The sequence below is a fragment of the Streptomyces iranensis genome, from assembly GCF_017874715.1.
Classification (GTDB): domain Bacteria; phylum Actinomycetota; class Actinomycetes; order Streptomycetales; family Streptomycetaceae; genus Streptomyces; species Streptomyces iranensis.
In genome coordinates, this window is sequence record NZ_JAGGLR010000014.1 from 57,672 (window position 1) to 115,342 (window position 57,671).

Below are 57,671 nucleotides of genomic sequence, written 5' to 3' on the forward strand. Positions count from 1 at the left end.
GCACCTCCGCCCAGATGGCGGCGAGGGTCTTCTCGGTCTCCGTACGCGGCTCCACATGGCCGGTGGCGCGGGCCGCCCAGACGGGCGCGGGCAGCGCACGCCGGTCCAGCTTGCCGCTCGGCCCCAGCGGCAGCCGGTCCAGGACGACCACGGCCGAGGGGACCATATGGTCCGGCAGACTCGTGGCGAGGAAGGCCCGGATCGCCGCGGTGTCCACCGGCGGGGAGCCCGGAACCCGCACCACATAACCGGCCAGCCGCTTGTGCCCGCCGGTGTCGACGACCGCCGCGGCCACCTCGGCGACACCGGGATGGCGCGCCAGCGCCGCCTCGACCTCGCCCAGTTCGATACGGAAACCGCGCACCTTGACCTGGTCGTCGGTTCTGCCCAGGTACTCCAGCTGCCCCCGCTCGTCCCAGCGGACCAGGTCGCCGGTGCGGTACATCCGGCCGCCCGCGGGGCCGTACGGATCGGCCGTGAACCGCTGCGCGGTCAGCCCCGGCCGGCCGAAGTACCCCCGGGCGAGGCCCGGCCCCGCCAGATAGAGCTCTCCCGGCACCCCGACCGGCACCGGCCGCAGCCGCGCGTCCAGCGCGTAGGCCCGGGTGGCGGCCACCGGGGCGCCGATGGGCGGGGTGCGGTCCGGATCGGCGGGGTCACAGGGCCAGGCGGTGGCGTAGACGGTGGCCTCGGTGGGCCCGTAGACGTTCGCCACCCGGCAGCCGGGGATGGCCGCCCGGACCTCCTTGACGGTACGGGCCGCGAGTCCCTCGCCCGCCAGCACCACGGTCCCCGCCGTCACCGAGACCGACCCCTTGCCGAGTACCTGCCCGAGCGCCGAGGGCACGGCGCTGATCAGGCTCGCCGTCCAGCCTTGCGTCCGCTCGGCCAGGGTGAGCAGATCGCGGACGATCTCGATGGCGCCACCGGCCAGCAGCGGGCAGAGGATCTCGAAGACCGACACATCGAAGTTGAGGGAGGTCGAGGCCACCACATGGGAGAGCCCCTGGGCGCCGAACTCCTCCCGCGCCCACGCGGCCAGCGCCGCCACGCTCTCATGGGTGACCACGACGCCCTTGGGCGTACCGGTGGATCCCGAGGTGTGGATGGCGTACGCCGGATGGCCGGGGAGCAGTGGGCCGCGCCGCTCGGCGTCGCCGACGTTCTGCGCGGGCAGTTCCGCCAGCCGACGGCGGAACTCCGCGTCGTCCAGCAGGATCCGGCCGCCGCCCGCCCCGGCGGGGATCCGGTCCGCCACCTTCCCGGTGGTCACCACCGTGTCCGGGGCGATGTCGCCGAGCATGAAGGCGATCCGCTCCGCCGGATACGCCGGGTCGACCGGGAGATAGGCCGCCCCGCTCTTGAGCACCGCCAGCACCGTCACCACCAGCTCCGGTGTGCGCGGCAGGGCCAGGGCCACAAAGTGTTCCGGCCCGGCGCCCGAGGCGATCAGCAGCCGGGCCAGCCGGTTGGCGCGCTCGTTCAGCTCCCGGTAGGTCAGCGGTCCGCCGTCGCCCATCACCGCCACCGCGTCCGGCGTACGGGCCGCCCGCGTCTCGAAGAGCGTGGGCAGCACCGCGTCCGGCGCGGCGGAGACCGGGCCGCTGAAGCGGTCGAGGATGCCGCGCGTCTCGGCCTCGCCGATCAGCGGGAGTTGGTCCAGCCGCCGCTCCGGATCGGTCGCCATCTCCACCAGCAGATTGCGCAGACAGCCGCCCAGCCGCTCGATCGTCGAGGCGTCGAACGCGCCGGGGTCGTAGTCCAGGCAGATCGACAGCCGTTCCTCGGGCGCCACCACCACGCTGAGTGCGTAGTTGGTGGGCTCCACATCCCGTTCCTGCCGGACGCCCAGGCCATGGGCGGCGATGGCCTCGCTGTCGAACGGGTAGTTCTCGAAGACCACGATGGAGTCGAAGAGGCTCACCCCGCCGGGCACCTCGCTCCAGCTCCCCAGCTGCGCCAGGGACACGAACTCGAAGAGCCGGGACTCCGACTGGGCCGACTGCAACTCCCGCAGCCAGTCCAGCAGTTTGCTCTCCCCGGCCACCCGGACCCGGGTGGGGATGGTGTTGATGAACACCCCGACCATGGACTCGACACCCGGCAGCGCGGCCGGTCGCCCCGAGACGGTGGTGCCGAAGCACAGGTCGTCGGCCCCGCTGTACCGCGACAGCAGCAGCGCCCAGGCGCCCTGCACCACCGTGTTCATGGTCAGTCCGCCCCGCTGCGCGGTCATCCGGAGCCGGGCGGACTCCTCGGCGCCCAGCGTGACCCGGTGCGAACCAGAGGAGGCGCTGCGGTGCGCCTCCGGCGCGGGCCGGTCCCGCGGCAGTTCGGTGGGCGAGGTGAACCCGGCCAGCGCCGTACGCCAGTACCGTTCGGCCTCCGCCGTGTCCTGCTCGCCGAGCCAGCCCAGGTACTCGCGGAACGGCCGGCGGGCGGGCACCACGGGCGCCCGTTCCGAGGTCAGAGCCGCGTACCGCTCGCAGACCTCGTCGAAGACCTGCGCCGCGCTCCAGCCGTCGAGCAGCACATGGTGGAAGGTCCAGACGATCCGCACCTCGTCGGCCGACAGCCGGATCAGCGCCAGCCGCGTCAGCGGCGCCGTGGCCAGGTCGATCCCCTCGGCCCGGTCCTCGGCGAGCAGCCGGTCCAGCTCGGCCTCGCGCCACTCCTCGGGCCGCCGCGTCCAGTCGTGGTGGACGATCCGGAGCACCGCCCGGTCCGTCACGACCTGGAGCGGCTCCGGGGTGTCCGCCCACACCAGATGGGTGCGCAGGATCGGATTGGCGTCCACCGTCTGCCGCCACGCGGTGGCCAGCGCCCGCGGGTCGCCCACCCCGGTCAGCGTCAGCTGGACCTGGTTGACATACGCGTCCGACGCCGGGTCCATCAGCCCGTGGAACAGCATCCCGGCCTGGGTCGGGGTCAGCGGATAGATGTCCTCCACCGCCCGGCCGTCGGCGGCGATCAGGTCCACCGCGGCCTGGTCGAGCCGGGCCAGCGGGAAGTCCGACGGGGTGCGGCCGCCCGCCCCGGGACCGGCGCAGTGGCCGATGATCTCCTCCAGCGCGCGGAGCATCCCCCGCGCCAGCCCGGCCACCGTCTCCTCGGTGTGCGTCCCCGAGCCGTAGTACCAGGTGATCTCCAGGCACCGGCGCTCCACCCGGCCCACGACGTCCAGCAGATGCGCCCGGACCGTGTCGGGCGCGGCGTCACCGCCCAGCCCGTCCCGTACGGTGCGGACGAGACCGGTGTCGTCATCCGCCGCCGACCAGTCGAACTGCCCGAGGTAGTTGAAGCTGATCCCGGGCTCGGCCGCGCCCTGGAGCCCGGAGCCGGGGGAGAGGTGGCGCAGCGCGCCGTAGCCGATGCCGTGTGCGGGCACCGCCCGCAGTTGCTCCTTGACGGACTTCAGCGTCTCGCCCCAGCCGCCGCCCGGGACGTCCAGGGCGACCGGATAGAGGCTGGTGAACCAGCCGACGGTGCGGGACAGGTCCACCCCGTCCAGCAGATGCTCCTCCCGGCCGTGGCCCTCCAGGTCCACGGCGATCCGGCGCCGCCCGGTCCAGTCGCCGAGCACCCGGCCCAGCGCCGCGAGCAGCACATCGTCCACGCGGGTGCGGTAGACCTCGGGGACCTGCCGCAGCAGCGCCTCGGTGCGCTCCCGGTCCAGCCGGACGGTGACCGACGCCATGGACGCCACCGTGTTGTCCCCTTCACCGTCCACGGGCAGCCCCGCGGCGCACTCCGCGGTCACCGCCCGCCAGTGGGGGAGTTCGGCGTCGAAACCACCGGCGGCGGTGTGCTCGGTGAGCCTTCGGGACCAGTCCCGTACGGACGTGGTGCGCGGGCCGAGGCCGGCCCGCCCGTCCGCTAAGCGCTCCGCTGGAAGTGCCCTGATATGCCGTCGATCGTCTGCGGCGCCGCCGTGGCTGGTCGCGCCCCGCGGCGGAGCCGCATACCGATACGGCCCCGCGCCCCTTCGGGGCGCCGCCGAACCGCAGCCGACTTCCGCCGATTCGCTTAGCAGCTGCTGGTACGCGGTGTTCAGATCCTCCAGCAGCACTCGCCAGGAGACACCGTCCACCACGAGGTGGTGGGCGGTCAGGAAGAGGGTCGGCCGCTGCCCCTCTCCGCGGTGGAACAGCCGCGCGGCCAGCAGCGGACCCCGCGCCAGGTCGAACCCGGCCTGCGCCTGCGCCATCGCCGCGTCCTCGGCGGCCCGGCACTGGTCCGCGTCGAGCCCCGACAGGTCGTGCTCCCGCAAGGGCGCAGGGGCCGTCAGGTCCGGCCGCGGGCAGTACTGCCCCGGGCCTCCGCCGGCGCCGGGCTCGAACCGCGTGCGCAGCGCGTCATGGTGGACCAGCAGCGCGTCGAGCGCCGCGCGCAGCGCGCGGAGGTCCGGTTCCCGCTGGAGCTCCACGACCACGGACTGGTTGAAGTGGCCGGGCCGGTCGGTCCGCAGACGGAAGAACCAGTGCTGGATCGGGGTGAGCGGCACCTCACCGGTCACCGGGCCGGTGTCGGCGGCGGGGGTGGCGGTGGGCGTGGTGACGGCGGCGAGCGAGGCGATGGTGGGGTGCCGGAAGAGCTCGCGGGGGGTGAAGGCCAGCCCCGCCTGCCGGGCGCGGGAGGCCACCTGGATGCTGAGGATCGAATCCCCGCCCAGATGGAAGAAGTTGTCCTCGGCGCCGATCCGCTCCCGGCCCAGCAGGGTGCCCCAGATCTCCGCGAGGGCCCGCTCGGTGTCGGTACGGGGCGCCACATACCCCGCCGTCCCGGCCGCCGCCGGGTCGGGCGCGGGCAGCCGGTGGCGGTCCACCTTGCCGTTGCGGGTGAGCGGCAGCGCGCCGAGGGCGACGAACGCCGAGGGCACCATGTAGTCGGGCAGCAGGCCGCCCAGGAAGGACCGCAGCTCCCCGGCGCCGGGCACCTCGGCCCCGCCCACCGGCACCGCGTAGCCGGTCAGCAGCGTGCGGTCGCCCACCCGGGAGAGCGCGACGACCGCCTCCGCCACGGCCTCGTGGCGGGTCAGCGCGGCCTCGATCTCGCCCGGCTCGATGCGGAAGCCCCGGACCTTCAGCTGGTCGTCGGCGCGGCCCACGAAGCGCAGTTCACCGTCGTCCGTCCAGGCCACGATGTCCCCGGTGCGGTACATCCGGGAGCCGGACGGCCCGAACGGATCGGCTGTGTACCGCTCGGCGGTGGCGCCGGGACGGCCGTGGTAGCCGCGCGCCACCCCGGCCCCCGCGATGTACAACTCCCCGGGTACGCCGGGCGGTTGGGGCTGGAGGGCACCGTCGAGGACGTACGTCCGGGTGTTGTCCAGCGGCCGTCCGATGGGCAGCGGGCGCGGCAGCTCCTCCCCGGCGCGGAAGGGGCGCCGGGTGGCGAAGGTCGTGGTCTCGGTGGGCCCGTAGCCGTCCGTCACCGTCAGATCGGGGCAGGCCGCGAGCACCCGGCGCACCGCGCCCGGGGGCACCGCCTCACCGCCGGTCCACACCTCCCGGGCGCCGCGCAGACACTCCGGCGCCTCCTGTGCCAGCAGCCGGAACAGCCCGGCGGTCAGCCACAGGCAGCTCACCCCGTACTCGGCGATCGCCCGGCGCACGGTGTCCGCGTCCACGTCCCCTGGAGGCGCCAGCACGGCCCGGCCGCCGCGCAGCAGCGGCACCCACAGCTCGTACGTCGAGGCGTCGAACGCCTGGGGCGAGTGCACCAGCACCCGGTCGTGGTCCGCGAAGGCGCGGTCCGCGACGAGGGCGGTCACATCGCGGTGGCGCACCGCGACCCCCTTGGGCCGCCCGGTGGAGCCCGAAGTGAACATCAGATACAGGGCGTTGTCGGGGGAGAGCGCCACGTTCGGCGGCTCCGACGGGCCGTCGCCGCCGCCGGACCCGGACCCGGACCCGGATTCGGATCCGGGCTCCACGAGCAGGGTCCGCGCGGCGTCCGAGGCGTCCGCCGCCGTGCGCTCCCACGCGCGGTCGGTCAGCAGCACCTCCGCGCCCGCCTCCGCCAGCACGCTCCGCAGCCGGTCCCCGGGGGCACGGGTGTCCAGCGGTACGTACACCCCGCCCGCCTTGACGACCGCCAGCAGCGCCACCACCAGCTCCACCGACCGGTCCATCAGGACGGCCACCGGGCGTTCCGGTCCGACGCCGTGTCCGATGAGCCGGTGGGCCAGCCGGTTGGCGCGGGTGTCCAGCTCCCGGTAGCTCACCGGGCCCGCCCCGCCGTCCAGGGCCACCGCCTCCGGCGCACACCGCACCCGCTCGGCGAACAGCGCGGCCACCGTGGACTCGGGCAGCGGGACCGCGGTGTCGTTCCACTCCCGGAGCACCTGGTGGCGCCGGGCGGCGGTGAGCATCGGAAGGTGTGCGGGCGCCCGGTCCGGGGTGTCGGCCATGGCCGTCAGCAGCACCGTCAGGTACTCCGCCATCCGCCGGGCGGTGGCCTTGTCGAACAGCGCCGGGTCGTAGCCGAGCCGCAGCGCCAGCTCCGCGCCGGGGTAGACCACCAGGGACAGCGGGTAGTTGGTGGTCTCGACGCCGTTCAGCTCGCGCAGGGCGAGGCCGTGCGCGGCGGCGAGGTCACCACCGGTCGGATAGTTCTCGAAGACCACGATGGAGTCGAAGAGGTTCACCCGCTCGGGCAGACCGGTCCAGGACCGCATCCGGGTGAGCGGCACGAAGTCGAACCGCCGGTCCTCGGTCTGTCCGGACTGCACCGCGCTCAGCCAGGACAGCAGGGTGGACCCGGCCGGCACCGTGAGGCGGGTCGGCACGGTGGTGATGAACAGCCCGTTCATCGTCTCCACGCCCGGCAGCTCCGGCGGCCGTCCGGACACCGTGGTCCCGAAGACCACGTCCTCGCGGCCGGACTGCCGGGCCAGCAGCAGCGCCCAGGCGCCCTGCACCACGGTGTTCAGGGTCAGCCCCTCGTCCCGGGCCAGGGCCTGGAGCCGCTCGGTGGTGGCGGCGGGCAGGGTCACGCGGAGATCCTCGGTGGACTCGGCGTGATGGGTCTCGGTGGGCTCCCGGTCGTACGGCAGCGGGGTGGGCTCGGTGAGATCGCCGAGCCGGGCCCGCCAGTGCTCCTCGGCCAGGGCCCCGTCGCGCTCCCGCAGCCAGGCCACATAGTCGCCGAACTGGCGGCGGCCGGGCAGCCCGGCGGCCATCGCCGCGCCGGACACCCCGTCACGCGCCCGTGCGTGGCAGTGGAAGACGTCGGAGAGCACCTGGAACAGGCTCCAGCCGTCCAGGATCAGATGGTGGAACGTCCACACCACCTGGACCTCGGTCTCCGAGAGCCGGGCCAGCGCCAGCCGCGTCAGCGGCGCGGCGGCCAGGTCCAGGCCGCGCTCCCGGTCCTCGGCGAGGAACCTCCGCAGCTCCGGCCGGCGCGCGTCCGGCCCGGACAGATGACGCCAGTCGAGCAGGACCACCGGGATCCGGACCCCGCGCTCCACCACCTGGACCGGCTCGGGGACCCCCTCCCACACCGCGCGGGCGCGTAACACCTGGGTGCGGTCGGCGACCTGCTGCCAGGCCGTGGCCAGCGCCGCCGGCTCCGGCACCCCGTCGAGGACGAAGGTGAGCTGCTGGAAGTAGGCCCGCCGGTCGCCCTGCGCCAGCGCGTGGAACAGCATGCCCGCCTGGGTGGGGGTGAGCGGGTAGATGTCCTCCACCGTGCCGCCGTTCCCGGCCAGCCGGTCCACGGCGGCCTGGTCGAGGGCGGCGAGCGGGAAGTCGGAGGGGGTGCGGCCGCCCGCGCCGGGCGCGCTGCCGTGCCGGGCGATCTCGCACAGCGCCTCGCGGAACTCCCCGGCGAGCCGGGCGACCGTCTCCTCCCGGTGCAGGTGAGCGGAGTAGAACCAGGTGAACTCCAGGTCGTCCCCCCAGACCCGGCCCACCACCTCCAGCGGATGCGGGCGCGGCGAGGTGGGGTCGGCGTCCAGGGCCAGCTCCCGGTGCAGACCGCGGAAGAGCCCGTCGCCGCCACCCGGTGCCTCGAACCGGCCGAGGTAATTGAAGCTGATCCCGGCCGTGGGACCGTCGGGAAGGCCCGCGCCGTCGAGCAGATGGCGCCGCACCCCGTAGCCAAGACCACGCCGCGGCACGGCCCGCATCTGCTCCTTGACGGACTTCAGGACCTTGCCCCAGCCGCCGTCCGGAAGGTCGAGCGCCACCGGGAAGCGGGTGGTGAACCAGCCGACCGTACGGGACAGATCCAGGTCCGCGAAGAGCTCCTCGCGGCCGTGGCCCTCCACGTCCACCGGCACCCGGGTGCGCCCGGTCCAGCGGTGCAGCACCCGGGTCAGCGCGCTCAGCAGCACGTCGTTGACCTGTGTGCGGTAGACCTCGGGGAGCGTCTGGAGGAGTGCGGCGGTCTCCTCCGGGCCGAGCCGGACGGTGACCGACCGGGCCGAGGCATAGGTGTTCGCCTCGCCAACCCCGTCCGTACCATGCAGATCCATCGGCAGCGACGGGTCGCAGACCCCGGCCAGACCGGTCCAGTACGCCTTCTCGTCGGCGAACCCGCCTTCCGCGGCATGGGTGTTGAGCCGCTGTGCCCAGCGGCGCAGCGCGGAGGACTTCGCGGGAAGCCCGGCCCCCTCGTCCCGGGCCGCCCGCCGGTAGGCACTGTCGAGATCCTCCAGGACGATGCGCCAGGACACCCCGTCCACCACCGCGTGATGGACGGTGAGATGGAGGACCGGGCGCGGTCCGGCGTCCCGGTCGAGCACCGCCCGCATCAGCGGCCCCCCGGTCAGGTCGAAGCGGCCCAGGTGCGCCGCGCCGGTGGTCCCGAGCGGTACGCGGACGGCCGCCGCGTCCTCGATCCGCTGGTACCAGCCGCCGTCCCGCCGGTGGAAACGGGAACGCAGGGCGTCATGGTGGTCCACCAGCGCGTCCAGGGCGTGCCGCAGCGCGTCCTCGTCCACGTCCTCGGGCAGCACCAGGGAGATGGTCTGGTTGAAGTGGCCGGCCCGCTCGGGGTCGGTGGTGAACAGCCAGTGCTGAATGGGGGTCAGCGGCAGCTCCCCGGTGGCCGCCCCGTCCCCCTCGGAGGTGGGCTCGGCCGGGGCCGGGGCCGTGGCGGTGTCCAGGTGCAGGGCCAGCGCGGCGATCGTCTGATGGCGGTAGACATCGCGCGAGGTGACGGCGAGCCCGGCCTGGCGTGCCTGGGAGACCAGTTGGATGCTGAGGATCGAATCGCCGCCGAGGGAGAAGAAGTTGTCCTCCATCCCCACGCGGTCCACCCGCAGGATCCGGGCCCAGACCGTCGCCAGGGCCCGCTCGGTGGCGGTACGGGGCGCCACATAGCCCGGTGCCGCGGCCTCGGCCCAGTCCGGCTCGGGGAGCCGGCCGCGGTCCAGCTTGCCGTTGGGGCTGAGCGGCATCCGCTCCAGGACGACGACCGAGGCGGGCACCATGTAGTCGGGCAGCGAGCGCCGCAGGAACCGCCGCAGCCCCGCCGGGTCGGGCTCGGCGCCCGCCGCGGCCACCACATAGGCGATCAGCCGCTGATGGCCGTCCGTCTCCCGGACGGCGGCCGCCGCCTCGGCGATGTCGGGATGGCGCAGCAGCGCCGTCTCCACCTCGCCCAGCTCGATGCGGAAGCCGCGGATCTTCACCTGGTCATCGGCTCTGCCGATGTACTCCAGCCGGCCCTCGCCGTTCCAGCGGACCAGGTCACCGGTGCGGTACATCCGGCTGCCGGGCGGCCCGAAGGGGTCGGCGAGAAAGCGGTGCGCGGTCAGCCCGGGACGCCGCAGATAGCCCCGGGCCAGGCCCTGCCCGCCCAGATACAGCTCACCGGTCACCCCGGGCGGCACCAGCCGGAGCGTCGGGTCCAGGACGTACGCGCGGGTGCCCGCGACCGGGCGGCCGATCGGCGGTGCCTGCGGCGGCGCCTGGCCGTCGCAGAACCAGCCGGTGGCGTACACCGTGGCCTCGGTCGGCCCGTAGAGATTGGCGATCCGGCAGGACGGCATGGCCTCCCGGATGTCCCGTACGGTCTGGGCGGGCAGCGGCTCGCCCGCCAGTACGACGGTCCGGGCCCAGTCCGCCGGGCGATCCTCGCCCAGCAGCCGGGAGAACACCGAGGGCACCCCGCTGAGCAGCCCCGTCGCCCGCGGCCGCCCCTCGGGGTCGGTGAGGGCGAGCAGATCACGCACCACCTCGACGCTGCCGCCGGCCAGCAGCGGGCAGAGGATCTCGAAGACCGACACATCGAAGTTGAGCGAGGTCGAGGCGACCACGTCGGTCAGCCGCTCCCGCCCCAGCTCCTCCTCGGCCCAGGCCGCGAGCCCCGCCACAGCGCGGTGGGTGACCACCACGCCCTTGGGCCGGCCGGTGGATCCGGAGGTGTAGATGACGTAGGCGGGATGGGCCGGGACCAGCGGCCGGAGCCGTTCGGCGTCGGTGATGTCGCCGTCCGCGAGCCCGTCCAGCCGGGCGCGTACCTCCGGGTCGTCCAGCAGCAGCGGTTCGGCGTCCGCGGGCAGGCAGCCGGCCGCCCCGGCGGTGGTGAGGACGGTCGAGGGCGCGGCGTCCTCCAGCATGAACGCGATGCGCTCGGTGGGGTATGCGGGGTCCACCGGCAGATATCCGGCGCCCGCCTTGAGCACCGCAAGCAGGACGACCACGAGCTCGGCCGAACGGGGCAGTGCGAGGGCCACCAGCCGTTCGGGACCGGCACCCCGGTCGATGAGCAGCCGCGCCAGCCGGTTGGCGCGCCGGTTCACCTCGTCGTAGGAGAGGCTGGTGTCCGCGCAGGTCACGGCGGTGGCCCTGGGCCGCCGCGCCACCTGGACGGCGAAGAGATCGGGCAGGGTGGCCTCGACCGCGGGCCGCTCGGGCCCGTTCCAGGCGTCGAGCATCGCATGCCACTCGGCGTCGGCCAGCATCCGCAGCTCGATCAGGGTGGCACCGGGGTCGGCCACCATGGCGGTCAGCAGCCGGTGCAGATGCCCGGCCATCCGCTCGATCGTGGCCGCGTCGAACAGATCGGAGTTGAACTCCACGGTCAGCCCCAGCGAGCCGTCGTCGCGGGGCAGGAACTCCAGCACCAGATCGAATCGCGCGGCCGGGCGCGGCAGGGAGTGCTCGGTGATCCGCACACCCCCCGCCTCCTGGCCGGGCACCATGGCGCTCTGCTGCACGACCAGCGCCTGCACCAGCGGATTGCGGCTGGGGTCGCGGCGCGGGGCCAGCTCCTCGACGACGCGCTCGAACGGCAGGCGGTCATGGCTGAAGGCGTCCAGCACCGTCTCGCGCATCGCGTCCAGGAACCGCTCGACCGTGCAGTCCCCGTCCACATCGGCGCGCAGCACGAGGGTGTTGACGAAGAATCCGGCGACCGACTCCAGCTCCTTGCGGTGGCGCCCGGCGGTGACGGTGCCGAAGGCGATGTCCCGCTGGCCCGAGTAGCGGGAGAACAGCACCGCGACGGCGGCCGCGAGCAGGGTGAACTGCGTGGTGTCCCGCTCCCTGCCGAGCCGGGCCAGCCCCGCCACCAGCTCGGCGGGCAGCTCACGGCGGTGCACCGCCCCCGCCGTGGTGCGCACCGGCGGGCGCGGTCGGTCGGTGGGCAGCTCCAGCGTCTGCATTCCGGCCAGCCGGCCCCGCCAGTACTCCAGATCGGCGTCCGCGCCGGCGGTGGCGGGACGGCTCCGCTCCCACACCGCGAAGTCCGGGTATTGGAGGGCGGGTTGGGGGAGCGCGGCATCGGTGCCGGACACCTCGGCGGCGTAGAGCGCGGCCAGTTCGCGCACCAGCAGCCCGACCGACCAGCCGTCGGTGACGATGTGGTGCTGCGCCAGCAGCAGGATGTGTTCCTCGTCGGCGAGCCGGATCAGCAGCGCCCTGGTCAGCGGGGACTGTCTCAGGTCGTAGGGGCGGTTCAGCTCGGCGGTCAGCGTGGCGTCGAGCTCCTCGGCGCGCCGCCGCGCCGGATGCCCGCCGAGGTCGAGCCGCTCGAGCGGTACGGTCCCGTGCGCGGCCACCTGCTGCACCCCGTGCCCGTCCACGGTGGCGAAGGTGGTGCGCAGGGCGTCATGGCGGGCGGCGAGCCGGTCCAGCGCCCGGCGCAGCGCGGCCGCGTCCAGCGGGCCGTCGAGCCGCAGCCCGGCGCCGGTGTTGTACTCGGTTCCACCGGAGGTCAGATCGTCCAGGAACCACAGCCGCCGCTGGGCGGAGGACAGCGGCAGCGGACGGTCGCGCGGCGCGGGCGGGATCGGCGCCTCGCGCGCCTCGGCGGCCGTGGCGGGCAGTCTGCCGGCCAGCCGCGCCACCGTCCTGGCGTCGAGCAGATCGCGCAGTGAGAGCTCAACGCCCAGCTCGGCCCGGATCCGGGCCAGCAGCCGCACACCGAGGATGGAGTCGCCGCCCAGACCCAGGAAGTCGTCCTCCACGCCGACGGTGTCCACCGGCAGCACCTCGGACCAGATGCGGGCCAGGGTCTCCTCGGCGGGGGTGCGCGGGGCGATGTGGCGCGAGTCGCCGTCGGGCGCGGAGCGCGGGGCGGGCAGCGCCTGCCGGTCGATCTTGCGGTGCGGGGTGAGGGGGAACGCGTCCAGTACGACGTAGGCGGACGGCACCATATGCGCCGGCAGCACCCGGGCCACCGCGGCGCGCACCTCCGCGGCCTTCGGCGGGGTCCCGCCGCCGGGCGGCACCACATAGGCGACCAGCCGCTTCTGACCGGGCTCGTCCTCCCTCACCGTGACCACGGCGGACCCCACCTGGGGATGGCGGGCCAACGCGGCCTCCACCTCGCCCAGTTCGATACGGAAGCCGCGTATCTTGACCTGGTGGTCGGCCCGGCCGAGGAATTCCAGTTCGCCGTCGGCGTTCCAGCGGACCAGGTCACCGGTGCGGTACAGCCGTGAGCCGGGCGGGCCGAACGGGCAGGCGGTGAACCGCTCGGCGGTCAGCCCCGGCCGGTCGAGATAGCCGCGGGCCAGGCCCGCGCCGCCGATGCACAGCTCTCCCGTGACCCCGACCGGCACCTGCCGCGCCGCCTCGTCCAGCACGAACACCCGGGTGTTGGGCAGCGGACGGCCGATCGGCGGGGCGCCGGAGCCCGCCGCCAGGGCGTCCGTCCAGCTGGCCACGACCGTGGCCTCCGTCGGGCCGTAGGAGTTCACCATCCGCCGTCCCGGTGCCCACAGGTCCACCAGGTCGGCGGGGCACGCCTCCGCGCCCACGATCAGGGTGCGGAAGTCGGGCAGCCCGTCGTGGAGCTCCTCCGGGGGCACGGTGGCGAGCGCCGCAGGGGGGATCAGGGCATGGGTCACCCGCTTCTCCCGCAGGACCGACGCCAGTTCGGCGCCCAGCAGCGGCCCCTCCGGGGGCACCACCAGCGCCGCCCCGGCGAGCAGGGAGGAGCACAGCTCCAGGACGGAGGCGTCGAAGCTGGGCGAGGAGAACTGCAGCACCCGGTCGCCGGGCCGGACCCGGTAGTGGGCGGCCGTCGCGGCCGAGAAGTTGCCCAGACCGGCGTGCGGCACCAGCACACCCTTGGGCACGCCGGTGGAGCCGGAGGTGTAGATGACATACGCGGGATGCTCGGGGCACAGCGGGCCGAGCAGCTCCCCCCGGCCGGGCGCGTGATCCGGGCCCGCCCCGGCCCCCACCTCCCGGATCCACGCCGGGTCGTCCAGCACGGTCACCGGCCGGGCGTCGGCCAGCATCATGGCCCGGCGCTCCTCGGGGTGCGCGGGGTCGATCGGGAGGTACGCGCCACCGGCCTTCGCCACCGCCAGCTCGGCCACCACCAGCTCCGCCGAGCGGGGCAGCACCAGCGCCACCACGCGCTCCGGACCCACGCCCCGCCCGATGAGATGGTGGGCCAGCCGGTTCGCCCAGCGCTCGACCTCCCCGAAGGACCACTCGCGTCCGTCCGCCACCAGGGCCGGCGCCTCGGGGGTGCGTTCCGCCCGGACGGCGAAGAGCTCGCCGAGCGGCGCGCGGGAGACGGCCCGGTCCGTGGCGTTCCACGCCTCCGGAGGGAGGTCCGGGACGGGTTGGGGTGCGGACACCGATGAGGTCTCGTAGTGGTCCGTCATGGTGGGTTGTGGCCCTTCAGAGCGGTTGAACGGGCGGATACGGGGGGCGGCTCGGGCCGGCCGGCGCCGAGCCGGTGCGCCCGCGCCCGGCCGGGGGAGACGTGGGGAGATTCGGCCGTGTGCGGGGCGGTGGGAACCTCAGACCAGGGCGCTCTTACGGGCCATCCGGCCCGAGAGCTGGATCCGGTCCACGGCGCCGGTCCGCGGATCGCGGACGAAGCGTCCGCCGGGGAGCCGGCGTCCGGAGGAGGGGTCCACCAGATCGCAGGTCAGGTCCTCGTGGCAGACCAGCGGCGCGGGGAGGTCGCCGTCCACGGACAGGGCGAGAACGCCGCCGTCGCTGATGGTCACCTGGTACTCGATGTCGCCGTTGAGGTAGATCCCGGTGCACTGCGAGGTGGCGGCCATGGGGGTGGCCCGGTGCCGTGGGGTGGGTGTGGGGGGCACCCGGACGCCGGTGATCTCGCCGAGGACATCGGTCAGTTCGTTCCACAGCTCGGTGCCGGTGCCCGCGTTGGCGGTGAAGCCGACCACCGCTCCCGTGGCGGGCTCGGCCCGCAGGAAGCAGGAGGTGCCCTGGGCGTTGCCGTCGTGCCCGAACCACAGCGTGTCGCCGTGCCGGAAGAGCCCCCAGCCCAGACCCCAGCCGTCGGCCAGCACACCGGGGTCGGCGCCGGGCACCGGGCGGCGCATCTCCTCCGCGAGCTCGCGGGGCAGCAATCCCGGGGCGCCGTCGCCGAGATGGGCCCGGCCCAGCGCCACCAGATCGAGGGCACTGGCCCTCAGGGCGCCGGCCGCGGCCTCGGCGGGGGCGAGGTTCTGCCGCACCGGCCGCGTTCTGCCCGTGGCCTTGTTGGCCGAGTGGCCGCGCGCCGTGGGCCGGTGCGGGGCGCCGGCCGTGCCGATGAAGGACGGCACGGTGCCCAGCGGATCGAGCAGAACGGACCGCATGGCCTCCTGCCAGCTCATCCCGGTGACCGTCTCGATCAGCCGGCCCGCGGCCACATAGCCCGCGTTGGAGTAGGAGAAATCCGTCCCCGGGGGCATCACCAGGGTGCGGTCGGTGCAGTGGTCCAGCAGATAGCGCGCGGCGCTCAGCGAGGCCACCTGGTCGGAGTCGGGCCCGGACGGAAGCCCCGCGGTGTGGCTGAGCACCTGGCGCACCGTGCACGGCGGACCGGCCCGCCGCAGCTCCGGCACATGGTCGCCGAGCCGGTCGTCCAGCTCCACATCGCCGTCCGCCACCAGGAGCGTCACCACGGTCGCGGTGTACGCCTTGGTGATGGAGCCGATGGGCACGGCGGCGTCGGCCGTGCACGGCTCGCCGGTGTCCGCGTCCAGGACGCCGGTCTCCACGGCGAGGGTCATTCCGCCGCTGTGCACGGCGAGTTGGGCCCCGGGCACCTGATGGGCACGGGCCAGGGCGGTCAGCCGGTCCTCGAGGACGCGGCGTATCTTGGACCGCTCCTCGACGGACGGGGCCGGGGTCGGACGTAACACGTAGCACTCCTTGCCGGGGGACGGGACGGGCGACGGGGACCGGGTCATGGCAGCCGGCTCGTGGCCGTGACGTCCCGCGGCACGATCCTGAAGCCTTGCCAGTGGGTGGGCATGGGGTCCTGGTCCTCGTCCCTGGGCACATGGTGGAAGTCGACACTGACCCAGGCGACCGGGTCGGTGAGCTTCTCGTCGCCGGTGTACTTGTCGACCGAGGTGGCGCAGTCCGGGGCGGTGTTGCCGTAGGCCAGCCGCTCGCACTCCCGGTACTGCGTGAAGTACATGTCGTGGTGGGTGAACTCCTCGGTCTCGTGCGGGCCCCGGTACTGATCGCTCTGGTGGTTGTCGATCTCCCAGGACTTGGCGTGGCCGTCGGAGTTCTCGGTGGCGGGGTTCACCACCCGCCAGAAGCGGGTGGGCGCGAGGTCCGCCGCGGTCTCACGGGAGAACACCGTGCGCTTGGTGGTGCGCGCGGCCGTGCCGCTGCCCAGGTAGTCGTACTGCTCCACGGTGTTCTTCGACTGTCCGTCGACGTCGAAGTCCAGCCGCCAGAAGATGTTGTGCGAGTGGTTCTCGCTGAACCGGGTGGAGCCCACCCCGGTCGGCCAGCCGCTGCTCGCGTCGGAGAACTGGAACGGTGAGAGGCTTCCGGTGGCGCCCGACCGGGGGGTGATGGAGCCGTCGTCCGAGAAGCGCCACTCGGTGATGTAGTCGTACCAGCCGATCTCGGAGACCGAGAAGACGACCAGGTCGGTGCCGTGCAGTACGCCCTTCTCCACCGCGCTCTTGTAGGCGAACGGCCGCGGCTGCTCCTCGACGCACAGCACCGGGGTGTCCGAGAAGTCGCGCAGCCGCCCGTCGGGGCAGTCCTTGGCGCTGAGCCGGGTGAGCGTGCCCTGCTCCAGATCGCCGAAGCCGATCGCCGAGACATCGTAGAAGCGCGGCTGACCGCTGTCGTAGGGCACATGCACCTCGGCCAGCGAGGCGCTCTTGAGCACCCGGGTGGGGGTGGAGCGGTTCGGGGTGTAGATCACATCGCTCAACACCGCACCGGTGTTGCGGTCGATGTCCCAGCACATCTGCCACCGGGCACCGTTCTCGAGGGTCGTGTCGATGCGATCCGCGGCGGGACAGGACGGGTCCGCCGCGGCCCTCGCGGGCGCGGCGGAGGCCGGGCCCGGCACCCACAGGGCCAGCAATCCCGCCACGGCGATCAGCACACGGGCACGCCGAAGCAGATGGGCACGCCGAAACACACGGGCACGCCGAAACACACGGGCACGCCTGGACACACGGGCACGCCGAAACAGACTGGACACGGACAAGGCTCCCCTCACAGGCCGATGACGGCGGCGCGCCTGGCCGACAGATCGATGACGATCCGGCTGGTGTCGATCCACTTGCCACCCGGAATGCGCACGAACAGCTGCACACACCGGTGCTCACCGCACCGGGACACCTTCCGGGCGCCGTCCACCCCTTTGGCCCGTGAGCCGAGGAACGACATGCTCTGGAGCCGCAGTTGGGCGGGCGAGGCCAGCCGCTTCCCGGTCTGCGACGCGTAGGACTCGCGCATCCCCGGGCCGAGCCGGCGGTCGGCGAGGACGACCTTCACCGCCTCGCGGGCCTCGGCCAGGGTGGGAGGCGGCTGGACGCCGTGCCGGCGGGTGGAGTCGAGGACCTTCTTGGAGCGCAGATCGACCACCCTGGTGATGAGGGTGTCCGAGGCGTAGTCGTAGAGCTGGACCTCGGCCCGGCTGTCGGTGTCGGAGGACGCCGACTTGGCCCGGGGCGGACGGCGGGTGTCCAGCGGCTCGGCACCGGAGCCGCCCGCCGCGTTCCGCTCCCCGTCACTCTTCTCTGTCGCCTGTCGACGGTCCTTCGCGGCCCCGGGCCCGGTGGCGGCGTCGACGGCGATACGGGTCGCCTCGCGCGATTCCTCGGATGTCAGCCGTCCGGAGTGTGAGGCGACGACGGCCGCGGGCTCCTGGGCATCGGACGCGGGCGATCCGGCGGTGCGGAGGGCGGCGATCCCGCCGCCCGCCAGCACCGCCGTCAGACCCAGCGCCGCGGATACGCGCCATCTCCGGTGACGGCGCCCCCTGGTATCGGCCGCACCCTTGTCCGTCGCGTTGTCTGTCATCACCCAGCCGTTTCCGTTGTCGGTCAAGTGAGCCCGGTGGGGCTCGCGGTGACAGCACTCGGCCGGATACCGGATTGTCGCTGGTGCGTTCCCCGTCGTGCAGACGGGATTCAAGCCGCTGACAACGGCTCGCGCGGACTCCCCCCGGACTCTTCGCTGTCCACTGTGAGCTCACGCTTTCACCACTCCGGGCGGCGTAACAGTCGCATTTGTCATCAAGGGGCTGTGAGAAACGCATGTCCCATGGGCGGCCGAGCGGCCGCAAAGCGATGACGTGGAAGGCTCGTGGGAAGGCTCTCTGCCATCATGCTCACATGAGCCATTCGATCACCATTCGATGTGACATCTGTGGCGCCACTCATTCCTCCTCAGCGGCCGACAGCGTCGGTGCGCTCCGCGAAGTCATCGTCCAAATGAGCTGGTCAAGGGCGCGATGGGATGGCCGGGTGATCGATATGTGCGGTGGGTGCGGCGCCCGGGAAATGGCGCCGAGCGCGCCCGGACGGCGCTGCGGTTCCTGTGAGGGAGGCGAACTCTTCGATGTCCTCGGACACGACAGAATCGGACATCGTTTGGCCAATGCATTACTCAGGGCCGGTATAGATAATCTCGAACTGCTCTCCGGTTTCTCCGCGCGTCAGCTTCGTGATCTGGACGGTATCGGCGCCGTGAGCGCACGTCACGCACTCAATCGTCTGCACTCCGCGCCGAACGAAAGGCGAGCGTGAACGAATATTCCCGCTGTTATTCCTCGGCGCCTCCCGAAAGCGGATCGTGCCGCGTACCGTACCCGCCGGCCGACCCCCGGGCGCGGAGCTCAGCTCTGCGCGGTGGGACGGACCACGATCTCGCCGACGTCGACACCGGCCGGCTGCTCGATGGCGAACACGATGGCGCGGGCGATGGCGTCCGGGGGCATCGCGATCTTGTCCATGCCGTCCTGGATCGCGCTCCTCGCGTCCGGGTCGGTGATGGAATCCGCGAGTCCCGTCCGGGTGTACCCCGGCGAGACGGTGGTCACCCGCAGCGATTCGCCCGCCTCCTGGCGCAGCCCTTCGGAGATGGCGCGTACGGCGTTCTTGGTGCCGGCGTAGACCGACATGGTCGGGACGATGCGCAGCCCGGCGGTGGAGAGGGTGTGCACGAAATGCCCGGAGCCCTGCTCACGGAAGACGGGCAGGGCCTCCGCGATGCCGTACAGCACGCCCTTGATGTTGACGTCGACCATCGCCTCCCAGTCCTCGACGCGCAGATCGTCGAGGGCTGAGATCGGGCTGATACCGGCGTTGCTGACCAGGACGTCCAGCTTTCCGTACCGCTCGCGTGCCGTCGCGACCAGACGGGACAGATCCGCGCGCCGCTTCACATCCGTGACGACGGCGACGGCCTCGCCGCCCGCCCCGGTGATCCGGGCCGCCAGTGCCTCGATGCGGTCCGACCGCCGTGCCGCGAGGACGACCTTGGCGCCGCGCTCGGCCAGCAGCAGCGCGGTCGCCTCGCCGATGCCGCTGCTCGCGCCCGTAATGGCGACGACCTTGCCTTCGATACCCGATGTCATGGGGGTTCCTTCCAGGGGAAACGTTGCGGGAGGGCAGGGGAAAGGAGGGGGCGGCGATGGCCTACAGTGAGAAGTGGAGGCGCCGCCACTTCGCCCCACACTAAGTGGGTGCGCCTCCGCTTAGCAACCCGGGGAATGAGGAGAGCCGCCGATGGCCAGGGATCCAGGGCGCCCGCTGCGGGCCGACGCACAGCGCAACCGGGAGAAGATCCTCTCCGCCGCGGTACGGGTGTTCGCCGAGGAGGGGCTGGACGCCCACCTCGAGCGCATCGCCAAGGAGGCGGGCGTGGGCACCGGCACCCTCTACCGGAACTTCCCCACCCGTGAGCTGCTGATCGAGGCCGCCTACCGCAATGAGCTGGCCCGGCTCTGCGACGCCGCCCCCGAACTGCTGGCGGCCCTGCCACCGCGCGAGGCCCTGCGGGTGTGGCTGGCCCGCTTCATGGACTACGCCAACGCCAAGCTGGGCATGGCGGACGCGCTGCGGGGCGTGGTCGCGTCGGGTGTCAATCCGTACGCGCAGAGCCACGAGATGATCCAGGACGCGCTCTCGCGGCTGATGGACGCCGCCGTCGCGGCCGGTGTGATCCGGTCGGACATCGGCGCCACCGACATGTTCGCCGCCCTCACCGGCATCGCCCTCGCCTCGGGGAAGCCCGAGCAGCGGGAGCAGGCCGACCGCCTCCTCGACCTCACCCTGGACGGGCTGAGCGCTGGATCCGACGCTCAGTAAAGATTTCTGAGTTTTCAGTTCAGACTCTTGTGCCAGCCGCTCAGCGCTCTTAGCGTGTGCGGCCATGGAGAACGAACACACCACGGACCGGGCCGCGGGAACCGGCGACGAGTCCGTGGGCGACCGGCTGCGCGCGCTGCGCAAGGCGCGCCGGCTGACGCTGCGGACCGTCGCCGAGGCCGCCGGGATCAGTGAGGGCTATCTCAGCCAGATAGAGCGCGGGCAGGCCAATCCCAGCATCGCCACCCTCCAGCAGGTCGCCGCCGCGCTCGGCCTGAAGGTGGCCGATCTGTTCGGCGACGACTTCACCAGCGGCCCGAGCGTGCTGCGCGCCGAGGAGGCGCCCCGGCTCGCCCTCGGGGTGCTCGGCGGGCGCAAGTTCCGGCTGACCCCGGGGCCGCAGCACCATCTCGAAGTGTTCCTGGGGGAGTTCGACGCCCATGGCTCCACGGGAGAGACCCTCTACAGCCACGGCGACTCGGAGGAGTTCCTGTACGTCCTCGAGGGCACGGTCGGACTCCAGCTCGGCGAGCGCTCCTTCACCCTCGGGGCCGGTGACAGCATCCGCTACTCCTCCGCCGTACCCCACCGGCTGAGCGAGACGGCCGGGGCGGCCGCCCGGGTGCTGTGGGTGATCAGCCCACCCAGCTACTGACCCCCACCGCCCGGCCTCACCTGCCTCCCTCCTCTATCCGCGACGAAACCGGGGCCATCCCAGGCCGCCCGACCAGCGGCCGTTCGACCACGATTGGCTGAGTGCCGCAGTGCTGAACGGAAATGTGTCCTTCTGGTACCGCCAGACCGGCTTCCCCGAACGGCGTCCGCCGCTCGACGGCGACCTCGCCACCGATGTGTGCGTCGTGGGCGGGGGTTTCACCGGGCTGTGGACCGCGTACTACCTCAAACAGGCCGCCCCCGATCTCGACATCACCGTCGTGGAGCGGGAGTTCGCCGGATTCGGCGCCTCGGGGCGGAACGCCGGCTGGCTCAGCTGCAAGATCGCCGGGTCGGCCGGGACCTATGCGAGGAAGCGCGGGCGCGAGGCCGTGATCAACCTCCAGCGGGAGATGATCCACACCGTGGACGAGGTGATCTCGGTGGCCCGTACCGAGGGCATCGAGGCCGACATCGTCAAGAGCGGCTATCTCACCATCGCCCATGGCGCGGCCCAACTGCCCCGGCTGCGCGCCGCGTACGACCAGCTGAGCCACTGGGGCGGACAGGACCTGGAGTGGCTGAGCGCACCCCGGCTCGCCGAGCGGCTGCGCCTGGACGGGGCGCTGGCCGGCTACCACAATCCGCACTGCGCCCGGGTCCACCCGGCCAAGCTGGTGCGCGGCCTGGCCGCCGCGGTGGAGGCGCGGGGTGTGCGGATCCTGGAGTCCACCCCGGTCACCGCCATCGCCCCCGGCCGGGTCAGCACTCCGTTCGGCACCATCCGCGCGGGCCGGATCGTCCGCGCCACCGAGGGCTTCACCAGTGGTATCGAGGGCGAGCGGCGCACCTGGCTGCCGATGAACTCCTCGATGATCGTCACCGAGCCGCTCCCCGGCGAGCTGTGGAAGCGGCTCGGCTGGGAGGGGCAGGAACTCCTCAGCGACGCCACCCACGCGTACACCTACGGACAGCGCACCGCGGACGGCCGTATCGCCATCGGCGGCCGCGGAGTGCCCTACAAGTTCGGCTCCCGCACCGACCGGGCGGGGCAGACCAGCGCGGAGACCGTACGCGCCCTGCGGCGGATCCTCACCGGCCTCTTCCCGGACACCGCCGAGGCCGCCATCGACCACACCTGGTCCGGGGTGCTGGCCGTGCCCCGCGACTGGTGCGCCTCGATCGGCTACGACCCCGCCACCGGCGTCGGCTTCGCCGGTGGATACGTCGGCCATGGCGTGGCCGCCACCAACCTCGCCGGGCGCACCCTGCGCGATCTGCTGCTCGGCCACTCCACCGAGCTGACCGCGCTGCCCTGGGTCGGCCACCGCACCCGGCGCTGGGAGCCCGAACCGTTCCGGTGGATGGGGGTGCACGGCATGTACGCCGCGTACCGCGCCGCCGACCGCTCGGAGTCCTCCGGCCGCACCACCACATCGCCCATCGCCCGTCTCGCCGACCGCATATCTGGACGCTGACCATGAGCAAGCCCACCGCCACCGCCGCGGCCACGGACCGTGCCCCGGCCACCGACCGCGAGCGGACCGCCCGCAAGGCCGGTCTCGCCTCGTTCATCGGCACCACCGTCGAGTGGTACGACTTCTACATCTACTCCACCGCCTCCGCGCTCGTCCTCGGCAAGATCTTCTTCGGTGGCGGCGGTGACACCACCGGCGCGCTGCAGGCCTTCGGCAGCCTGTGGCTCGGCTTCCTCGCCCGGCCGATCGGCGGCATCGTCTTCGGCCACCTCGGCGACCGGATCGGCCGGAAGAAGACCCTGGTCACCACGTTGCTGATGATGGGCATCGCCACCACCCTGATCGGGCTGCTCCCCGGCTATGACGAGGTCGGCGTCGCCGCGCCGATCGCGCTGGTGCTGCTGCGCTTGGTGCAGGGCATCGCGGTCGGCGGCGAGTGGGGTGGCGCCGTCCTCATCGCCAGTGAACACGCGCCCAAGGACAAGGCGCTGTCCTTCGGCGCCTTCGCCCAGCAGGGGTCACCGGCCGGATCGATCCTGGCCACCGGGATGTTCGCGCTGCTCACCCAGCTCCCGGACGACGACTTCGACGCCTGGGGCTGGCGCGTGCCGTTCCTCTTCTCCGCCGTGATGGTGGTCATCGGCCTGGTGGTGCGCCTCAAGGTCGAGGAGTCCCCGGAGTTCGCCCGGCTGCGCGACGAGAAGCGGGTCGCGAAGGTGCCCCTGCGGGAGCTGGTCACCGGCCACGCCGGATCCCTCGTGCTCGGCGTGCTCGCCAGCTCCATCGGCATCGCCGCCACCTACTTCATCACCACCTTCGTCCTGTCCTGGTCCACCGACAGCCTCGGCATGGAGCGCTCCACCATGCTGAACGTGCTGCTCGTCTACAGCGTCCTGCAGTTCGTCACCCAGCCCTTCGGGGTGGTGCTGGCCGCCCGCTTCGGCCCGCGCCGCACCGTGGCGGCCCTGCTGGGCCTCAACTTCGCTCTGGTGCCGGTGATGTACGCCTGTGTCTCGACGACCCAGCCGGTCGTCGTGGGGCTCGGCATCTCGCTGCTGGGCATCACCGGCGCGATGAACTACGCGATCCTGGCCGGACTGCTCGCCGCGGCCTTCCCGATCTCGGTGCGCTACACCGGTATCTCCCTCTCCTACCAGCTGTGTTCGGCGCTCATCGGCGGTACGGCACCCCTGGTCGGCGAGTGGCTGCTGCACTCCACCGGCGGATCGATCGTGCCGGTCGTGATCTACCAGATGGCGCTGGTGGCCGTGTCCCTCGTCTGCTCCCTGGCGCTGCTCAACCGCTCGCGGACGGCGTAGCCGCGGCCGGGCCTTGGCCGAACGGTCAAAGCCATGGGCGGGTCTTTGGCCGATACGTGCACCTCCCCGCCCGCTCCCTTCCGCATCATCAGGGGCCGTACAGCGCGGCGGCGCGGACAAGGGAGGCAATGTGAACGGTGTGCGAACACAGCCGCACGGCCGGCGGGCCCAGGGGCGGGCCACCGGCCCGGTCGGCAGACTGACCCGCCGCCGGGAGGTGGCGGAGCTGGTCGCCGAGGCCGGTGGCGGTCCGCTCCGCCGCACCCTGGGCCTGACCCAGCTCACCCTGCTCAGCGTCGGCGCCACGCTCGGCACCGGGATCTTCGTGGTGCTCGGCGAGGCGGTGCCCCAGGCGGGCCCGGCGGTGGTGCTCTCCTTCGTCCTCGCGGGGGTCACCGCGCTGTTCTCCGCCCTGTCCTACGCCGAGCTCGCGGGCATGATCCCGGGCGCCGGGTCCTCGTACAGCTATACCTACGCCACCTTGGGCGAGCTGGTGGCCTGGGTGTGCGGCTGGTGTCTGATCCTGGAGTACGGCGTCTCCGTGGCCGCGGTCGCGGTCGGCTGGGGCCAGTACGTCAACGAACTGCTCCTGCTGACCGTCGGCCGGACCCTGCCCGACGCGCTCGCCGCCCCGCCCGGCGACGGCGGGGTGCTGAACGTCCCCGCCGCCGCCATCGTCGTCCTCGCCATGGTGGTGCTGCTGCGCGGCGCCCGGGAGAGCGCCGTGGTCAACACCGTGATGGTGGCGGTGAAACTGGCCGCGCTCGTCATCTTCTGCGCGGTGGCCTTCACCGCCTTCCACGCCGGGAACTTCCGGCCGCTCTTCCCCCTCGGCACGGCCGGGATGACCGCGGGCGCCTCCTCGCTCTTCTTCTCCTACATCGGCTTCGACGCCGCCTCCACGGCGGGGGAGGAGGCCAAGCACCCACAGCGCGATCTGCCGCGCGCCATCGTCCTCTCGCTCGGCCTGGTCACCGCCCTGTACTGCGCGGTGGCGCTGGCGGCGGTCGGCGCGATGCCCTGGCGGCGGTTCGAGGGCACCGAGGCCACGCTCAGCCAGGTCCTCGTCAGCTCCGTCGGCGGTGGCGAGCTGTGGCCGATCCTGCTGTCCATCGGCGCGGTCGTCGCCACCACCAGCGTGGTCCTCACCGTGCAGTACGGACAGATCCGCATCCTGTTCTCGATGGCCCGCGACGGGCTCGTCCCCGGCCTCTTCTCCAGGGTCCACCGGCGCACGGGGGTGCCGCGCGCGGGCACCGTCATCGTCTCCGCCTTCGTCGCCCTCCTCGCCGCGCTCATCCCGCTCGGCGACCTCGCCGACGCCACCAGCATCGGCACCCTCTTCGCCTTCGCCCTGGTCAACCTGGCCGTGCTGATCCTGCGCCGGCGCAAGCCGGACGCGCCACGCAGCTTCCGGGTGCCGCTCGCGCCCGTGACACCCCTGCTGGGAGTGGCCTGCTGCGGGTATGTGATGTACGGGCTCGGGGCCGACACCTGGATCGCCTTCGGCGCCTGGATGGCCGTCGGACTCGCGATCTACGGGCTCTACGGCATCCGGCACTCCACCCTCGACCGCCCCGCCCCCGAACCGGAGACCACCCCATGACCCCGCTCGACCCCACCGCCGACGTGCTCGCGCTCACCCGCGCGCTGGTCGACACCCCGTCGGAAAGCGGCCATGAGGCCCGGCTCGCCGACGCCGTCGAAAGCGCACTGCGCGCCCTGCCGTGGCTGACCGTCGAGCGGATCGGCCACTCCGTCGTGGCCCGCACCCAACTGGGCCGCGAACGGAGGGTGGTCATCGCCGGGCACCTGGACACCGTCCCGGCCGCGGACAACCTCCCCTCCCGGCTGGACGGGGGACTGCTCCATGGCCTCGGGGCCTGCGACATGAAGGGGGGTGTCGCGGTCGCCCTCCGGCTCGCGGCCGCACTCCCCACGCCCGCGCACGACATCACCTACGTGTTCTACGAATGCGAGGAAGTGGCGGGCGACCGCAATGGCCTGGCCAGGATCGCCGCGGAACGCCCCGAGCTGGTCCAGGCCGATCTGGCGATCCTCATGGAGCCCTCGGACGCCGGTGTCGAGGCGGGCTGCCAGGGCGTGTTGATGGCGGACATCGCCGTACGTGGCGAGCGGGCGCACACCGCCCGCGCCTGGAAGGGGGTCAACGCCGCCCACCGCGCCGCCGCCGTCCTGCGCCGCCTGGACGACCACACCGCCGAGCGGATCACCATCGACGGGCTGGAGTACCGCGAGGGGCTGAGCGCCGTGGCCGTGCGCGCGGGCGTGGCCGGGAATGTGGTGCCCGACCTGTGCGTGATCACGGTCAACCTGCGTTTTGCGCCCAGCCGTTCACCGCGGGAGGCCGAGGCGTATGTACGCGGCCTCTTCCCCGAGTACGAGGTCGAGATCACCGAGAACACCCCGGGCGCCCTTCCCGGCCTGGACCAGGAAGCGGCCGCCTCGCTCGTGGCGTACCTCGGCGTGGCGCCCCGCCCCAAACTGGGCTGGACCGATGTCGCCCGCTTCGCCGCGCTCGGCACACCGGCGCTCAACTACGGCCCCGGCGACCCGTCCCTGGCCCACACTGCGGGCGAGTACGTGCCGGTGGAGCAGCTGCGGGAGTGCGAGGCGCGGCTCATGGGCTGGCTCGGGCCTTCCAGCCCCTCCAGGGGGCACCTTCCAGCGGTAGCTGGGGGAGATTGAGGAGCGGGGTCTGGGGCTTCAGCCCCAGTTGTGAGAAGGGGCGGGGAGGGGGAAGCACCGATATGCGGCTCCGCCGCGTGGCCCGCCGCAGGCGCCAAGCGTCGCCGGACAACCCGCTAGGCGCCCGCGCCCCGCAGCCCCGCGAGCGTGCGCAGCTGGAGCCAGAGCACCAGCCGCTCGTCCGGGTCGTCCAGGTCGATGCCCAGCTGCGCCCGCGCCTGCCGCAGCCGGTAGCGGCAGGTGTTGGGGTGGACGGCCAGCAGCCGCGCCGCCCGCGCCATATCGCATCCGGCGTCCAGCCAGCACACCAGCGTCCGGGCGTAGTCCGTACCGTGCCCGGCGTCGTACGCCACGATGTCCCGCCATGCCCCGGCCGCCAACTCTCGCCGCTCACCCAGGAGTTCGGTGAGCCGGAGCAGTACGGCCCGGGGCCGGACGTCCGCCATGGCGGCCACCGTCTCCTCCGGGCCCAGTACCCGCAGCACCAGATCGGCGTCCTCCCGTGAGCCGCGGACCTCCGCCACCTCCGGCACCACATCGCCAAGACCGGCCCGCACCGGCACCCTCAGGGCCTGCCCCGCGCGGCGCACGATGTCCTCGGCCAGCCGCCGCTGCCGCTCCCCGGCCCGCCCGTACGTCCCCGGCAGCAGCGCGTACACCACCCCGTCGACCAGCACACAGGCATGCCGCCCGTACCGGGCCTCGCACTGCAGCCGTACGAGATCCAGGAGCCGCAGCGCGGCCTGCTCCCCGTCCGGCGCGCCCGCCGCGCCCTCCAGCGCGAAGGCGGCCACCCGCACCGGTGTGCCGGGGGCCAGCCCCAGGCGCTCGGCGGCGGTGGCGGGCTCGGCGGTGCCGTCCAGGAGACGGCGCAGCAGATCGCCGGTCAGATGGCGGGACAGCTCCTGTGCCGCCCGCGCCCGCAGCAGGAGCAGGGCGGCCGTGGAGGCTCCCTGGGCCAGCGCCTCCTCGGCGTCCGGTGCGAGGGTCCCGTCGTCGACGACCCACAGCGAGCCGAGGGTCTCACCGCCCGCCCGTACGGCGACGGCCAGCCGCGGCAGTTCCTCGGCGCTGAGGGCGGGCAGGCGCACCGGCCCATGGGATGCGAACAGCACCCGGTACTGCTCGGTGTTCTCCGGGCTGTCCGGCACCTGACGGCCCAGGATGCCCTGGCGCCGGGGCTCGTCCACGGGCTGGCCGGGGATGGTGGAGTGGGCGAGGATGCGCTGGCGCGGATCCTCGATCACGGTGGCGCCGCCCACGGCCGTGGCCACGGCGCCCGCGAGCGAGAACAGATCGCCGAGCGCGGCGCCGCCCGCGGGGGAGGGCCGGGCCCCGACCGCACCGGCCAGCAGCAGATGGACATGGTGCCAGGCGGCGTCCTCGTCCACGGTGAGCAGGGCCAGCCCCCGCCCCCGCGCTCGGGCGACGGCGTCCGCGAACCCCTGCCCGTGCCCGTGCCCGGATGCGAGCTCCTGCCCGGACGCGGGCCCCTGCTCGGACGCGAGCCCGTTCTCACCGCGTACGACGAGGCCCGCCATCCGCGCGGCCGCCGCCTCGTCCACCAGCGCCCCGGCCGCCTCCGCCCGCACCCCGACCGCCAGCAGCAGGGCGCCGGGCGCCCGGTCCGGGAACGGGGCGTGGGCGTCGTACAGCAGCACCTCGGTGACGGGTGTGGTGAGCCCGGACGGGGCGGTGAGCAGCCGCAGCGCGGGCTCGCCCAGAGTGTCCAGCAGCTCCCCGAGGGTGCGGGTGTCCATGGGCGGTACCGGGCCTTCCAGGGGGCTGACACGCGAGGCGGTTGGCTGATCGCAACAGGACCCTAGGTCGCGCTTGTGCATCCGGACAAGCCGAGCGTGGGCTCGCCCCGGGAGACTCTGGCCCATGACATCAGTGACGATGGACGCCGAGGTGCTGGCCACCGCCGCCGCCCGCGCCGCCGGGGTCGCCGTCCGCACCGTCCACGACGTGGCCGGTGTCCAGGCGGTGGCCGACTTCTTCGCCGAGGTGTGGCGGCTGCCGCGCAGCAACCCGCCCTATCCGGCCGAGGTGCTGCACAGCATCGTCCACGCGGGCGGCGCCGTGCACGCCGCGTACCCCACCGGGCCCGACGGGCAGGAGGGCGAGCGGCTCTCCGGTGCCGCGGTCGCGGTCTTCGGCCCGCCGGCCGACCGCGAGGTGTACTCGCTCGTGGCCGCCGCGACCGCCTCCGACCGGGGCGTCGGCCACGCCGTCAAACAGGCCCAGCGCGGCTGGGCGCTGGAGCGCGGGGCCCACACCATGCGCTGGACCTTCGACCCGCTGGTCGCCCGTAACGCCCGCTTCAACCTGGTCAAACTGGGTGCCCTCGGCGCCGAGTACCTGGTCGACCTCTACGGCCCCATGAACGACGGGGTGAACGACGGCGACGAGAGCGACCGGCTCACCGCCCGCTGGGACCTCCTCGCGCGACCCGCGCCCGCGCCCGCACCCGCCGATGACACCGACGACCGGGCAGCCGCCCCGGTCGTCCGCCACGCCCCCGACGGAGGCCCGCTCGCCGCCCGCCACGCGGACCGGCTGTGGTGCAGGGTGCCCGGGGACATCGTCGCGCTGCGCACCGCCGACCCGGCCCTGGCACTGCGCTGGCGGCACGCCGTGCGCGAGGTCTTCACCGAGGCGTACGCCGAGGGCTTCCGGGCCACCGCGATGTCCCGCGACGGCTGGTACCGGCTCACCCGGAACCCCGCCCCGGCCACCCCTGGAGAGGATCCGCGGCCATGAGGCTCGAACGCGTCGAACTGCTCCATGTCGCCCTTCCGCTGATCACCCCCTTCCGTACCTCCTTCGGGACGATGACCAGCAAGGACACCTTTCTGCTGCATATCGTCACCGACCGGGCCGAGGGCTGGTCGGAGTTCGCCGCCGATCCGGAGCCGCTGTACTGCGCGGAGTTCATCGCCGGCGCCGAGATCGTGATCCGCGACTTCCTGCTGCCCCGGGTGGCCGCCCTCCCCGCGCCCACGACGGCGGCCCTCGCCCCCGCGATGGCCGCCATCAAGGGCCATGAGCTGGCCAAGGCCGCCCTGGAGACCGCGCTGCTCGACGCCGAACTGCGCGCCCACGGCATGCCGCTGGCCACCTTCCTCGGCTCGGTCCACGAGCGGGTGCCCGCCGGGGTGTCCGTGGGCATCAAGGACTCCCTCCCCGAGCTGATCGACGACGTCGAGCGGTATCTCGCCGAGGGCTATGTGCGCATCAAGCTGAAGATCGAGCCGGGCTGGGACGTGGCGCCGGTGCGCGCCGTACGGGAACGGTTCGGCGAGGCGCTGCCGTTGCAGGTGGACGCCAACACCGCGTACACCCTCGCCGACGCCGAACACCTCAGGAGACTCGACGAGTTCGGGCTGCTGCTCATCGAGGAGCCGCTGGAGGAGAACAACCTCCACGCCCACGCCCGGCTCCAGCGGCGGCTGACCACTCCGGTCTGCCTGGACGAGTCCATCCACAGCGCGCGTGACGCCGCGTCCGCGATCGCGATGGACGCCTGCCGGGTCATCAACATCAAACCGGCCCGCGTCGGCGGCTATCCGGAGGCCCGCCGCATCCATGACCTCGCCGCCGCCCACGGCGTCCCGGTGTGGTGCGGGGGCATGCTGGAGACCGGTATCGGCCGCGCCCCCAACCTGGCCCTCGCCGCCCTGCCCGGCTGCACCCTGCCCGGCGACACCTCGGCCTCCGGCCGGTACTTCGCCGAGGACATCACCGAGCCGTTCGTCCTCCAGGACGGCCACCTCCCGGTGCCCACCGCGCCCGGCATCGGCATCGACCCGCTCCCGGACGCCCTCGCCCGCTTCACCACGGCACGGCGGCAGCTCTACCCGCGCTGACCCGCCCCCGCCACCGGCCGGTCAGGTCCGGTCGGTGAGCACCACCGTGCAGCCGCGCAGCTCATAGCTGTCGATCCCGTCCTTGAAGCCGACCCTGGGCGGGGCCGCCATACGGATGCCGGGCAGGGCGAACAGCCGGCTGAGGAAGACATCCGTCTCCAGGAGCGCGATGGTGGCCCCGGGGCATTTGTGCGCACCGTCCCCGAACGACAGCCCCGGCGCCCCCGCGCCCGCTGCCATCGGGCGGCCCGGACACAGCCGCTCCGGTCGCTCGCCCACCGTACGGGCGTCGAGATTGGCGCGGTGCAGCAGGATGTCGACCAGCTCCCCGGCCGGGACCGTCACTTCCGCGTCCGGGTCCGCGTCCTGGCCGTCGCCGGGCAGCCGGAGCGGTGCGGTGGTACGGCGGCGGAGCCGGCCGATGACCGGTTCGAGCCGGAGGATCTCCTGGAGGACCGCGATCCGGCCGGGCTCGTCGGCGGCCCGGTAGCGTGCCAGCAGGGCGGGGTCGCCGAACAGATGCCACGCGGCCACGTTGACGAACTCCCGGGTGGTGACCATGCCCGCGGCCGCGAACGTGAGGCATTCCCCCAGGATCTCGCCGGACGAACACCCCTCGTCCAGCAGATGGGAGATCAGGTCGTCGCGCCGCCGTCGCCGCCGGGCCCGTACGGCCGGGCGGACGTCACCCCAGTAGACCCGCAGCCAGTTGGAGTTCTGCCGCACCAGCCAGCGGATCCCGTGGAGGCTGGTCAGCCCGGGGGTCCCGAACTTCTCGGGGAAGAAGCGCTCCAGCCGCTCCCGGATCCCGGGCCGGCTCTCCGTCAGGCCGATCACGGCGCTGGCCACCTCGATGGCCAGGTGGAAACTCAAGTCGGCGAGGTGGCCCCGGCCGGTCTTCCGGACGGTGTCGAGCTGTGTCTCCGCCACCTCGACCATGACCTCGCGGTAGTGCTCGTCGACCCGGCGCGGGGTGAAGAACCGGGCGGTCTGCCGCCGGTCCTCGCGGTGTTCCGGACCGTCCCGGTAGAGCACCGGACGCCGGAACCGGGACGGCAGCTTCTCCACCGTCTCGACGCCGAGTCCGGCCTGCACGGTGGCCGTGGCGCGCAGCACGGCGCGGGCCTCCTCGTAGCCGGACACCTGCCAGACCCCGTCGGGCCCCCGCCGCACCGGGCAGCCGTCTCCGCCCGTTCCCCGGCCGACCCTGCGCTCCCCGTAGTGGTCCTCGTCCATGGGCGGCACCTCCCGGCCCAGACTAGGAGTAGCGCGGCCACCTTACGAGGCCCTGACCGTGCTTTCCCGGGTCTACGCTCGCATTCATGGACAGCGAGAACCCTCTGGGGCGCTTTCTGCGCGCCCGCCGTGAACGGGTGCGGCCCGAGGACGTGGACATCCTGCCCGCGGGCCGGCGCCGGGTGGCGGGGTTGCGCCGGGAGGAGGTCGCGCTGCTGGCCGGGGTCAGCACCGACTACTACGTACGGCTGGAGCAGGGCCGGGAGCGGCATCCCTCGGCGCAGGTGGTCGAGGCGCTGGCGCGGGCGCTGGTGCTGGAGGAGGACGCGGTCGCCCATCTGCACCGGCTGTCCCGTCCGGCCCCCGGCCGGCGCCGCCCGGCCGCGCGGCGGGAGCGGGTGAGCCCGACCCTGCTGCGGATGATGGAGGGCTGGCCGCGGACCCCGGCCGTGGTCCTGGGCCGCTGTCTGACCGTACTGGCCCACAACACCCTGGGCAGGGCCCTCTTCGACGGGCACACCCACAGCCGGGATCTGATGCGGCTGGTCTTCCTCGACCCGGACGCGCGGGAGTTCTACCCCGACTGGGAGCGGGTGGCGGTCAACACCGTCGCCGGGCTTCGCGCGGCGGCCGGAATCGACGCCGAGGACCCCGAACTGATCGCCGTCGTCGGCGAGCTGTCGCTGAAGAGCGAGACGTTCCGGCGGCTGTGGGCCCGCCATGACATCCGCCAGAAGACCCATGAGACCAAGCGCTTCCGGCACCGCCTGGTCGGTGAGCTGACGCTGGACTACGAGGCACTGACCGTGAACAGCGCCCCCGGTCAGCAGCTCATCGTCTACCAGGCCGAGCCGGGCAGCCCGTCCGAGCAGGCGCTGGCCCTGCTGGGCAGCCTCACCGCCGAGGTGGTGGAGGCGCCCCACGACCCCATGAGCACCACGACGAAGGACATATCCGCATGACCGTCAATGACTCGCCCGTCTGGTTCATCACCGGCTGTTCCACCGGACTGGGCCGGGCCCTGGCCGGCGCCGTCCTCGGCCACGGCCACCGCGCGGTGGTCACCGCCCGCGACCCCCGGCAGGTGGCCGACGTCGTCGCCGGTCACGGGGACCGCGCGCTGGCCCTGGCGCTCGACGTCACCGACAAGGACCGGGTGGCGGAGGCGGTGAAGGAGGCGGAAACCGCCTTCGGCCGCATCGACGTACTCGTGAACAACGCGGGCTACGGCTATCTCGCCGCGCTCGAGGAGGGCGAGGACGAGGAGGTCAGGGCCCTGTTCGACACCAATGTCTTCGGTCTGGTGGACGTCACCCGCGCGGTGCTGCCGGGCATGCGCGCCCGCCGCGCCGGCCACATCGTGAACATCTCCTCCCTCGGCGGCCTGGCCGCCTTCGGCGCCACCGGCTACTACCACGCCACCAAGTTCGCCGTGGAGGGCCTGTCCGAATCGCTCGCCGCCGAGGTGGCCCCGCTGGGCATCAAGGTGACGATCGTCGAACCGGCCGCCTTCCGCACCAACTGGTCCGGCCCCTCCATGCGCCAGTCCGCCACCACCATCGACGACTACGCCGGGACCGCGGGCGCACGGCGCGCCGGCACCCTCGCCACCTACGGCCACCAGCCCGGCGACCCGGTCCGCGCGAGCGAGGCCATCATCGGCGCGGTGGAGGCGGCGGAACCCCCGCTGCGGCTGCTGCTGGGCAAGGCCGCCTACGACATCGCCCAGGCCCGGCTGGACTCCCTCAGGGCCACGTTCGACACCTGGCGCGAGGTGACCCTCGGAGCGGACTACCCCGTGGCCACGTCCTAGGGTGTCCGGCGGTACGCGTACGCCTGCGGCGGCCTGTTCCCCTCCCCGCCCCTTCCCACAACTGGGGCTGCGCCCCAGACCCCGGATCGGGGCTGCGCCCCAGGCCCCGGATCGGGGCTGCGCCCCAGGCCCCGGATGGGGGCTGCGCCCCAGGCCCCGGATGGGGGCTGCGCCTCTGGCCCTGGATGGGGGCTGTGTCCCTGGTCCCGGATCGGGGCTGCGCCTCTGGCCCTGGATGGGGGCTGTGTCCCTGGTCCCGGATGGGGGCTGCGCCTCTGGCCCTGGATGGGGGCTGTGTCCCTGGTCCCGGATCGGGGGTGCGTTCCTTCCTGCGGCATCGGTATGCGGCTCCGCCGCGTCTCGGGGCTCCGCCCCTTAACTCCGGGGTCCAGGGGCGGAGCCCCTGGTATCGGGAAGGGGCGGGGAGGGGAACAGGGAACAGCCCGCGCTCCTCAGCCCCGCCGGGCCCTCAGCGTCCCCGCGCCCGGCGGCCCCAGCGGCGCAGCAGCCCCCGCCGGGCCCGGGGCGGTCGCGATCCGGCGGACCGGCGGCCCGCCGCGCCCGCCGCGCCCGCCAGGGTGTGGCCCGGCGTCCACTGACCGTCGGGGGACAGGATCGGTGCCTTGCGCTCCGCCTGCGCCCGGATCTCCTGGTGGGAGTCGTACGCGGTCACCCGGAACGCCTCGTCGTGGGAGGCCAGAGCCGCCCGCAGGGCCGCCCCGGTGGCACCACGGCGCCGGGCGAGGGACGCCACCCAGCCGAGGAAGCCCATGAGCGCGGCGAGCACACCGGTGACGATCAGATACGGCAGTAAATCACTCATGGGCCGAGGCTACGTGAGGCCCTACGTCGTCCAGGAGGCCAAGTTCCAGACGGCTCAGCCGCGCGGGGTCGGCGATCACCTCGTACGCGGCGATCCTCCCGTCCTCGACGGTGACGGTCAGGGCGAGGAGCAGCCGGCCGTGCGGGGCCACGACCACCCCTACGGACCCATTCACCAGCGCGGGCTCCGCGAACCGCGCCCTCGGCGCGAAACCGGCGGTCTCCTTCGCCACCGCCCGCGCACCGCGGGCCACCGTGGGCATCCCCTCGGGCAGGGCGGCGCGGTCGGCACGCCGGACGACATCCGGGTCCAGCACCGCGAGCAGCGCCTCCATGTCCCCGCCGCGGGCGGCGGCGAGGAAGGCGTCGACGGTGCGCCGCTGCCGGTCCAGCTCGGCGCGGGGCACCGCCGCGATGCCCCGCACCTTCTGGCGGGCGCGGCTGGCCAGCTTCTTCGCGGCGACCGGTGAGCGCTCCACGATGGGCGCGATCCGGTCGAACGGCACCGCGAACACATCGTGCAGCACAAAGGCGATCCGCTCGGCCGGGCCCAGCGTGTCCAGCACCACGAGCAGCGCCCTGCCGACCGAGTCGGCCAGCACCGCCTCGTCCTCCGGACCGCCGCCGTCCCCGGTCTCCCGGGCCATCTCGGGCAGCTCCTGGCCGACCGGCTCCTCCCGGCGCGCGGTGCGGGAGCGCAGCATGTCCAGGCAGATGCGGGAGATCACCGTCCGCAGCCAGCCGGACAGGTTCCCGACCGCCTCGGCGTCCGCGCGGCTGAGCCGCAGCCATGTCTCCTGCACGGCGTCGTCCGCCTCGCTGAGCGAGCCGAGCATCCGGTAGGCGACCGCCCGCAGCCGGCCGCGGTGGGTCTCGAACCGCTCCGCCAGCCCGTCCTGCGGGTGCCGGCGCTGTCCGTTCCCTGGTTTCCGCCCGTCCATCGGTCACCTTTCCCCGCCGCGCTCCGTCACTTCCCCAGACGTAACCACGACGTATCCCATGCGGCAGAGGTGACGAGGAGAGACACCATGACCACCACCTGTTCGACCGTCCTGGACCAGCCGCTGCTGCGCCCCGCGGAGCTGGGGGACCTCCAGCTGCCCAACCGGGTGGTGATGGCGCCCATGACCCGGGCACGGGCCACGGGCGAGGGGCTGGTCCCGAACGGTATGCACACGGACTACTACGGTCAGCGGGCCGGGGCCGGGCTGATCATCACCGAGGGGACCTGGGTGAGCGAGCGGGCCATCGGCTTCCCGAACGTCCCCGGCGTCTACAGCGAGGAGCAGATCAGCGGGTGGCGCCGGGTCACCGACGCCGTCCACGCCCTCGGCGGCCGGATCGTGCTGCAGCTGTGGCACACGGGCGCCGCCTCGCACCCCGACCACCTCGGGGGCGCCCTTCCGGCCGGCCCGTCGGCGGTCGACCCCCGGGAGCGGACCTACACCCCCGGCGGGCCCAAGGCCACGGTCACCCCACGGGAGATGACGATCAGCGAGATCCGGAACACGGTCGCGGAGTACCGCACGGCCGCGGTGAACGCCCGCCGCGCCGGTTTCGACGGTGTCGAGGTGCACGCCCTGGGCCCGTTCCTGATCCCGCAGTTCCTCAATCCACGGCTGAACCGCCGCCGCGACGCCTACGGCGGCGACCGGGCAGGACGGCGGCGACTGCTGATGGAGATCGTCGACGCGGCGGCCACGGCCTGGGACGGCCGCCGGGTGGGCGTGCGCCTGTCGCCGTACTGGACCGCCGAGCGGTTCACCGCCGACGAGCGGACGCTCGCCGACTACGACGCGCTGGTGGCGGAGCTGTGCGACCACCCCCTGGCCTATCTGCATCTGCGGGGACCGGCCCCCGCCGCGCCCGGCGCCGCCCCGGACCACGACGCCTTCGCCCGCTACCGCCGCCTCTTCGACGGCCCGCTGATCGCCAACCACGGCTTCGGCCGGGAGACCGGCAACGCGGTGATCGGGGCCGGGCTCGCGGACGCCGTCTCCTACGCCACCCACTTCGTGGCCAACCCCGACCTCGTGGCCCGGTTCGCCCTGGACCGCGAGCTGGCGGCGGGCGACCCGGGTACGTACTACACCGGCGGGGCGGGCGGCTATGTCGACTATCCGGCGAGCCGCTGGAACGACGGCGTCAGGCGTTGAGGGGCGCCCGCAACGGCGTCAGGCGTTGAGGGGTGCCCGCAACGGCGTCATGCGTTGAGGGCGCCCGCGCCGAGCAGCCCGAACAGCGCCACGCCGATCACGATCCGGTAGATCACGAAGGCGTTGAACGAATGCTTGGCGACGAACTTCAGCAGCCAGGCGATGGACGCGTAGGCCACCGCGAAGGACACCAACGTGCCCACCGCGAGCGGCATCGTGCCCACGCCACCGCCCATGGCGTCCTTGAGCTCGTAGAGCCCCGCGCCGGTCAGCGAGGGAATGCCCAGGAAGAACGAGAGCCGGGTGGCGGCCACCCGGTCCAGGTCGAGCATGAGGCCGGTGGCCATCGTGGCGCCCGAGCGGGAGAAGCCGGGGAAGAGCAGCGCGAGGATCTGCGAGGAGCCGACCAGCATCGCGTCCTTGACGCTGGTGTCGTCCTCCCCGCGCTTGTGGCGGCCCATCCGGTCGGCCAGCCACATCAGCCCGCTGCCCACGATCAGCGAGGCCGCCACCACCCACAGGGAGGCGAGCGGGCCCTCGATCAGCGGCTTGGCCGCCAGGCCCACGACCACGATCGGGATCGTGGCGTAGATGACCCACCACGCGAACTTGTAGTCGTGGTGGTACCGCTCCTCGCGGTTGACCAGCCCCCGAGCCCACGCGGTGGCGAAGCGGCGGATGTCACGGAAGAAGTACAGCAGGACGGCGGCGATGGCGCCGACCTGGATCACCGCGGTGAAGGCCACGACGGACTTGTCGTCCACCGGGATGTCCATCAGCCCCTCAGTGATCTTGAGATGGCCGGTGGACGAGACCGGGAGGAATTCCGTGACCCCCTCCACGACGCCGAGAACGACGGCCTGTCCGATGTTGATCGCGCTCACGTGGTCCGTCCCGCCGGTGTCTTCCCGTGATCAGTTGTCCACGGGACGGTAGACGATGAATCGGGACGATGGCCAATCAGCGAACGGCCCGCCGAGATCGGGCATCGCCGCGGCCCGTGCCCGTACGGAGCAGGGGCACGGACCGCCGCGGGAGGGTCAGGCGGCCGGGCCGGAGCCGCTGAGCAGGCTCCGTACGCCGTTGGCCGAGAGGGTGACGGCCTCCGGGGCGCCCGCGTCGATGGTCAGCGAGAGCTCCTCGGAGGGCCATCCCTGGGCCAGCGCGCCCAGCGGCACCAGGTGGTACCGCTCGATCTGGGGCAGGGCCTGGTGCATCCGGGCCGGAGTGGTGAAGACCGGTACCAGCTGCGCTCCGTCCTCCTGCTGGAACACGGGCAGGGTCACGGCCTGCGGGTCCGCCTCCTCTCCGGTCTCGGCGGAGGGGAGGAGGACCTCACTGTTGGCAAGGGTGTTCAGCGCCGACTCGTCCGCCCGGTCGGCCGCCAGCTCGCCTAGGGCCTGCTGGGTGGCGGAGACGTTTTCATCGGAAGGGCTGGTCATGATTCCGTCCATGGATCGGGTTTTTGGGTCTTCGTGGGTTTCTGGGTCCCAGAGCGGCTCGAGTGAACAGCCGCGGCTGGCTCGAATACCCCGCCTCAGGGAACTCACACGTCCCGTTCCGCCTCGATTCCCGCGCAGATCGTGGAGGAATATGCCCCGGACTACGACCTGGCCCAGCCCAGCGACCTCTCGACCGCCCGCCGCCAGCTCTCGTACTCCGCCTCCCGCCGCGCGGGGTCCATCGTGGGCATCCACTGGGCCGCGCGGTGCCAGTTGCGGCGCAGCCCCTCCAGATCCGGCCAGTAGCCGGAGGCGAGCCCGGCGGCGTAGGCGGCGCCGAGGGAGACGGTCTCGGAGACCATGGGGCGCACCACGGGCATGTCCAGGACGTCGGCCAGGAACTGCATCAGCAGATTGTTCGAGGTCATCCCGCCGTCCACCTTCAGCTGACGCAGCGGCCGGGGCGAGTCGGCGTTGACGGCGTCGACCACCTCCCGGGTCTGCCACCCGGTGGCCTCCAGGACGGCACGGGCCAGATGCCCCTTGGTGATGTACGAGGTGAGCCCGACGATCACCCCGCGCGCGTCGCTGCGCCAGTGCGGGGCGAACAGCCCGGAGAAGGCGGGGACGATGTAGCAGCCGCCGTTGTCCTCGACGCCGCGGGCGAGGGTCTCGATCTCGGGGGCGCTGTGGATCAGCCCCAGGCGGTCGCGGAACCACTGCACCAGTGAGCCGGTGACGGCGATCGGGCCCTCCAGGGCGTAGACCGGCGGCTCGTCGCCGACCTTGTAGCCCACCGTGGTCAGCAGCCCGTGCCGGGACCGTACGAGCTCGGTGCCGGTGTTGACCAGGAGGAAGCTGCCGGTGCCATAGGTGCACTTCGCCTCGCCGGGGGCGAAGCACGTCTGCCCGAACAGCGCCGCCTGCTGATCGCCGAGCGCCGCGCAGATCGGGACGTCCGGCAGCAGGGCGCGGGCCATGCCGTAGCACTCGGCGGAGGAGCGGATCTCCGGCAGCATCGCCCGGGGCACATCGAAATAGGCCAGCAGTTCATCGTCCCAGGCCAGGCTGCGGATGTTCATCAGCATGGTGCGGCTGGCGTTGGTGGCGTCGGTCAGGTGCAGCCCGCCGTCGGGCCCTCCGGTGAGGTTCCAGATCAGCCAGCTCTCCATGGTGCCGAACAGCACCTCGCCGCGCTCCGCGCGCTCGCGCAAGCCGTCGACATGGTCGAACAGCCAGCGCAGCCGTGGCGCGGAGAAGTAGGTCGTGGGCGAAAGACCGCAGCGTTCCAGGAAGAAGTCGTCACCGGTGGTCCGCCGCAGCTCCTCGACATAGCCGCTGGTACGGGTGTCCTGCCAGGTGATGGCGTGGCCCACCGGAACGCCGGTGCGGCGGTCCCAGACCACCGTGGTCTCGCGCTGATTGGCGATGCCGATCGCCGCGATCTGCTCGGGCCGGATCCCCGCGCCCTCCAGGGCCCGGGGGACGACGACACGGCGCAGATGGGACCAGATCTCGGTGGGGTCGTGCTCGGCCCAGCCGGGCCTGGCGAAGTACTGCTCATGTTCTCGCTGGCCGACCGAGACCAGCCGTCCCTGGTGGTCGAAGAGGATGCACCGGGTGGACATGGTGCCCTGGTCGATGGACATCACATAGCGTTCAACCATGGCCTGGCCTGCCTTCGGGCGGGTTGGAGCAGGGCATGGGGCATCACCAGCGGGCCGCGCCGAGATCGCGGGAGATCGCCCGAGCGGCGTCGCGCGTCAGCCCGACGAGCGAGCCATGCGGCCGTCCCTTGCTGTCGCAGAGGCGGTCCATGGCGCCGGAGATGCCGACGGCGCCCACCACCAGGCCGCCCTGTCCGCGGATCGGGGCGCCGATGTCCGCCTCGCCCATCATCATTTCCTGTCCCGCGAACGCCCATCCGGTGTCGCGGACCTCGGCCAGCGCCCGGCTCAGCTGCTGGGGGGAGTCGAGCGTATGCCGGGTGTAGCTCTCCAGTTCGGTTTCCATGAGCGGCTCCAGGGGAGTCGCCCCGTACGCCAGCAAGATCTTGCCCAGCGCGCTGGCGTGCAGGGGCAGCAGCGAGCCCACGTCCAGGGTCTGGAAGGTGTCATCGGGCCGGAAGACGTGGTGGACGATGAGGACCTTGCCCTCCAGGGGCACTCCGAGGCGGACCGCCTCACCGCTGCGCGCGGCCAGGGCGTCGGTCCAGTTGATGGAGCGGGACCGCAGCTCGTTGATGTCGAGATAGCTGGTCCCCAGGTGCAGCAGCGCCGCGCCGAGCTGGTACTTCCCCGTCGCCTTGTCCTGTTCGACGAAGTCGACGCTCTGCAGGGTGCGCAGAATCCCGTGCGCGGTGCCTTTCGCGAGGCCGAGCGAGGCCGCCACCTCGCCCAGACTGAGCCGACCGGACCCCTGGGCGAGCAGCCGCAGGATCGCCGCCGCCCGCTCGATGGACTGCACCGGGCCGGCCATGTCGCGATCGTAGCTCTTCGGCCTGGGGCACAGCCTGTCGGCGAGAACGCCAAACGTTCGGCAATGCCGACCCGGATTCGTTGACCCCGGCGGTTGGTGCCCATAGCGTCCGTATCGGGACAAGAAGAGCAGTATGCCGAAAGGTGACCCGAAGGGTGCCCGGCAGAGAGACAGAACCCGGCTTGGAGAGGAGGAGACGTGGCGGAACAACTCAGCCTGCCGACACCTGGCGTCACCGGGCACGGCGTCACCGCGCCCGGTATCACCAGGCACGGCGTGACCGGGCAGGCCGCGGGGACCGTCGATCTCACCGACGTCCGTCTCATCGGCTCCCAGGCGCCGGACCCGGACTCCCTGATGGCGTCGGGGGCCGCCCGTGCCGAAATCCCGGACCGGCCGCCGGCGGCGATGCGCGACGAGGCCCCGGTCCGGCCCTCGGCGGACGAGGCCGGCGACCATGTCCTGCCCGTCCCGCACATCTGCGAGGCCGTCGCCACCGTACGGCGGCGGGCGCACGCGCTGCTGTCCGAATGGGAGCTGCCGGCCGACCGGGTCGACGAGGCGCTCATGGTGATCTCGGAGCTGGTCACCAACGCGATCCTGCACGCCCTGCCCCCGGCCGTGCTGCGGCTGAGCTGGACCGAGTGCGAGGGCGGCGCCGGTCTGCGCATCGAGGTCACCGACGGCGGCCCGATCCCCGCCGATCAGCGGGCGGACGAGGACATCGAGCCCGATGAGCACGGCCGCGGGCTCGGCATCGTCACCGCGCTGTCCTCGCGCCACGGCAGCCACACCTGCCATGAGGGCATCACCTGGTGGGCGGACCTGCCGGCCGCCTAACCGACGGCCCGGTCCCAGGTGACCGGAAGCCGGTGGACTCCGTAGACCAGCATGTCGTGGCGCAGCGGCACCTCGTCGGGCGGCACCGCCAGGCGGAGCGTGGGGAAGCGCCGCAGCAGGGCGGGGTAGCCCGTCCGCATCTCCATCCGCGCCAGATGCTGGCCCAGGCACTGGTGAACGCCGTAGCCGAAGGCGATCTGATCGCCTGGGGCGCGGGTGACGTCCAGGGTGTCCGGGGCGGCGAACCGCGCGGCGTCCCGGTTGGCCGAGGCCAGCGCCCCGACCACCGTCTCCCCGGCCCGCACCCGCGCCCCGGCGATCTCGAGGTCCTCCCGAGCGACCCGTACGATCCCGAACTGGACGATGGTCAGATACCGCAGCAGCTCCTCGACCGCGTCGTCGATCACCTCGGGCCGCTCGCGCACCCCGCGCGACTGCTCGGGGTGGCGCAGCAGCGCGTAGGTGCCAAGGGCCAGCATGTTCGCCGTCGTCTCATGGCCCGCGACGAGCAGCAGCAGCCCCACACCGGTCAGCTCCTCGTCGGTCAGCCCGGCCGCCGTGGCGCTGCCGGGGCCGCCGGCCGCGTCGTGATCGCCGTTGACGAGACGAGAGAGCAGCGCCTCGTCCGGCCGCCGCCGCTTGGCGTCGATCAGCCCCCGCATGTACTCCCACAGCGCGTCCCGGGCCGCGTAGACCTCCTCCTCGCGCTGGCCGAGCCGGAGCAGAACGGTGGCCCACCGCTGGAAGTCGGCCCGGTCCTCGTACTCCACCCCCAGCAGCTCACAGATCACCAGCGACGGGATCGGCTGGGCGAACGACGTCACCAGGTCGACCGGGGGACCGGCGCGCTCCATCGCGGCCAGATGGTCCTCGACGATCTCCTCGATCCGCGGTTGCAGTCCCCGCAGCCCCCGGGCGGTGAACCACTTGCTCAGCAGCCGCCGGTAGCGGGTGTGCTCGGGCGGGTCCATGCCGATGAACGAGCCCAGCATGCGGCGGTCGTCGGGGCGGACCGGAAACGCGTGCACCGGCGAGGAGGTGCGGCGGCGGTCCGAGCTGAAGCGGTCGTCCGCCAGCAGCCGCGTCACGTCCTCGTGCCGGGTGAGCAGCCAGCCCACCTTGCCGTCCGGAAAGGCCAGCCGACTGGCACCGCCGTCCTCCCGCAGCGCCGCGTAGGCACCGGGCGGATCGAAGGGGCAGTCGCGATGTCTGGGCAGCGGCGCGGGAGCCGCCGCGCGTGATGTGACGGACACGGAAACGCTCCCTTCGAAGACGAACCGGGTCCCTCCCTTTCGAGCGTAGCGACGGCCACGGCGTTGCGCATCCGCCGCAGGGGAGCCGGAGAGCGCCCTCGAAGGCGGCCCGCGCCCGCTGCTCGGCCGTCAGCGGTCAGGCCGGTCGGGCTCCTCGGTCGGGGAGAAGGGCGGCCGCGTGGCGGAGCAGTGCGTGCAGGGCCGGGTTGTCGTTGTTCTTGCGCCACACGAGGTTGAGTTCCACCGGCTCCGGAGTGGTCAGCTCCACCGATTTGAAGACGGTGTTCGGGTAGCGCGGCCGGGCGGCGGTCTCCGGGACCAGGGCCACTCCCCAGCCGCCGTTCACCAGCGCCAGGATGGTGTGGACCTGGCTCAGGTACTGGGAGAAGACCGGGGTGGCGTGTGCGGCGCGGAAGATGCTGATGAGCAGCTCGTTGAAGTAGCGCGCCTCGATGGGCGAGTACATCAGCAGTTCCTGCCCGTCGAAGTCGGCCACCTTCAGCGGTCCTTCGCCCGCCGCAAGTGGATGTCCGGTCGGCAGGGCGGCCAGCAGCCGCTCCCGGGCAGCGGGCCGCGAGCGCAGATCCGGTCCGGTGACCGAGGGCCGCACCAGACCCAGGTCCAGGCTCTGTTCGGTGACGGCCTCCAGCTGGTCACGGGTGACCATCTCGCGCAGGGTGATCTCCGCGCCCGGCATGGCCGCACGGGCGATCTCCAGCAGTGTGCCCAGCAGGGAGTGGGCGCTGGCCGCCGTGAAGCCGATGGCGATGCTCCCCGCCTCGCCCGTGGCCACCTGCTGGGCGGCGAGCACGGCGTGCTCGGACTGGCGCAGGATGCGGCGGGCCTCGGTGAGGAAGGCGCGTCCCGCGGGGGTGAGCCGCACCGAGCGGTTGGTGCGCTCCAGCAACTGGACCCGCAACTCGGTCTCCAGCAGCTGGATCTGGCGGCTCAGCGGCGGCTGGGTCATCTTCAGCCGCTCCGCGGCCCGGGTGAAATGCAGCTCCTCGGCGACCGTCACAAAGCTGGTGAGTTGCATGAGCGTGAACAACGATGCTCTCCCGGTATCAACGCATGCCAATTTTAAGTTAGACGTAGATCGTCTGGCGACCTTAGCTTGCAAAGGAGCTCGTCGGCCGCCCGGGGGCGGTTCCGGCGACATCCACTCGCCCCGCATACGGGCCCCACACACAGGGACAACACGTGGTGACCACATCGCATACGGCAACGCACGCCGCGCAGCAGGCAGGAGAGGCGACCCTCGACCGGGTCTCCTGGATCCGAGTGTCCTCGGTCGTCCTTCCCCTGACCACTCCCATCAGCGACGCCAAGGTGCTCACCGGGCGCCAGAAGCCGATGACGGAAGTGGCCTTCCTCTTCGTCGAACTCGCCACCGAGGAGGGACACGAGGGCATCGGCTTCAGCTACTCCAAGCGCGCCGGGGGGCCCGGCCAGTTCGCCCACGCCCAGGAGATCGCTCCCACCCTCCTCGGCGAGGACCCCAGCGATATCGCCAAGATCTGGACGAAACTGGTGTGGGCCGGTGCCTCCGTGGGCCGCAGCGGGCTGTCCACCCAGGCGATCGCGGCCTTCGACATCGCCCTGTGGGACCTCAAGGCCAAGCGGGCCGGGCTGCCGCTGGCCAAGCTGCTGGGCGCACACCGCGACACCGTCCGCTGCTACAACACCTCCGGTGGCTTTCTGCACACCCCGACCGAGCAGCTGCTGGAGAACGCGTCGGTCTCCCTGGCCGGCGGAATCGGCGGCATCAAGATCAAGGTGGGTCAGCCGGACGGCAAGGAGGACCTGCGCCGGCTGACCGCCGTACGGGAGCACCTGGGCGATGACGTACCGCTCATGGTGGACGCCAATCAGCAGTGGGACCGGCCCACCGCACAGCGCATGGGGCGCGCCTTCGAGGAGTTCGGCCTGGTCTGGATCGAGGAGCCGCTGGACGCCTATGACGCGGCCGGTCACGCGGCCCTCGCCGCCTCGCTGGACACCTCCGTGGCCACCGGGGAGATGCTGGCCAGCGTGGCCGAACACTGGGAGCTGATACGTCACAACGCGGCGGACGTCATTCAGCCCGACGCACCGCGCATCGGTGGCATCACCCAGTTCCTCAAGCTGGCCACCCTTGCCGAGCAGCACCATCTGCAGCTCGCCCCGCACTTCGCGATGGAGATACACCTCCACCTCGCGGCCGCCTATCCGCAGGAGCCGTGGGTGGAGCACTTCGACTGGCTGGAGCCGCTGTTCAACGAGCGGCTGGAGATCCGCGACGGCCGGATGCGGGTGTCCGCGCGGCCCGGCCTCGGCATCACCCTCAGCGAGCAGGCCCGCGCCTGGACGGGCGCCAAGGCGGAGTTCGGCGCCCGATAAGCCCGTTTCACACCACGCCGGTCACGGATCCATGGCCATACCCATTGACCGGTGGTGTTCACCCCTCTAACCTCCATCTGCATATATAGACGGAGTGCATGTACGTGGACTCCTTGGCCCGTCTGGCAGCCGTTCGAGTCTCCGGCTCAACCGCCCGCAGTTCAAAGGGGAACTGAAGACATGCCTCTAGTCGTCGTCGGAATCAGCGTGGCGATCCTGCTGTTCCTCATGACCAAGCTGAAGCTCAACGGCTTCATCGCACTGCTCCTCGTGGCCGTCGGCGTCGCGCTGGTGCAGGGGGTCGAGATGGAGAAGATCCCCGATGTCCTCGGAGAGGGCGTCGGGGGCCAGATCGGCGACACCATGCTCGTCGTCGGTCTGGGCGCCATGGTCGGCCGGGTCATGGGCGACTGCGGCGCGGCCCAGCGCATAGCCAACACCCTCATCGACACCTTCGGACTGCGCTGGGTCCAGGTGGCGATGGTGGTCACCGCCATGCTCATCGGCGTGACCATGTTCTACGAGGTGGCCTTCGTCATCATCGTGCCGGTGGCGTTCACCATCGTCCGGGTCACCCGCAAGAACCTGCTGTGGGTCGGCCTTCCGATGTCCATCGCCCTGTCCACCATGCACAGCTTCCTGCCGCCCCACCCCGGGCCCACCGCGGTGGCCTCGACCTTCCACGCCTCCGTCGGCCTGACCCTGTTCTACGGGCTGTTCATCGCCATTCCGGCCGGTGCGCTGATCGCCCTGGTGTGGCCGCGCCTTCCGTTCGTCCGCCGGATGGACCCCGAGATCCCCAAGGGCCTGGTCAGCGAGCGCACCTTCACCGAGGAGGAGATGCCGGGCCTCGGCTGGTCGCTGTCGGTGGCCCTGGTCCCGGTGGTGCTGATCGCGGGCGCCGCGGTGACCGACATGGCCGTGTCCGGCTCCAGCCCGGTCCTGCACTTCATCACCTTCATCGGATCCGCGCCGATCGCCCTGCTGCTGACCCTGCTGCTGGCGGTGTGGGCGTTCGGCCCGCGGATCGGCCGGAGCCTGTCCGAGGTCAGCGCCTCCTGCAACTCCGCCGCCCAGGCGATGGCGATGATCCTGCTGGTCATCGGGGCCGGTGGCGCGTTCAAGCAGGTCCTGGTCGAGGGCGGGATATCCGATTACATCAAGGACCTCACCGACGGCTGGTCCATCTCGCCGATCATCCTCGCCTGGCTCATCGCCGTCGTCCTGCGGGTGGCGCTCGGCTCCGCCACGGTCGCCGTGGTCACCGCCGCCGGTGTGGTGCAGCCGCTCCTGGAGAACAGCGGAGTCCACCCCGAGCTGATGGTCCTCGCCGTCTCCTGCGGATCGATCGCCTTCAGCCATGTGAACGACCCCGGCTTCTGGATGTTCAAGGAGTACTTCAACCTCTCCGTCATCGACGCCATCAAGGCGCGCACCACCTACACCACCGTGCTCGCGGTCCTCGGCCTCGGCGGCGTGCTGGCCGTCGAGGCCGCCCTCGAAGCACTCAATGTCTGACACTCGAGGTCCGACACGTCACGTCCGACCGCCCCCGACCCAAGGACGCCACGATGAGCCAGCCGACCGTCACCTCGTTCTCCGTCTACCCGGTCGCCGGCCGGGACAGCATGGAGCTGAACCTCTCCGGCGCCCACGGCCCCTACTTCACCCGCAACGTGGTGGTCCTCGAGGACTCCGAGGGCCGTACCGGACTGGGCGAGGTGCCCGGCGGCGAGAAGATCACCCAGACGCTGCGGGACGCCGAATCCCTCGTCGTCGGGGCGCGGGTGGGCGACTACAAGCGGGTGCTGCGCGAGATCGGGCAGCGGTTCGGCGACCGCGACGCCGGGGGCCGGGGCACCCAGACCTTCGATCTGCGCACCACCGTGCACGCCGTCACCGCCGTCGAGTCGGCCATGCTGGACCTGCTGGGGCAGCATCTGGAGGTGCCCGTCGCGGCGCTCCTGGGCGACGGGCAGCAGCGCGACTCGGTACGGGTCCTGGGCTATCTGTTCTACGTCGGCGACCCCGACCGGACCGAGCTGGAATACGTCCGGGAACCCGGCGCCGACGCCGAGTGGTACCGCATCCGCCACGAGGAGGCGCTGACCCCCGAGGCGATCGTCCGTCAGGCCGAGGCCACCTACGACCTCTACGGCTTCGCGGACTTCAAGCTCAAGGGCGGGGTGCTGGAGGGAAACGAGGAGGTCAAGGCGGTACGGGCGCTCAAGGAGCGGTTCCCCGAGGCCCGTATCACCCTCGACCCCAACGGCGCCTGGTCGCTGCGTGAGGCGATCGAACTGTGCCGGCCGCTGCTCGGCACGCTCGCCTACGCCGAGGACCCGTGCGGCGCCGAGGACGGCTACTCCGGCCGGGAGATCCTGGCCGAGTTCCGGCGCGCCACCGGACTGCCCACGGCCACCAACATGATCGCCACGGACTGGCGGCAGATGACCCACGCGCTGGCGCTGCAGTCCGTCTCCATCCCGCTGGCCGACCCCCACTTCTGGACCATGCAGGGGTCGGTACGGGTGGCCCAGCTCTGCCATGAGATGGGTCTGACCTGGGGCTGCCACTCCAACAACCACTTCGACATCTCCCTGGCGATGGTGGCCCACTGCGGAGCCGCCGCCCCGGGTGCGTACAACGCCCTGGACACCCACTGGATCTGGCAGGAGGGGCTGGAGCGGCTGACCGTCGAGCCGCCGCGGATCGCCGGTGGTGAGATCGCCATCCCGGACACCCCCGGGCTGGGGGTCCGGCTCGACCGCGACCGTCTCCTCGCCGCCCACGCCCTCTACCAGGAGAAGGCGCTGGGGGCGCGGGACGACGCGGTCGGCATGCGCTATCTCATTCCGGGCTGGACCTTCGACAACAAGCGCCCCTGCCTGGTGCGTTAGCGTGCCGCCGTCCGGTGGGTCGGACCGACCCACCGGATTCGCGGCACCCGGATCGGGGCCGTACGGCTCAGACCTCCAGCTCGGCCTCGATCCTGCGCAGCTGGTGGCGTGCCATCGCCAGATTGGCCCGGTTCTTGTCCAGCGCCAGATAGAGGAAGAGGCCCTGGCTGTCCCGGCCCTTCAGCAGCCGGATCAGGTGGTACTGGTTGCCGAGGGTGATGAGGATGTCCTCGATGGTGTCCTGCAGACCGAGCTGCTCCATGGTCCGCACCTTGGCGCGCACCACATCGGTGTTGCCCGCCGCGGCCACCGTCAGGTCGAGCTCCTTTCCTCCGCCCACGGTGCCGAGGGCCATCCCGCTGGAGTAGTCGACCAGCGCGGCGCCGAGGGAGCCCTCGATGGACGTCATCGCCTCTTTGAGCGCGGTCTGGGTGTTCGCCATGATCGTGGCTGTTCCTTTCGATGTCAGTGATGTGCGGTGGGATCTCGGCGCGCGGGGTGCGCGCCGGGCGGGGGAGGTCGTGGGGTCAGGGCTGCTCGGCCCTGCTGAGGGCGACGCCCATCAGATCGGCGAGACGGGCGCCCGAGCGCCGGGCCTCCATATGGAGGCGGCCGACGTTGGTGCGGTCACCGGCCAGTACGGTCAGCACGGCCGTGGACCCCGCGGCGTAGGTGGCCACATAGCCGTTCGCACCGCGGACCAGCAGCTCACGGAAGGCGCCCCGCCCGGTGGCACCCGCCAGCGACTGCGCCACCCCGAGGGCCGCGGCGGTCAGCGCCGCCACGCCCTCCGGCTCGACGGTGGCCGTGTCATGTGCCAGCACCACGCCATCGCTGGTGGCGGCGAGGGCGCCGGTCACATGGGTCACCCGGGCCCGCAGCCGGCGCAGCTCCTCCAGCACTTCGGGCTCGGCGGCCAGTAGCCACTTCCGCTCCGTGCGCTGCCGCAGGGTGAGCCTCATGACGCCGCGCACGGGGCGGGCGGGTCGGTCGGGGGAATCACAGGGCTGCCTCCAAGGCATCGCGGAGCCGACGCAGCAGGTCGATATCGGGATCGGTGAAGACGACCGCGCCGGGACCGCGGTCCGGGGCGGGCGGCGCGGAAGCGGCGGAACCGGCGGGCGGGCCGGGGCGGTCCGGGTGTTCCGGACGCGCGGAGCGTGGGGTGGCGACATGGCCCGCCGCCGCCAGCCGCCGTATGTCGATCAGCGTGTGGAAGGCGGGACGGCCCAGCTCGCGGGCGATACGGGTGGGGGTGCGGACCCCGTCGGCCAGCGCCAGCACCGCGCGCTGACGGGGGGTGACGGCCGGGGCGCGGCCATCCGGCCGGCGCAGCACCACCGGCTCCGTGTCCACCTGCGGATACGGCCACAGGGCGGCCAGCAGTTCGCCGCGGCGCCGGGTCTCGCGCTCGACGGCCACCGCGCCCACCGGGCGTACCGGCCCGAGCCAGTGGGCCGCGCCCCGCTGGAAGCCGCGAGGGCCGCTGCCGTGCCCCAGCGCGAAGTACGCCGCGTCGAACAGCGCGCCCAGATGGCAGATCTCCAGCTCCGCGCCCGACAGTCGGCCGCTGTCGACGAGGAACCGCCCGACCCCACCGGTCCGGCCGGTCCGGCCCACCGCCTCCCGCCAGCTGTCGGCGGTCAGCCGCCCACCGGTGGTTAGCAGCACCTCGATCCCGGGGGCCACGGGGCTTTCGGCGTGCACCACCTGGCCGTCCCGGAGATAGACGGTGCCCGCGTCGCACAGCAGGGCGCCGCTGGCCCGCTCGTCGGCGAGCCCGGTGAGGCTGGGGGCGCGCCCGGTCCGTACCCCGGTCCGGTGAGGCAGGCTCATATCAGCGCCAGCCGCCCGCACAGGTCGCGCAGCCGGATCCGGGCGAGCGCCAGATTGCCCTCCCGGCGGTCGAGCCACAGATAGAAGAAGACGCCGCTGTCGAAGGCCGTGTCGACGAAGCGCAGCAGGTGGTAGCAGGTGCGGGTGGTGACGATGACGTCCTCGACGGCGGGCTCCCCGTCCGCCTCGTCCGGGTCGGCGCCGCTCTTGTCGCTCCCGGGGCCCAGCGCGGCGAACGCCCGCTGCTCGGCGGCCATCCGGGCCAGCTCCGCCGTCTCCGCCGCGGTGGCCTCGGGGTCCTCGTCGCGCACCTCGCCGACCATGCCGAGCGCGAGTCCGCTGGTCCACTCGATCAGGGCGGCTCCGCGCGCGCCGTTCACGGTCATTGCTTCCAGTAGGCACTCGTCGATTCCGGGCATGCGGCCTCCCCTCCCTGCGCCACCCATGGCGGGCGCCCACCGGTGGCGCTTCGCCAGTGACGGTGAGGTTACGCAGGGTTCAGCCCTTGGGGGTCAAATCCAGTAATGCTCGGAAATAGCGGGCGGGCGCGTAGTAGAGTCCGCCGCCTCATGGGCCCCGTAGGTCCCGGCCCCCTGGCCGAGGCCGCGCCGGGCCCGGTCATCGGCCCTCTGAACGATTCCTAGCGGGTGCGGAGCCCATCGGGCCACAAGTGGGCGGGCGCATATTCCACCGTCCTATTGCAGGCGTGGTGGATGGGTCAGTAGACGGTCGTGCGATGGTCGAGTACGCATACGCATGGAGCCGGGGCGCGGCGCGGTGCCCGCCAGGGGGGGGCATGAGGCTCTCCCGGAGCCGTTTCGCACCCCCGCGGCGCACAGAGTGGCGTGATTTGACGGTACCGATGTGGCGGAAACCGCCCGCGTTTCGCCCGGCTTGTCTGCGCTCTCCTGACGGTGTGTTACGGAACGGCGGGCGCGGAGGGGGAGGAGGTGGCGCCCGGAGTGGTCGGGGAGGCCGAGGAGCCCGGCGCGTCGTCGACCGGGGCGGGCGGGGACGCCGTGGGCGGTTCACCCTTGCCCTCGAGCGAGGCCGGCTTCTTCAGGACGACCATGGGCTCACCGGGCTTGGGCAGCACCGGCTTGGTGAAGTTCGGACCCTGGGTGGGGGTCGCGGTGATCTGGGCGGGAAGCCGCTCGTAGTCGACCATCCCGGTGTTCTCCATCTGCGTGATGTGGTCCAGCACCGTGTTGTTGGCCTGGGTGGCGAGCTGACGCACCAGGGTGTTCTTGCTGGTCGCCCGGATCTTGGCGATGGAGCTGAAGATCTGGCCGTGGGTGATGCGCAGGATCTGGGCCATCTGGCCGTCGAAGTTCTTGCCCGTGGCGGCCGTCAGGGTGTCCAGGAACCCCTGCTGCTGTGGCGTGGGCTTGTTGGGCAGGGTGATGCCGAGTTTGGGTGCGATGTCCCGTGAGGCGTCGTCCAGTTGCGCATGCCCCACGACCAGGTGTTCACCGGCCGTCTTCACCGCCGCCGTGGTGCCCTTCTTGATGGCCAGCTCACCGACGGGGTACTCCCACAGTCCGGCGAGCCGGACCTTGACCACGAAGTCCCGGTCGGCCCCGGTGAGCGGTCCGTACTGCGTCGCGCTCGTCTTCGCCAGGTTCGTCTGGTTCGTCTGCTGCACACCCGTCAGCATGGGCGACATGATCACACCGAGGGTGACCACCACGGAACCTATGAGGAGGGAGGTACCTGTCACGAAGTACCGGGATCGCATAGAGCCTCCTGGCGGGGACGCCGGTCGTTGTGCGGAGCAGTGTCCGCCCGTGCTTGCACCGGCGAATACGGATCACGAAGGCCCTCCGCTCAATGGCCTGGCGGCTGTTTATATATCTTTGGACCGTTACTCACCGCCGCATATGGCCTATCTCACAGCCGCCTCCCGAGCGCTCCTGGCCGAGGACGTCCACCAGCCGCTGGAGGGCCGGGTTGGGGCTGTCCGGGCTCCAGCAGGCGTGGAGGGTGACGGAGTGGGCGTCGGCCGGGGCCAGTTCGCGGTAGCGCACGCCGTGGACGCCCATGGTCATGATCGAGCGGGGGATCAGGGCGCAGCCCAGGCCCGCGCGGACCAGGGCGAGCATGGTGGGGACCTGGGAGGTCAACTGGCTGACGGCATAGCGGTCCACGCCGATCATCGCGGCGCAGATGTCGTGCAGATAGCGGGAGCCCTCGGGGCTGTACCCGATGTAGTCGTCGGCCACGTCGGTCAGGGCGACGGGAGTGTCACCGTCGGCATGGGCCAGTGGATGGCCGGAGGGGACCGCGAGCACGAGATCCTCGGAGTGGACCAGGAGCGAGGCGTACCCCTCGGGGATGGGCGGCCGCACCAGACCCAGGTCGATGCGCAGCTCCGAGAGTGCGGCGAACTGATCGGGGCTGACCAGCTCGGTCAACTCGACTGTGACATCGGGGAGATGCCGCTTCACCAGGTCCAGCACGTCGGCCAGGATGGCGTACGCGCCGATCGCGGTGAAGGCCAGCCGCAGGGTGCCGGTGCGGCCCTCGGCGGCGCGGCGGGTGGCGGTCGGCGCGGCGTCCAGCAGGGCCAGCACCCGGTGGCAGTGGTCGAGGAAGACCCGGCCCGCCGCGGTGATCCGGGCGCCTCGTCCGGTGCGCTCGAACAGGACGACGTCCAGGGCGCGTTCCAGCGCCTGGATCTGACGGGTCAGCGGGGGCTGGGTCATATTGAGGCGGGCGGCGGCACGGCCGAAGTGCTGCTCCTCCGCCACCGCCACGAAGCCGCGGAGCTGCTGCAGGGAGAGGTTCATGCCCTCACGGTATGGGGCGATGCGAAAGTGGGCTTGGACGGGCATGGCGGCGCGCCCCTACGGTCATGACGACCGCCGCAGGGCAGATCCGCGCCGATCCCGTCCGAGGAGCCAGGTTGTCCAGACTCGCCGTCGCCATGACCCCCCAGCGTGCCGCCGATGTGATCAGCGCCGAGGCCCGGCGGCTGATGGCGAGACGCTACGAGGTGAGCTGGGCCGATGAGCCGCTGACCGCGGAGGTGGTGGCCCGGCTCGCCGCCGGCAGCGATGTGCTGCTGACCAGCTGGGGCACACCCCGTCTGGACCGGGCGATCTGGGCCGGTGGCGATGGCCCCCGGGTGGTGGCCCACGCCGCCGGGACGGTGAAGAAGCTCATCGACCGCGAGGTGCTCGACCAGGGCGTCGCGGTCTTCTCGGCCGCCGGGCGGATCGCCTGGTCAGTGGGGGAGTACTGCCTGGCGGCGATGCTCACCCTGGCCCGCCGGCTGCCGCTGTTCGACACCGCGATACGCGCCGGTGGCTGGAAGCAGAGCGGCTTCCGGGGCGGTGAACTCACCGGTCGGCGGGTGGGCGTCCTCGGCGCGAGCTCCACGGCCCGCGCCCTGATCACCCTGCTCAGGCCGTTCCGCTGCGATGTGGTGGTCTACGACCCGTATCTGGACCAGGAGGCGGCCGCCGCGCTCGGGGTGCGGACCGGCACGCTGGAGGAGGCCCTCGGCTGCCCGTTCGTCTCCGTCCATGTGCCCGATCTCCCCGGCACCCGGGGCCTGGTGAGCGCCCGCCTCATCGAGCGGATCCCCGACCACGCCGTGGTCGTCAACTCCGCCCGGGGACCGGCCGTCGACCAGGGGGCGCTGCTCGAACAGGTGCTGGCGGGGCGGCTGTTCGCCGCACTGGACGTCTTCGACCCCGAGCCGCCGCAGCTCGGCGAGTCCGTGCTGAGCTGCCCGAATCTGCTGCTCACCCCGCATATCGCCGGGGACACCGTGGACGGGCACCTGGCGCTGGCCGGATATGTGATGGCGGATGTGGCCGACTGGCTGGACAAGGGTGTCCGCGGTCCGAGCTTCGTGGACCCCGCCTCCTGGCCCATCGCCGCCTGACCGGGCCCCGCGCTCCGTATCCGGCCGTCTCCGTCATCGACCTCATGTCAGGAGTCACTTCACCATGTCGCGTATCACGGCGGTCGAGGTCTTCCCCGTGGCCGTGCCGTTCGCCCGGCGGTTCGTGCTGGGCAGCGGCGCAGTCGGCACCCCCGACCAGGCGGGGGCGGTCATCTTCGTCAAGCTGACCACCGAGGACGGGGTGGTCGGCTGGGGCGAACAGCGCGCCCTGCCCAGCTGGAGCTATGAGACCGCCGAGACGATCGCCGTCGTCATCAAGCGCCATCTGGCCCCCATCCTCCTCGAACTCACCCCGTTCGACGTGGAGTTGTTCCACACCCGGGCGAGCCGCCTGCTGAGCCCCGCGGTGTCCAACGGCTTTCCGTTCGCCCGCGCGGCGGTGGACATCGCGCTGCACGACGCGGCCGGCAAACTGGCCGGGCTGCCGGTCCACGCCCTGCTGGGCGGCAAGCTCCGGGACACGGTGCCGCTGTGCTCGGCCATCGGGGTGGGCGAGCCCGCCGCCGTCCGCGAGCACGCCCACCAGTCCTCGGACTACACCGCCTACAAGGTGAAGATCGGCGGCGATCCCGCGGCGGACACCGCGGCCATCACCGCGGTCGCGGAGGTCGCCGCGGGCAAACCCCTCTGGCTGGACGCCAATCAGTCCTACCGGCCGACCGCCCTCACCCGCCTGATGGACGCGGTGCGCGAGGTGCCGCACCTGCACTGTGTGGAGCAGCCCGTGCCGGGCACCGACACCCTCGCCCTGCGCCGGGTCCGGGACCTGATCGGACTGCCGGTGGCCATCGACGAGGGCAGCTTCACCGCCCAGGACCTGGCCCGCACACTCCGTCTGGACGCCGCCGATCTGGTGGTCGTCAAGATCTGCAAATCCGGCGGGCTGCGCAACGCCCTGAAGACCGCCCAGGTCGCACTGGCGGGCGGCCTGGAGGTGCTGGCCAGCGGGCTGACCGACTGCGGCATCGGCTTCGCGGCCGCGCTGCACCTCTTCAGCCAGCTGGAACTGGCCCTGCCCGCCGAACTGAACGGACCGGAGCTGCTGGCCGACCTCTACGTGGACAACCTCGACATCGTCGCGGCCACCGCCACCGTCCCCTCCGGCCCCGGGCTCGGCGTCGAGGTCGACGAGGAACGCATCCGCGCCGAATCCCTGGACCTGGCCTGGTCCTGAACATCTGCGCACCCAGACCCAGCAGCGAGGAGACGACGATGTCTTCCAGCTTTTCCCGGCGTGCTCTGCTCAAGGGGGCGGCCCTCGGCGGGCTCGCCACCACGGGAGCCCTCAGCGGCTGCTCCTCCGGTCCGCCGCCGGGCACGGCCACCTGGTCCATGTGGTCCAGCAGCCCGGAGGAGAACCGGGTCTGGGCAGACTTCGGACGCTATGTCGAGCGGCGCATGCACATCAGATCGGCCTCGACCCTCACCCCCTCCGACGGCTACCCCACCAAACTCGATCTGCAGCTCGTCAGCGGAACGGCGGGTATGGTCACCGCCCTGAACGGCTGGCTGATCCCCACCTACGCATCCCGCGGCGCACACCGGCCGCTGGACGATCTCATCGCCGCGGACCCCGACTTCGACCTCGACGACTTCTACCCCGCCATCCGGTCCATCTCCTCGTTCGCCGGCCACACCTACGCCATCGGCTTCGATGTGGCACCGACCGTGCTCTACTACAACAGGACGCTGCTGGAGCGGAACGGTGTCGATCCGCCGTCCCCGACCGAGCCCATGAGCTGGGACACCTTCCGGGAGCTGGCCATCGAGCTGAGCAAGCCGGAGGACCAGTACGGGTTCACCTGCGCCCCGACCATCGACGACCTGGTGTCCTGGATCTACTGCGCCGGTGGCGATGTCCTCGACGGGGACCGTGACACCAGCCCCCTGGACGCCCCCGAGGCCCTGCAGGCGATCCACTATGTGGTCGATCTGTACGTCAAGGACCGGGTCACCCCGCCGATCGACAACCTGGTCGCCCAGAACGCCTCCGGCGCCTCCCTGGCCAACTTCCTCCAGGGCAACGTGGCATTCATGCAGAACGGCCCGTGGCAGGTGCTCAATGTCCGCAAGGCCCCCTTCACATGGGACATCGTGCCCTTCCCCGCGGGACCGGCCGGATCCACACCGCGGGTGTCGGGCTCCAGCTTCGCCATCCCCTCGGGCGTCAAGGACGACGACCTCGACCTGGCGTGGCGGCTGCTGAAGACCCTCACCAGCACGGGCGCGCTGAACATCTACGCACGGGCCGGGCGCAACAACCCCGCGCGGCTCTCCGCCGCGAGCGCCTTCGAACCGCCGCCCGCCAACCTCGGCATCGTCCAGCGGATCCTGAAGGGTGACGTCGCCGGCGGCCATCCCTTCAACGTCACCACCAACTGGAACCGCGTCCGGCTGCTGCTGGGCCAGGATCTGCCCCGGGCCTTCCTCGGCCAGGTGAGCGTCCGCGACGCGATCGACGGTGTGATGCCACGGCTGAACGCCCTGATGCGCCAGCACCGGGACGCCGTCCGCCAGGCCACCTGAGGAGGACCACGATGGCTGTCGAAACCCCCGCCGCGGCGACCGCGGCCCCACGGCGTACCCCGCGCGGCCCGCTGCGCGGCCCCCGGTTCTGGCGGCGCGGCTCGGAGACGCTCGCTGCCTGGCTGTTCCTCCTGCCGAGCCTGGCCGGATTCCTGGTCTTCACCGCCGGTCCCGTGGTCGCGGCCGGAGTGATCTCGCTGCTGGACTGGAACCTGTTCAGCCCGCCCCACTTCATCGGGCTGGACAACTTCGCCCGGCTCGGCCCGGACCCCACCTTCTGGTCGGCGCTCGGCAACACCGCGTACTTCACCTTCGTCAGTGTGCCGCTGACGCTGCTGGTCAGCCTGGGCCTGGCGGTGCTGCTCAACCAGGGGCTGCGGCGCATGGCGGTGTTCCGGTCGCTGCTCCTGCTGCCCTACGCGACGATCACCGTGGCGGTGGCCTTTGTCTGGGTCTGGCTCTACATCCCGCACGACGGGCTGATCAACGCGGTGCTCGGCGGCTTCGGAATCGACGGCCCGGCCTGGCTGATCTCGGACGACTGGGCCATGCCCGCCCTCATCCTGATGAGCGTCTGGAAGAGCTTCGGCTTCGGCATGGTGATCTTCCTCGCCGGGCTGCAGGCCATTCCACAGCAGCTCTACGAGGCGGCCAGGGTGGACGGTGCCTCGCCCTGGCGGACCTTCCGCGCGGTGACGCTCCCCCTGCTGTCGCCCTCGGTGTTCTTCACCGTGGTCACCTCGATCATCGGCTCCTTCCAGGTCTTCGACCAGGCGCTGGTGATGACGGACGGCGGGCCGGGATCCAGCACCACCACGCTCGTGATGTACATCTACCGGACCGGATTCCAGAACTACGAGCAGGGCTACGCGGCCGCCCAATCGATGGTGCTGTTCGCCTTCATCGTCGTCATCACCGCGGCGCAGTTCCTGCTCCAGCGGAGGCTGGTGCACTATGACATCTGACGTGCCCGCGCTCGCGGCCCTCCGCCGCTCGCCCGTGGCGGCCCGGCGGCTGCTGGTGTTCACCTGTTTCCTGGTCACCGCGGTCACCCTCACCCCCATCGTGATGATGGTGCTGGTGGCCTTCCAGTCCGACGCCGAGTCGATGGCGGCACGGCCGTCGTTCTGGCCCGGCAGCTGGCATCCGGAGAACATCGGCCGCGCCTTCGACCTCGTCCCACTGGGCCGCTATCTGCTGAACACCGTCTTCTTCGCCGGAGGCACGGCGCTCCTGGAGACGGTCACCGCGGCGCTGGCCGCGTACGCCTTCGCCCGGCTGCGCTTCCGGGGCCGGAGCGTGCTGTTCGGCGTCTATCTGACCACCTTGATGATCCCCTCGCAGGTCACCCTGATCCCGCAGTTCATCCTGGTGGCGAAGTTGCACGGGGTGGACACCTGGCCCGGGATGATCCTGCCGCACGCCTTCACCGCGCTCGGGGTGTTCCTGCTCCGCCAGTTCTTCCTGGGCGTGCCCCGTGACTACGAGGAGGCCGCCCGGCTCGACGGCGCGAACCGCTGGCAGACGTTCATCCGGGTGATCGTCCCGCTCGCCGTCCCGGCCATCGCCACCCTGGCGGTGTTCAAGTTCATCAGCCAGTGGAACAACCTGCTCTGGCCGCTGGTGATCTCCAACAGCGACTCCACCAGGACCGCGGCGGTCGGTCTCCAGGTGTTCCAGTCCACCAACGGCACCCAGTGGAATCTGCTGCTGATGGCCGCCGCCATCACCACCGTGCCGCTCATCGTGCTCTTCTTCCTCACCCAGCGCTGGTTCGTCAAAGGCATCACCATGAGCGGGCTCGGAGGCCGCTGACACCATGACATTTCTCTGGTCCGTGTTCACCAAACCGTGGTCCACGCTGCCCGGCGACACCCTGGGCGGGCTGGTGTCCGGCCTCGGCTTCACCGGCGCCGAGATCCCGGTCCGGGACACCGCGTACGTCACCCCGGCCGAAGCCGTACGGCTGCTGCCGGAGTTCACCGCGCGGCTGCGGGCCGAGGGCGTCGAGGTGATCAGCGTCGCGAGCGATCTCCG

Annotated in this window: 43 protein-coding genes (2 of these 43 cut by a window edge); 22 read left to right on the forward strand and 21 right to left on the reverse strand. The window is 72.2% G+C overall.

Translation table 11 applies throughout. The features are described 5' to 3' along the window. From J2Z30_RS25225 to J2Z30_RS25240, 4 genes are all read right to left on the reverse strand, one after another. A protein-coding gene (locus tag J2Z30_RS25225) for a non-ribosomal peptide synthetase (RefSeq protein ID WP_044580023.1) crosses the window boundary here: on the reverse strand, positions 1–14,080 show its 5' portion. Its footprint begins 4,736 nt before the window's first position; 14,080 of the gene's 18,816 nt are visible here — the first part of the coding sequence; the start codon lies at positions 14,078–14,080; its stop codon lies beyond the left edge, outside the window. A gap of 138 nt (positions 14,081–14,218) precedes the next feature. After that, entirely contained in the window at positions 14,219–15,580 is a 1,362-nt protein-coding gene (locus tag J2Z30_RS25230; RefSeq protein WP_044582433.1) for a serine hydrolase domain-containing protein, read from the reverse strand. A gap of 44 nt (positions 15,581–15,624) precedes the next feature. Continuing rightward, the gene (locus J2Z30_RS25235) at positions 15,625–16,797 is read right to left on the reverse strand and encodes a copper amine oxidase (RefSeq protein WP_308280052.1); all 1,173 of its coding nucleotides are present in this window, start codon (positions 16,795–16,797) and stop codon (positions 15,625–15,627) included. Positions 16,798–16,910: 113 nt separating this feature from the next. Continuing rightward, entirely contained in the window at positions 16,911–17,720 is an 810-nt protein-coding gene (locus tag J2Z30_RS25240; protein ID WP_052701821.1) for a hypothetical protein, read from the reverse strand. 314 nt (positions 17,721–18,034) lie between these two features. Here J2Z30_RS25240 and J2Z30_RS25245 point away from each other — a divergent pair, with 314 nt between their 5' ends. Further along, the gene (locus J2Z30_RS25245; protein ID WP_209468831.1) at positions 18,035–18,448 is read left to right on the forward strand and encodes a helix-hairpin-helix domain-containing protein; all 414 of its coding nucleotides are present in this window, start codon (positions 18,035–18,037) and stop codon (positions 18,446–18,448) included. 89 nt (positions 18,449–18,537) lie between these two features. Here J2Z30_RS25245 and J2Z30_RS25250 read toward each other — a convergent pair whose 3' ends face one another. Further along, entirely contained in the window at positions 18,538–19,278 is a 741-nt protein-coding gene (locus J2Z30_RS25250; protein ID WP_044580024.1) for an SDR family oxidoreductase, read from the reverse strand. 151 nt (positions 19,279–19,429) lie between these two features. On the opposite strand from J2Z30_RS25250, the gene J2Z30_RS25255 reads away from it, so the two are divergent. From J2Z30_RS25255 to dapE, 6 genes are all read left to right on the forward strand, one after another. Further along, positions 19,430–20,011: a TetR/AcrR family transcriptional regulator gene (locus J2Z30_RS25255; RefSeq protein ID WP_044580025.1), complete on the forward strand. Its 582-nt coding sequence runs from the start codon at positions 19,430–19,432 to the stop codon at positions 20,009–20,011. A gap of 64 nt (positions 20,012–20,075) precedes the next feature. Further along, the gene (locus tag J2Z30_RS25260) at positions 20,076–20,666 is read left to right on the forward strand and encodes a helix-turn-helix domain-containing protein (protein ID WP_044580026.1); all 591 of its coding nucleotides are present in this window, start codon (positions 20,076–20,078) and stop codon (positions 20,664–20,666) included. A 109-nt stretch (positions 20,667–20,775) separates the two neighbouring features. Continuing rightward, the gene (locus J2Z30_RS25265) at positions 20,776–22,143 is read left to right on the forward strand and encodes an NAD(P)/FAD-dependent oxidoreductase (protein WP_308280053.1); all 1,368 of its coding nucleotides are present in this window, start codon (positions 20,776–20,778) and stop codon (positions 22,141–22,143) included. Between the two features lie 2 nt (positions 22,144–22,145). After that, positions 22,146–23,462: an MFS transporter gene (locus J2Z30_RS25270; protein WP_044580028.1), complete on the forward strand. Its 1,317-nt coding sequence runs from the start codon at positions 22,146–22,148 to the stop codon at positions 23,460–23,462. Positions 23,463–23,592: 130 nt separating this feature from the next. Next, on the forward strand, positions 23,593–25,068 hold the full coding sequence (locus tag J2Z30_RS25275; protein ID WP_078957146.1) for an amino acid permease: 1,476 nt from the start codon (positions 23,593–23,595) through the stop codon (positions 25,066–25,068). Further along, complete coding sequence (gene dapE, locus J2Z30_RS25280; protein WP_044580029.1) at positions 25,065–26,171, forward strand: succinyl-diaminopimelate desuccinylase; 1,107 nt, start codon at positions 25,065–25,067, stop codon at positions 26,169–26,171. Before J2Z30_RS25275 ends, dapE begins: the two co-directional genes overlap by 4 nt. A gap of 116 nt (positions 26,172–26,287) precedes the next feature. Here the strand turns inward: dapE and J2Z30_RS25285 are convergent, their stop codons facing one another. Beyond that, a complete protein-coding gene (locus J2Z30_RS25285) occupies positions 26,288–27,931 on the reverse strand; it encodes a PucR family transcriptional regulator (RefSeq protein ID WP_044580030.1) in 1,644 nt (547 codons plus the stop codon). A 124-nt stretch (positions 27,932–28,055) separates the two neighbouring features. Here J2Z30_RS25285 and J2Z30_RS25290 point away from each other — a divergent pair, with 124 nt between their 5' ends. Next, a complete protein-coding gene (locus tag J2Z30_RS25290; protein WP_044580031.1) occupies positions 28,056–28,934 on the forward strand; it encodes a chorismate synthase in 879 nt (292 codons plus the stop codon). Next, positions 28,931–30,040, forward strand: coding sequence for an o-succinylbenzoate synthase (gene menC / locus J2Z30_RS25295; protein WP_044580032.1), 1,110 nt, complete (start codon positions 28,931–28,933; stop codon positions 30,038–30,040). The genes J2Z30_RS25290 and menC overlap by 4 nt, the downstream gene beginning before the upstream one ends. Before the next feature lie 21 nt (positions 30,041–30,061). Here the strand turns inward: menC and J2Z30_RS25300 are convergent, their stop codons facing one another. Beyond that, positions 30,062–31,276: a cytochrome P450 gene (locus tag J2Z30_RS25300; RefSeq protein ID WP_044580033.1), complete on the reverse strand. Its 1,215-nt coding sequence runs from the start codon at positions 31,274–31,276 to the stop codon at positions 30,062–30,064. A gap of 86 nt (positions 31,277–31,362) precedes the next feature. Between J2Z30_RS25300 and J2Z30_RS25305 the strand changes: the two genes are divergently transcribed. Together J2Z30_RS25305 and J2Z30_RS25310 are read left to right on the forward strand one after the other, a co-directional pair. After that, the gene (locus J2Z30_RS25305) at positions 31,363–32,238 is read left to right on the forward strand and encodes a helix-turn-helix transcriptional regulator (RefSeq protein WP_044580034.1); all 876 of its coding nucleotides are present in this window, start codon (positions 31,363–31,365) and stop codon (positions 32,236–32,238) included. Beyond that, complete coding sequence (locus J2Z30_RS25310) at positions 32,235–33,089, forward strand: oxidoreductase (RefSeq protein ID WP_044580035.1); 855 nt, start codon at positions 32,235–32,237, stop codon at positions 33,087–33,089. Before J2Z30_RS25305 ends, J2Z30_RS25310 begins: the two co-directional genes overlap by 4 nt. A 469-nt stretch (positions 33,090–33,558) precedes the next feature. Here the strand turns inward: J2Z30_RS25310 and J2Z30_RS25315 are convergent, their stop codons facing one another. Then, a complete protein-coding gene (locus J2Z30_RS25315; RefSeq protein WP_209468832.1) occupies positions 33,559–33,912 on the reverse strand; it encodes a hypothetical protein in 354 nt (117 codons plus the stop codon). After that, positions 33,905–34,852 carry a sigma-70 family RNA polymerase sigma factor gene (locus tag J2Z30_RS25320; protein WP_044580036.1) on the reverse strand — a complete coding sequence of 316 codons (948 nt, stop codon included), beginning with the start codon at positions 34,850–34,852 and terminating at the stop codon, positions 33,905–33,907. The genes J2Z30_RS25315 and J2Z30_RS25320 overlap by 8 nt, the downstream gene beginning before the upstream one ends. 87 nt (positions 34,853–34,939) lie before the next feature. On the opposite strand from J2Z30_RS25320, the gene J2Z30_RS25325 reads away from it, so the two are divergent. Continuing rightward, positions 34,940–36,067: an alkene reductase gene (locus J2Z30_RS25325; protein ID WP_044580037.1), complete on the forward strand. Its 1,128-nt coding sequence runs from the start codon at positions 34,940–34,942 to the stop codon at positions 36,065–36,067. A 47-nt stretch (positions 36,068–36,114) separates the two neighbouring features. On the opposite strand, the gene J2Z30_RS25330 is transcribed toward J2Z30_RS25325, so the two are convergent. The 4 genes from J2Z30_RS25330 to J2Z30_RS25345 all read right to left on the reverse strand — a co-directional run bounded on the left by J2Z30_RS25330 (position 36,115) and on the right by J2Z30_RS25345 (position 39,987). Next, positions 36,115–36,951: an undecaprenyl-diphosphate phosphatase gene (locus tag J2Z30_RS25330; protein WP_044580038.1), complete on the reverse strand. Its 837-nt coding sequence runs from the start codon at positions 36,949–36,951 to the stop codon at positions 36,115–36,117. Positions 36,952–37,107: 156 nt separating this feature from the next. Continuing rightward, complete coding sequence (locus tag J2Z30_RS25335; RefSeq protein ID WP_020874203.1) at positions 37,108–37,509, reverse strand: SseB family protein; 402 nt, start codon at positions 37,507–37,509, stop codon at positions 37,108–37,110. A gap of 161 nt (positions 37,510–37,670) precedes the next feature. Next, complete coding sequence (gene glpK, locus J2Z30_RS25340) at positions 37,671–39,176, reverse strand: glycerol kinase GlpK (protein WP_044580039.1); 1,506 nt, start codon at positions 39,174–39,176, stop codon at positions 37,671–37,673. 43 nt (positions 39,177–39,219) lie between these two features. Next, complete coding sequence (locus tag J2Z30_RS25345) at positions 39,220–39,987, reverse strand: IclR family transcriptional regulator (RefSeq protein WP_044580040.1); 768 nt, start codon at positions 39,985–39,987, stop codon at positions 39,220–39,222. A gap of 198 nt (positions 39,988–40,185) precedes the next feature. Here J2Z30_RS25345 and J2Z30_RS25350 point away from each other — a divergent pair, with 198 nt between their 5' ends. Continuing rightward, entirely contained in the window at positions 40,186–40,827 is a 642-nt protein-coding gene (locus J2Z30_RS25350; protein ID WP_308280055.1) for an ATP-binding protein, read from the forward strand. Here the strand turns inward: J2Z30_RS25350 and J2Z30_RS25355 are convergent. Together J2Z30_RS25355 and J2Z30_RS25360 are read right to left on the reverse strand one after the other, a co-directional pair. Further along, complete coding sequence (locus J2Z30_RS25355; protein ID WP_044580041.1) at positions 40,824–42,080, reverse strand: cytochrome P450; 1,257 nt, start codon at positions 42,078–42,080, stop codon at positions 40,824–40,826. The two genes, J2Z30_RS25350 and J2Z30_RS25355, sit on opposite strands and share 4 nt — an antisense overlap. A 136-nt stretch (positions 42,081–42,216) precedes the next feature. Continuing rightward, positions 42,217–43,128 (reverse strand): LysR substrate-binding domain-containing protein, encoded by a 912-nt coding sequence (locus J2Z30_RS25360; RefSeq protein ID WP_044580042.1) that lies wholly within the window; start codon positions 43,126–43,128, stop codon positions 42,217–42,219. 152 nt (positions 43,129–43,280) lie between these two features. On the opposite strand from J2Z30_RS25360, the gene J2Z30_RS25365 reads away from it, so the two are divergent. The 3 genes from J2Z30_RS25365 to J2Z30_RS25375 all read left to right on the forward strand — a co-directional run bounded on the left by J2Z30_RS25365 (position 43,281) and on the right by J2Z30_RS25375 (position 47,359). Further along, on the forward strand, positions 43,281–44,459 hold the full coding sequence (locus tag J2Z30_RS25365) for an L-talarate/galactarate dehydratase (protein ID WP_044580043.1): 1,179 nt from the start codon (positions 43,281–43,283) through the stop codon (positions 44,457–44,459). 180 nt (positions 44,460–44,639) lie between these two features. Beyond that, complete coding sequence (locus tag J2Z30_RS25370; protein ID WP_044580044.1) at positions 44,640–45,977, forward strand: gluconate:H+ symporter; 1,338 nt, start codon at positions 44,640–44,642, stop codon at positions 45,975–45,977. 53 nt (positions 45,978–46,030) lie between these two features. Further along, a complete protein-coding gene (locus J2Z30_RS25375; protein WP_044580045.1) occupies positions 46,031–47,359 on the forward strand; it encodes an enolase C-terminal domain-like protein in 1,329 nt (442 codons plus the stop codon). Between the two features lie 67 nt (positions 47,360–47,426). On the opposite strand, the gene J2Z30_RS25380 is transcribed toward J2Z30_RS25375, so the two are convergent. The 6 genes from J2Z30_RS25380 to J2Z30_RS25405 form a co-directional block, all read right to left on the reverse strand. Then, positions 47,427–47,801: a hypothetical protein gene (locus J2Z30_RS25380; RefSeq protein WP_044580046.1), complete on the reverse strand. Its 375-nt coding sequence runs from the start codon at positions 47,799–47,801 to the stop codon at positions 47,427–47,429. An 85-nt stretch (positions 47,802–47,886) separates the two neighbouring features. Further along, positions 47,887–48,321, reverse strand: a complete 435-nt coding sequence (locus J2Z30_RS25385) for a roadblock/LC7 domain-containing protein (RefSeq protein ID WP_044582439.1) — start codon at positions 48,319–48,321, stop codon at positions 47,887–47,889. A gap of 37 nt (positions 48,322–48,358) precedes the next feature. After that, positions 48,359–49,195 carry a hypothetical protein gene (locus tag J2Z30_RS25390; RefSeq protein WP_044580047.1) on the reverse strand — a complete coding sequence of 279 codons (837 nt, stop codon included), beginning with the start codon at positions 49,193–49,195 and terminating at the stop codon, positions 48,359–48,361. Further along, positions 49,192–49,614 carry a hypothetical protein gene (locus J2Z30_RS25395; RefSeq protein ID WP_044580048.1) on the reverse strand — a complete coding sequence of 141 codons (423 nt, stop codon included), beginning with the start codon at positions 49,612–49,614 and terminating at the stop codon, positions 49,192–49,194. The genes J2Z30_RS25390 and J2Z30_RS25395 overlap by 4 nt, the downstream gene beginning before the upstream one ends. 500 nt (positions 49,615–50,114) lie before the next feature. Continuing rightward, on the reverse strand, positions 50,115–50,933 hold the full coding sequence (locus J2Z30_RS25400) for a DUF4142 domain-containing protein (protein ID WP_044580049.1): 819 nt from the start codon (positions 50,931–50,933) through the stop codon (positions 50,115–50,117). Between the two features lie 130 nt (positions 50,934–51,063). Continuing rightward, a complete protein-coding gene (locus tag J2Z30_RS25405; RefSeq protein WP_044580050.1) occupies positions 51,064–51,984 on the reverse strand; it encodes a LysR substrate-binding domain-containing protein in 921 nt (306 codons plus the stop codon). A gap of 116 nt (positions 51,985–52,100) precedes the next feature. On the opposite strand from J2Z30_RS25405, the gene J2Z30_RS25410 reads away from it, so the two are divergent. The 6 genes from J2Z30_RS25410 to J2Z30_RS25435 form a co-directional block, all read left to right on the forward strand. Continuing rightward, positions 52,101–53,087: a hydroxyacid dehydrogenase gene (locus J2Z30_RS25410; RefSeq protein ID WP_044580051.1), complete on the forward strand. Its 987-nt coding sequence runs from the start codon at positions 52,101–52,103 to the stop codon at positions 53,085–53,087. Positions 53,088–53,151: 64 nt separating this feature from the next. Beyond that, on the forward strand, positions 53,152–54,282 hold the full coding sequence (locus J2Z30_RS25415; protein WP_044580052.1) for a mandelate racemase/muconate lactonizing enzyme family protein: 1,131 nt from the start codon (positions 53,152–53,154) through the stop codon (positions 54,280–54,282). Between the two features lie 38 nt (positions 54,283–54,320). Further along, positions 54,321–55,634, forward strand: coding sequence for an ABC transporter substrate-binding protein (locus tag J2Z30_RS25420; protein WP_044580053.1), 1,314 nt, complete (start codon positions 54,321–54,323; stop codon positions 55,632–55,634). 11 nt (positions 55,635–55,645) lie between these two features. After that, positions 55,646–56,599, forward strand: a complete 954-nt coding sequence (locus J2Z30_RS25425) for a carbohydrate ABC transporter permease (protein WP_052701827.1) — start codon at positions 55,646–55,648, stop codon at positions 56,597–56,599. Then, positions 56,589–57,449, forward strand: a complete 861-nt coding sequence (locus tag J2Z30_RS25430; RefSeq protein WP_044580054.1) for a carbohydrate ABC transporter permease — start codon at positions 56,589–56,591, stop codon at positions 57,447–57,449. The genes J2Z30_RS25425 and J2Z30_RS25430 overlap by 11 nt, the downstream gene beginning before the upstream one ends. A 4-nt stretch (positions 57,450–57,453) precedes the next feature. Next, positions 57,454–57,671: the 5' portion of a sugar phosphate isomerase/epimerase family protein gene (locus J2Z30_RS25435; protein ID WP_044580055.1), read on the forward strand. Its footprint extends 577 nt past the window's final position; 218 of the gene's 795 nt are visible here — the first part of the coding sequence; the start codon lies at positions 57,454–57,456; the stop codon falls past the right edge of the window.

Bases quoted from the DNA above. Each gene is read 5' to 3' on its own strand.
- J2Z30_RS25290 (WP_044580031.1), top strand. From the start codon at position 28,056: ATGACATCAGTGACGATGGACGCCGAGGTGCTGGCCACCGCCGCCGCC.
- glpK (WP_044580039.1), bottom strand. From the start codon at position 39,176: ATGGTTGAACGCTATGTGATGTCCATCGACCAGGGCACCATGTCCACC.
- J2Z30_RS25285 (WP_044580030.1), bottom strand. From the start codon at position 27,931: ATGGACACCCGCACCCTCGGGGAGCTGCTGGACACTCTGGGCGAGCCC.
- J2Z30_RS25425 (WP_052701827.1), top strand. From the start codon at position 55,646: ATGGCTGTCGAAACCCCCGCCGCGGCGACCGCGGCCCCACGGCGTACC.
- J2Z30_RS25430 (WP_044580054.1), top strand. From the start codon at position 56,589: ATGACATCTGACGTGCCCGCGCTCGCGGCCCTCCGCCGCTCGCCCGTG.
- J2Z30_RS25305 (WP_044580034.1), top strand. From the start codon at position 31,363: ATGGACAGCGAGAACCCTCTGGGGCGCTTTCTGCGCGCCCGCCGTGAA.
- J2Z30_RS25250 (WP_044580024.1), bottom strand. From the start codon at position 19,278: ATGACATCGGGTATCGAAGGCAAGGTCGTCGCCATTACGGGCGCGAGC.
- J2Z30_RS25300 (WP_044580033.1), bottom strand. From the start codon at position 31,276: ATGGACGAGGACCACTACGGGGAGCGCAGGGTCGGCCGGGGAACGGGC.
- J2Z30_RS25420 (WP_044580053.1), top strand. From the start codon at position 54,321: ATGTCTTCCAGCTTTTCCCGGCGTGCTCTGCTCAAGGGGGCGGCCCTC.
- J2Z30_RS25310 (WP_044580035.1), top strand. From the start codon at position 32,235: ATGACCGTCAATGACTCGCCCGTCTGGTTCATCACCGGCTGTTCCACC.
- J2Z30_RS25390 (WP_044580047.1), bottom strand. From the start codon at position 49,195: ATGAGCCTGCCTCACCGGACCGGGGTACGGACCGGGCGCGCCCCCAGC.
- J2Z30_RS25240 (WP_052701821.1), bottom strand. From the start codon at position 17,720: ATGACAGACAACGCGACGGACAAGGGTGCGGCCGATACCAGGGGGCGC.
- J2Z30_RS25270 (WP_044580028.1), top strand. From the start codon at position 22,146: ATGAGCAAGCCCACCGCCACCGCCGCGGCCACGGACCGTGCCCCGGCC.
- J2Z30_RS25400 (WP_044580049.1), bottom strand. From the start codon at position 50,933: ATGCGATCCCGGTACTTCGTGACAGGTACCTCCCTCCTCATAGGTTCC.
- J2Z30_RS25345 (WP_044580040.1), bottom strand. From the start codon at position 39,987: ATGGCCGGCCCGGTGCAGTCCATCGAGCGGGCGGCGGCGATCCTGCGG.
- J2Z30_RS25370 (WP_044580044.1), top strand. From the start codon at position 44,640: ATGCCTCTAGTCGTCGTCGGAATCAGCGTGGCGATCCTGCTGTTCCTC.
- J2Z30_RS25320 (WP_044580036.1), bottom strand. From the start codon at position 34,852: ATGGACGGGCGGAAACCAGGGAACGGACAGCGCCGGCACCCGCAGGAC.
- J2Z30_RS25375 (WP_044580045.1), top strand. From the start codon at position 46,031: ATGAGCCAGCCGACCGTCACCTCGTTCTCCGTCTACCCGGTCGCCGGC.
- dapE (WP_044580029.1), top strand. From the start codon at position 25,065: ATGACCCCGCTCGACCCCACCGCCGACGTGCTCGCGCTCACCCGCGCG.
- J2Z30_RS25315 (WP_209468832.1), bottom strand. From the start codon at position 33,912: ATGAGTGATTTACTGCCGTATCTGATCGTCACCGGTGTGCTCGCCGCG.
- J2Z30_RS25395 (WP_044580048.1), bottom strand. From the start codon at position 49,614: ATGCCCGGAATCGACGAGTGCCTACTGGAAGCAATGACCGTGAACGGC.
- J2Z30_RS25255 (WP_044580025.1), top strand. From the start codon at position 19,430: ATGGCCAGGGATCCAGGGCGCCCGCTGCGGGCCGACGCACAGCGCAAC.
- J2Z30_RS25335 (WP_020874203.1), bottom strand. From the start codon at position 37,509: ATGACCAGCCCTTCCGATGAAAACGTCTCCGCCACCCAGCAGGCCCTA.
- menC (WP_044580032.1), top strand. From the start codon at position 28,931: ATGAGGCTCGAACGCGTCGAACTGCTCCATGTCGCCCTTCCGCTGATC.
- J2Z30_RS25245 (WP_209468831.1), top strand. From the start codon at position 18,035: ATGAGCCATTCGATCACCATTCGATGTGACATCTGTGGCGCCACTCAT.
- J2Z30_RS25385 (WP_044582439.1), bottom strand. From the start codon at position 48,321: ATGAGGCTCACCCTGCGGCAGCGCACGGAGCGGAAGTGGCTACTGGCC.
- J2Z30_RS25260 (WP_044580026.1), top strand. From the start codon at position 20,076: ATGGAGAACGAACACACCACGGACCGGGCCGCGGGAACCGGCGACGAG.
- J2Z30_RS25380 (WP_044580046.1), bottom strand. From the start codon at position 47,801: ATGGCGAACACCCAGACCGCGCTCAAAGAGGCGATGACGTCCATCGAG.
- J2Z30_RS25325 (WP_044580037.1), top strand. From the start codon at position 34,940: ATGACCACCACCTGTTCGACCGTCCTGGACCAGCCGCTGCTGCGCCCC.
- J2Z30_RS25415 (WP_044580052.1), top strand. From the start codon at position 53,152: ATGTCGCGTATCACGGCGGTCGAGGTCTTCCCCGTGGCCGTGCCGTTC.
- J2Z30_RS25405 (WP_044580050.1), bottom strand. From the start codon at position 51,984: ATGAACCTCTCCCTGCAGCAGCTCCGCGGCTTCGTGGCGGTGGCGGAG.